Source organism: Desulfovibrio legallii (genome assembly GCF_004309735.1).
In the GTDB taxonomy this organism is placed as follows: Bacteria; Desulfobacterota; Desulfovibrionia; order Desulfovibrionales; family Desulfovibrionaceae; genus Desulfovibrio; species Desulfovibrio legallii.
Genome location: NZ_SIXC01000005.1, coordinates 57672 through 114919 on the forward strand (window position 1 = coordinate 57672; position 57248 = coordinate 114919).

A 57248-nucleotide genomic window follows, 5' to 3' on the forward strand; every position below is an offset into this window, starting at 1 on the left:
TCATGGAGAACGGCGCGTGCGGTCCGGCCGCGCCGCCGTTACACTGTGCTATGCCTATCTACGAATATCAGTGTCCCAAGTGTCAGCACCGTTTTGAAGAATGGGTCAAACTGGCGGACGCCCACGGGCAGGAGCCCTGCCCCAAGTGCGGCACGCCCGCGCCGCGCATCATGTCGCACACGTCCTTTGTGCTTAAAGGCGGCGGCTGGTATGTGAGCGACTACGGCTACCGTAAAGGCATCAAGGAAGACGGGTCTTCCGCCACGGCCGCCGCGTCCGATTCCGGTTCGGGCGCCTCCGGCGGCAGCGCCGGTTCCGCCCCCGCCGCTTCCGGATCTGCCGCGCCCGCCAAAGCGGCGAACGCCCCTGCGGCGGCCCCGGCGGCCCCCGCTGCGTCCACCACGTCCAAGCCCGCTCCCGCGGCCTCATGAGGCAAGCATGATCGATCGTTATACCCGGCCGGCAATGGGCCGCATCTGGACCCTGGAAAACCGCTACCGGGCCTGGCTCGACGTGGAGCTGGCCGTGTGCGAGGCCTGGGGCGAACTGGGCCGCGTGCCCGCCGACGCCCTGGCGCACATCAAGGCCACGGCGGCCATCGATGTGGACCGCATTCTGGCCATTGAAGAGGTGACCAGGCACGACGTCATCGCCTTTTTGACTTCGCTGGAAGAAAAAGTGGGGCCCGAGGCGCGCTACATCCACCTGGGCTGCACATCTTCGGACATTGTGGACACGGCCAACGCCTTGCTGCTGGTCCAGGCCGGAACGCTGATCCTCAAGGATCTTGACGCGCTGCTGGTCACTTTGGCGGATCTGGCCCAAAGTCATAAAGGCGTGCTCTGCATGGGCCGCACCCACGGCATCCACGCAGAACCCACCAGCTTCGGCCTCAAAATCCTGGGCTTTTATGCGGAGTTCGTGCGCCACCGGGAGCGCGTCCGGGCCGGGCTGGAAAGCGTGCGCGTGGGCAAGATTTCCGGCGCAGTGGGCACCTACGCCTTTCTTTCGCCCGACCTGGAGGCCCGCGCCTTGGCCCGGCTGCACCTGGAGGTGGACCCGCATTCCACCCAGATTGTGCAGCGCGACCGCTACGCCCACTTCTTTACCTCTCTGGCCATTCTGGCCGGCGGGGTGGAGCGGCTCTGCGTGGAGCTGCGCCATCTGCAGCGCACCGAAGTGCTGGAAGTGGAAGAGGGCTTTGCCAAGGGGCAGAAAGGCTCTTCGGCCATGCCGCACAAAAAGAACCCCATCTCGGCTGAGAACATGTGCGGTCTGGCCCGGCTGCTGCGTTCCAACGCGCTGGCTTCACTGGAAAATCAGGCCCTCTGGCACGAGCGGGACATCAGCCACTCTTCGGTGGAGCGGGTCATCATGCCCGATTCCACCATCCTGGCGGACTATGTGCTGGCCCGGTTGGATCGGCTGTTGCGGGGCCTGGTGGTCAAGCCCGAACGCATGCGCGAAAATATGGAACGCTCCTACGGGCTCTATTTTTCGCAGCGGGTGCTCACGGCCCTCATCGCCACGGGCCTGCCCCGGCAGCAGGCCTACGAGGCCGTGCAGCGTCTGGCCATGCAGAGCTGGGAAAGCCGCACCCCCTTCCCCGACCTGGTGCGCGCGGACGCGGCCATGAGCGGGCGCCTGGGCGCGGAGGCGCTTAAAGACCTGTTCGACCCGGCCTACTACCTGCGCTATGAAGACGCCATTTTTGCGCGCGTGCTCGCCGCGCCGGTAAAGGAGAAACGCTAGTGGACGCGCCTACGCTGGACCTCAAGCGCCGTCTGGCGCGGCTGCTGGTGGAAAAATCCTACCGGGAAGGTGATTTTTTGCTGGCCTCCGGCCGCCGAAGCGATTACTATTTTGACTGCCGCGTCACTGCACTGCACGCCGAGGGCTCCTGGCTTATCGGCAGTCTGTTTAACGACCTGCTCAAGGACGTTGACCTTCGCGGCGTCGGGGGCATGACCCTGGGCGCGGACCCGCTGGTTTCCGCCACCACGGTCATTTCGCACCAGCAGGGCAGGCCGCTGCACGGTCTGCTGGTGCGCAAAGAGGCCAAAGGGCACGGCACCGGCCAGTTTGTGGAAGGTTTGGGCAACTTTCGTCCGGGCGACCGGGTGGCGTTGCTGGAGGATGTGGTCACCACGGGCGGTTCGCTGCTCAAAGCCTGCGAGAGAATTCGGGACGCGGGCCTGTCCATTGCGGCGGTCTGCGCCATTCTGGACAGGGAAGAAGGTGGCCGGGAAAAGCTCCGTGAGGCGGGGTATGACCTGCTTGCGCTCTTTACCCGTGCGGAACTGGTGGCCCTTGCGCGTTGAGGGGGCCGGTTGCCGTCTGTGGGGGGTGGCGTTGGCGCTGCTGTTTTGCGGCGCAATGACGCTGGCCCGTCCGGCTTTGGCCGACAACTGGCAGGCCACCCTCTACAACGAGGGCCTGCCCACGCATCTGGTAGCCGTGGACAAGGCTCGCCAGACCTTTCTTTTTTTTGAGAAAAAAAGCCCCCTTAAACTCAAGTACACGTTCCCCTGCACTACGGGTCAGCTTCCGGGCGACAAGCAGGTTCTCAATGACCTGCGCACCCCGGAAGGCGTCTATTTTGTGGAATACAAAATAGCCAGCGGTCTGGATTTTAAGGAATACGGCGGCATAGCTTATACGCTCAACTACCCCAATCCTGTGGACAAGCTGCGCGGCAAGACCGGCCACGGCATTTGGATCCACAGTAAGGGTTTCGGCATTGAACCCCTTTCTACCAGGGGTTGTGTGGCCATCGGCCTGGACGAAATCGGCGAGGTGGGCCCGCAGCTCACCCCAGGCACGGCTGTTGTCCTGGCCGAAAGGCTGGACGAAAAAAGCGTGCCCCGGGTTGACGACGGCACCGCCCGCCAGTTGCGCCGCCTCATGCAGGCCTGGAGCAGCGCCTGGGCCGCGCGTTCCCGTAAGTTTTTCGATTTTTATGATGCCGAGGCCTATTCCAGGGCCATGCCCGAAAGTTTCGTCGCCTTCCGGCAGAACAAGGAACGGCTGTTCAATATTCTGCGCTTCATCAAGATTTACAACCGTAAAATCCATGTGCTGGAAGGTCCGGGCTACTGGGTGACATGGTCGGAACAGTTGTATACGGCTTCCAACCTTTCCACCGAGGGTATCCGCCGCCTGTACTGGCAGCGCGGCAAGGACGACAAATTCCGCATTGTGGGTATGGAATGGACCCCGCGCGACCTGGGCATGCGGGCCGATTTTCAGAAGGGCCGCCTGGTGGCCGAAGCGCCGCTGCAGGTGGTCAGCGATGCCGGCTCCGAAGCGCCCCGGCCGCCGCGCCTGGATATGCCTGAAAGCGCGCCGGAGGAGGCTGTCGCGGCGGCATCTCCTGCGGCGGTTGCGTCCCCGGCTGCGTCCGATGTGGAAAAAGCCCCGGTTCTGCAGTCCGTTGACCAGTCTGTTGCGGCTTCGGCCCCAAAGCCGACCGACACCGCGGCCGACAATGCGGGCAAGTCTTCCGGTGAAAAAGCCGCCGCACGCACGCTGCTGGCCTTGAGCGAGCCCCTGGTGCCCCTGCGCCAGACCGTGCCGCCGCCGGCTGAAGTCAACTGGGGCGCGCGTCCGGGTATGGCGGCCGGCAAAGCGGCCCAGCCCGCGCTGCCGCCGCAGGAGGCGCCACAAGCTGTACAGCCGTCCGCGTCGCAATCCGCGCCCGGCGCGGCCGTTGTTCCCACAGGGGCGGCTGCGCCCAGCGTGCCGACATCCCCCGCTGCTCCAGCCATGCAGCCGCAGGCCGCTCCGGCTGCGCCCGCCCAGCCGCAGGCCGCGCAAACCCAGTCCGTGCAGCTGCCGACCCTGGAGCTTTCGGCGGGCACCAGGCAGGCCTTGGCCGCGGCGGTGGCCGACTGGAACACGGCTTTTGCCGCCCGTGCGGCCCGCATTGCCGATTTTTACGACCAGGCTCGCTACAACCGTGAGCCGGGCGCGCCGCGCGGGCATTCCTTGCGCACCACCCTGCGCGAGTTGGAGCGCCGTTTTGCTGCGCCCTGGCTGACGGTCATCAACCGCAAGCCCGACATGGAAATCAAGGGCGGTCTGGCCGTGACCAGCTGGGAGCAGCTGGTGGCGGCCCCCGAAGGTTTTGCCGAAGGCGTGCGCACCCTCTGGTGGCGCAGGGGCGAGGACGGAGGCTTCCGCATTGTGGCGGCCCAGTTCCGCCCCGGGCCCACAGGCCTGGCCGCCGATTATCTGGATCGGGTCAGCGATCAGGCCAGCGCCGCCCTTGAAACCTGGCGCAAGGCCTGGGAGGCCGCGCAGCTGGACGCTTACATGGACGCCTACACCAGTGACGCCGTGCAGCAGGGCCGCCGCGGGGCCGCCAACATCCGGCGGCAGAAGGAGCAGCTCTGGGCGCGGGTCAAGCCCACGCTGGTGCGCATTTCCGGCTTGCGCCTGGTGGTGGACCGCGCGGGCCTGCGGGCGGACATGACCCAGGTCTATGCGGACAGCGCGGGCCACAGCGACCGGGGCACCAAGACCCTCCAACTGCGTTTCGACGGCAAGCGCTGGCGCATCGCCCGTGAGGACTGGGCAGCGCTGCCGCCCGCGCCCCAACCCTGACGCCGGTTGCGGCGTGGAGCCGACCTTGGGCTATAAGACCAACCTCTGCATCATGTTCATGCCCGACGCGGGTCCGCGCCGCAGCTATCGGGTGCGGCAGGGCAGCTTCCGTCTGCTGCTTCTGCTCTGCGCCAGTCTGCCTGTGTTCTGCGCACTGCTGGGCTGGCAGTGCTGGCGGCTGTGGCAGCAGAATCTACAGCTGCGCGAAAATGTGCTCCGTTTTGAAAGCGATTACCAGGCCGCCCAGGCCACGGCCGAGCGCCTGGAAAATCTGGAGGCCCTGCTGCGGGAAGAAAATCTGTCCGGCAGGGAGCTGGTGCTGCGCCGCCTCAACGCCGTAGACGAAGAGGAGGCCCCTCCTGCAGAGTCCGCGTCCGCCGATGGGCCGGGCCATGAGGCCTTCCCGGCCGTGGATACGGGGTATGTGGCGGTGAGCAACGTGCAGGTCCGCGCTTTGCGCGGGGGCAGGCTGCGCATTGCCCTGGACCTGCGCAATACGGACAGTCAGAAGATTGCCGTCGGCACGGTCAGCGCCGTGCTGCTCACGGCCGACGGCAAACGCCGTACCCTGGATGCGAACCCGGACAGCGCGGCCAGCTTTCGCATCAACCGTTTTAAGCGCGCGGTCATGATGGTGGACGCGGGGCGCAGCCGTATGACCAACGCCCAGGTTTTCCTGGAAGTACATTCTCAGGATGGGGCGGTGGTCTTCCGTAATATTTTTCCTGTGGAGCGTTAGGGCATTGCAATTTTGCAATGCCCTGGCGGTTGCGTAAGCAGACGCCCGCCGTGGAGGCGCAAGCGTAGCTGCAGCCGTTGCGGCGCAGGAGCTTGGCCCGTTACGGCGGGCAAAGACGGCAGCGCTATGCAGTTGCGCACGTAAGCGCCGGAACGCGCGTGCCGTAACCTTTCGCGTATGCATTCTCAAAGGTAATCTGCTCTGGCACGCGCGTATCTTCCTAGGGCGTCCGCAAAGGGCCGCCTTTCCCCACACGGGCCGACGCGCTGCCGTCGGCATCCCCAAAAATCCACTTCCTTTGAAGGAACAGCAATGAACAAGCACGGTTTCACACTGTTTACGGAAAAAGATCTGCACGAGGTCGGCGGCACGGCGCGGCTCTGGCGGCACGAAGTCACGGGCACGGCGCTGCTTTCCGTCTGCAATACGGACGAGAATAAGTGTTTTGGGGTCAGCTTTCGCACGCCCCCGGCGGATTCCACAGGTGTGGCCCACATCCTGGAGCATTCTGTGCTCTGCGGTTCGGCCAAGTATCCGGTGAAGGAACCCTTTGTGGAACTGCTCAAGGGCTCTCTGCAGACCTTTCTTAATGCCTTCACCTTTCCGGACAAGACCTGCTATCCCGTAGCCAGCTGCAATCTGCGCGATTTTTACAACCTGGTGGATGTCTACATCGACGCCGTGTTCCATCCGCGCATCAGCGAAGACATCTTCAAACAGGAGGGCTGGCATGTGGAGGCCCCTGCGTCCGACGGTCCCTGGGCCTACAAGGGCGTGGTCTATAATGAGATGAAGGGCGTTTATTCTTCGCCCGATTCCATCCTGGCCGAGCAGAGCCAGCAGGCCCTGTTCCCGAACACCCTGTACAGCCTGGATTCCGGCGGCAATCCTGAGCACATCCCGGACCTGACCTATACGGCCTTTCACGATTTTCACAGCCGTTACTACCACCCCAGCAATGCCCGCTTTTTCTTCTGGGGCGACGACCCGGAGGAGGAGCGTCTGCGCCTGCTGGACGAAGCCCTGCAGGGTTACGCGGCCCGGCCCGTGGATTCCGTCGTGCCCCTGCAGCCCCGGCTCACCACGCCCCGGCGGCTGGAACTGCCCTATGCCGCAGCGGCGGGCGAAACCCGCGCCCTGTTTACGGTCAACTGGCTGCTGGGCGAACGCGGCGACGTGCACCAGGCTCTGCTTATGGAAATGCTGGAGCACGTTCTGGAAGGTCTGCCCGGTTCGCCCCTGCGCAAGGCGCTGATCGCCTCCGGTCTGGGCGAGGACACCACTGGCTGCGGTCTGGAAACGGACCTGCGCCAGATGTACTACTCCACAGGCCTCAAGGGCGTGGCCCCGGCCGACGTAGCCCAGGCCGAGGCCCTTATTTTTGATACGTTGGCGGACCTGACACGCACGGGCATTCCCGCCGCCGCTGTGGAGGCTGCCGTCAACAGCGTGGAATTTGCCTACCGCGAGAACAATTCCGGGCGCTTTCCCCGCGGACTGAGCGCCATGATTCAGGCCCTCTCCACCTGGCTTTACGACGGCGATCCCTTGGCCCCCTTGGCCTGGGAGGCGCCGCTCACCGCCATTAAGGACCGTCTGGCCGCCGGTGAAAAGCTGTTTGAAGCGGCCATTGCCGACAACTTCCTGAATAACGCCCACCGCGCCACGGTGGTGCTGCTGCCCGACGCCGGACTGGGCGCGCGGCGGGAGGCGGACGAGGCCGCCCGTGTGGCCGCCGTGCAGGCCGCTGCCGGACCGGAGGAACGCGCCGCCCTGGTGGCGGAAACCCGTCGTCTGCAGGAAGCCCAGACCGCGCCCGACAGCCCGGAGGCCCTGGCCAGCATCCCGGCCCTGGGCCTGGACGATCTGCCGCGAGAAAACGCCGTTATCCCCCGCGCTGTAGCCCAATGGCCGGAAACGGCCCTCAGCCATGAGCTGCCCACCAGGGGCATTGCCTACGTCACCCTGTTGTTGCCGCTGGAAAACGTGCCCGACCGCCTGGCCCCCCTGCTGCCCCTGTTTGCCCGCAGTCTCACGGAAACAGGCACGGCCCGGCGGGACTATACGGAACTGGGCGCGCTCATGGCCGCCAAAACCGGCGGCCTGGGGGCCGACCCCTTGCTGGGGGTGGTGCGCGGCAGCCGCAAGACCGTGAGCTGCCTCAGCCTGTCGGGCAAGACGGTGTATGATAAGCTGCCGGATCTCTTTGAACTTGTGGCCGAAGTTTTGTTGGAGCCCCAGACCGATGCGGCTGTGTTGGGCGAGCGCCTGCGCCAGATGCTGCTGGAGGCCAGGGCGCGGCTGGAACACGGCCTGCAGGCAGCGGGGCACGCCGCTGTGAGCGCCCGGCTGCGGGCGCGGTACACGGGCGCGGGGGCCCTGGCCGAACGCACCACGGGCCTGAGCTATCTGGAAAGCGTGCGCGGCTATCTGCGGCGTCTGGAGGCCGAGCCGCAAGCCCTGCTGGACGATCTGGAAGAGCTGCGCCGTCGCATTGTGGCCCGGCCCGGCGCTGTGTTTGACTGCACGGCCGAGGCCGAGGGCCTGGCCCTGGCCGAAACCCACGCCCGGCAGCTGCTGCGGGCCCTGCCGCCCGTGCGGGCCGGCGGGCGGGGCGATTTGGGCGCGGCCCCCCTGGATCTGCCTGCTGGTGAAGCCTTTGTGGCCCCCGCCCAGATCAACTATGTGGGCAAGGCCGCCAACCTCTATGATTTGGGCTACACCTATCACGGTTCGGCCAGCGCCATCCTGCGCTATCTGCGCATGGGCTATCTGTGGGAGCAGGTGCGCGTGCGCGGCGGGGCCTACGGGGCCTTTTGCGGTCTGGACCGCCTGGGCGGCACCCTGGTCTGCTCTTCCTACCGCGATCCCAATGTGGACGACACCCTGAGCGCCTTTGACGGCATGGCGGATTTTCTGCGCTCCTTTACCCCAGATGCGGCCCAGCTCACCCAGGCCATTGTGGGGGCCATCGGCGATCTGGACGCCTATCAACTTCCCGACGCTAAGGGCGCGCAGTCTCTGGCCCGCTGGCTCACGGACGATACGGACGCGGCCCGCGCGCTCATGCGTGAGGAAATCCTCGGCACCACGCCGCGTCACTTTAAAGAGTTTGCCGACGTGCTGGCCACGGCCGCGCGCGAGGGGGCCGTTTGCGTGCTGGGCGGGCCCAAAACCCGGGCCGCGGCTGCGGCCCACGGCTGGCCCATGCAGAAACTGGTGGAAACCCAGGGGGGCACGGAGAACTAGAGCCGTTAGCGAATGAAATGAGCTAACTGCTCTGCAAGGATTTTCTTGAAAATCCTTGCCACGAAATGCGCGAAGGCAGGCTTTTGCCTGCCGTAAGTGAGCATTTCAAGTGTTAAATGCTCTAGGCTGACGGCCCCGGCAATATCCTCTTGCGCCGTGCAAGCGGGCGTGCGCGCCGCTGAACAGAAACCCGGCCAGAAACCCGGCCAGAAACCCGGCAGGACAGGCAACCATGGCCTGATCCTGCCGGGTTTCTGCGCTGGTCTGGCGTCACGCCGGGGGCGGGCCGGGTTGTCTTCTGCATATTTTCCCGGACGGAAAAAGCAGCAGCGCGGCCAAGGCCTGCGCCATGCTTGAGAAAAAAAGCGCCATCAGCCTTTTTTGACGCCGGACGGGCACACTTTTTTCATATTTCCCCCTTCTCTTTTGCCGTGGTTCAGGCTATGCTGAATTATCCGTAAACGGGACAGCACCGCCCCCGGTCTTCTTTTTGGGGTGCGGAGCCGAGATTTTTTTGGGGAGATGGTTGACTTTTTGTTAGATTATTCACAAGATGCTTTTGAAAGCAGTCCTCCCTCTTGGCGCGCCGGCACGCCAGCCCCAGGGGGAGGCGCCCATAACCAAAACACGGAGGATTTCGCGATGTCCAAACTGGTAGCTCCTCATGGCGGCAAGGGCCTGGTCTGTTGCCTTCTGGAAGGCAAGGCCCTGGAAGACGAAAAGAAAAAAGCCGCTGGCTTGAAGCAGATCGAAATTTCTTCTCGCGCCAAGGGCGACCTGATCATGATGGGCATTGGCGGCTTTTCGCCCCTCAAAGGCTTCATGAACAAGGCCGACTGGAAGAGCGTTTGCGAAAAAATGACGCTTTCCGACGGCACCTTCTGGCCCGTTCCGGTGACCCTGGACATCGCCGCCGCTGATGCCAAGGGCCTGAAACCCGGTGAGGAAGTGGCCCTGGTCCGCAAGGGCGAGATTATGGCCACCATGAAGGTCGAGGAAGTCTACGAGATGACCGAGGCCGACAAAAAGTGGGAATGCGAGCTGGTGTTCAAAGGCTCCGGCCCGGACTCCGAAAAGTTTTGGGAAGTGGCCCCCAGCGACCACCCCGGCGTGAAAATGGTGCTGGCCCAGAAGGAATTCAACCTGGCCGGCCCCGTCAAAGTGCTTTCGCAGGGCGAATATCCTGAGAAGTTCCCCGGTGTGTACATGACCCCCGCCCAGCTGCGCGCCAAGATGGACGAACGCGGCTGGCAGAAAGTGGCCGCCCTGCAGCTGCGCAACCCCATGCACCGCTCGCATGAATACCTGGCCAAAATTGCCGTGGAAGTCTGCGACGGCGTGGTCATCCACTCTCTGGTGGGCTCCCTCAAGCCCGGCGACATCCCGGCCGAAGTCCGCGTGAAGTGCATTGACACCTTGGTGGACAAATACTTTGTCAAAGACTTCGTCATCCAGGCCGGTTATCCTCTGGACATGCGCTACGCCGGGCCCCGCGAAGCCCTGCTGCACGCCACCTTCCGCCAGAACTACGGCATCAACAACCTCATCGTGGGCCGCGACCACGCCGGTGTGGGCGACTTCTACGGCATGTTTGAAGCGCAGGAAATCTTCCGCAAGATTCCCCAGCCCGCCGAAGAAGGCAAGCGCCTGCTCTGCCATCCGCTGAACATCGACTGGACCTTCTACTGCAAAAAGTGCGACGGCATGGCCAGCATGCGCACCTGCCCCCACGGCAAGGAAGATCGCGTTATCCTGTCCGGCACCAAGCTGCGCAAGATGCTCTCCGAAGGCGCGGAAGTGCCGGATCACTTCGGCCGTGAAGAAGTGCTCGTTATCCTGCGTGAGTACTATTCCAGCCTCACCGAAAAGGTGGAAATCAAAATGCAGCGCGCCGCTTCCGGCTCGACCATGTAAGTTCGGCTCCGGAACAACGCCATCACAACATCAAGAGGCGCCCGCAAGGGCGCCTCTTGTTATTTTCTGCGTGGGCGCAAACGCCTTGCTGCAGTGTTGCCGCGTGTTGTGTCAGGAGGTTGCAGGGCATTTCAATGTTACAATGCCCTGGCGGTTGCGTAAGCAGTGGCCAGCGCAATTGCAAGTGGAGCCTATTCGTCGCCCACTTTGAGCGCGGCCAAAAAAGCCTCCTGCGGCAGTTCCACATTGCCCATGCGCTTCATGCGTTTTTTGCCTTCCTTCTGTTTTTCCAACAGCTTACGCTTGCGGGTAATGTCGCCGCCGTAGCACTTGGCGGTCACGTCCTTGCGGAAGGCCGAGACGGTTTCGCGGGCAATGATCTTTTGGCCGATGGCAGCCTGGATGGCTACCTGGAAGAGCTGGCGCGGGATGCTGCGCTTAAGTTTGAGGGCCAGGGCCCGGCCGTAGGTATAGGCGCGGTCGCGGTGCACGATGACGGCCAGAGCGTCCACGGGTTCGCCATTGAGCAGAATGTCCAGGCGCACCAGGTCCGCAGCGCGGTAGTCCAGCGGGTGGTAGTCCATGGAGGCGTAGCCCTTGGTGGCGGACTTGAGCCGGTCAAAAAAGTCGTAGACGATTTCGGCAAAGGGCAGTTCGTAGGTGAGCACCACGCGGTTGGTGGCCAGATAGTGCAGGTTTTTTTGGAAGCCGCGCTTTTCTTCGCACAGTTTCATGACGTTGCCCACGTATTCGTTGGGCACATGGATATCCATGTTCACATAGGGTTCATAGAGCGCGCGGATTTTGGTGGGGTCCGGCAGGCGGCTGGGGTTGTCGATCTCCAGGGTTTTGCCGTCGCTGGTTTCCACCTTGTAGATAACCGAAGGGGCAGTGGCGATGAGACCGACTTCGAACTCCCGCTCCAGGCGCTCCTGAATGATTTCCATGTGCAGCAGGCCCAGAAAGCCGCAGCGGAAGCCAAAGCCCAGAGCCTGCGAGGTTTCCGGTTCAAAGGTAAAGGCCGCGTCATTAAGCTGCAGCTTTTCCAGCGCGGCCTTAAGGTTTTCGTAGTCTTCAGACTCGGTGGGGTAGAGCCCGCAGAAGACCATGGGCTTTACGTCCTTGAAGCCCGGCACGGGGGCATCGGCGGGGTTGTCGGCCAGAGTAATGGTGTCGCCCACCTTGGCGTCGCCCAAGGCCTTGATGGAGCCGCACAAAAAGCCCACTTCACCAGCCTGCAGCTGGGGCACGTCCTTGGCTTCGGGGGAGAACACGCCCAGACGCAGCACTTCATATTCCTTGCCCGTGCTCATAAGGCGCACCGTGTCGCCCACGCGCGCGCGGCCGTCCATGACCCGAAACAGGATTACCACGCCCTGGTAACTGTCGTACCAGGAGTCAAAAATCAGCGCTTTGAGCGGAGCTTCGGGGTTGCCCTCCGGCGCGGGCAGGCGGTGGACAATGGCCTCCAGCACCTGGTCCACGCCCTGCCCGGTCTTGGCCGAAACAGGCAAGGCCTCGGAGCAGTCCAGGCCGATGCTTTCTTCTATTTCGGCCTTGACGCGCTCCACATCCGAGCTGGGCAGGTCTATTTTGTTCAGTACGGGGATGATTTCGTGGTCGTGGTCCAGGGCCAGGTAAACGTTGGCCAGGGTCTGCGCTTCCACGCCCTGGGTGGCGTCCACCACCAGCAGGGCGCCTTCGCAGGCCGCCAGGGAGCGCGAAACTTCGTAATTGAAGTCCACATGGCCGGGCGTATCAATGAGGTTAAGCTCGTAGGTGCGGCCGTCGGCGGCAGTGTAGGGAATGCGCACGGTTTGCGCCTTAATGGTGATGCCGCGCTCACGCTCCAGGTCCATCCTGTCCAGATACTGCTGGCGGGCCTCACGCTGGCTGACCACGTTGGTCAGTTCCAGAATGCGGTCGGCCAAGGTGGATTTACCATGGTCGATGTGGGCAATGATGCAAAAATTGCGGATGTGGTCCTGTTTGGGCATGGCGTGTTCCTGCGGCCTGAGTAACGTTTTTGAGCAGAATTCTATAACCAAGTTCCGCGCAAAAGTCCATGTGTCCATGGGGCCGCGACAGCTTTGCGCGCGGTGGTTGCGGAGCAGAATCTACGCCCCCGCGAAGGGACGACCGAACAAGCCGCAATGACGCTGCGCTCGTCGGCTGCGGAGCAGGGCACAAGTGCGCCATGGGCGGGAGGAACTCCGGTTTGGTGCGGGCTCGCGCCGCGTGCCGCAACGCGGCGCACTGCCGCCCACGACACGAAAAAGGCGGCCCCGAGGAGCCGCCCTTGTGGACAATGGCTGGTCCGGCCTTACGCGTAGGGGTTGGCGTACAGCAGGATGAAGCTGATAACCAGGGCGTAAATGGCCAGAGATTCAATGAAGGCGAAGGCCAGAATCATGGTGCCGGTGATTTTGCCGCTCACGTCAGGGTTGCGGGCAACGCCTTCGCAGGCGCCTTTGAGGCCCAGGCCCATGCCGATGCCGCAGCCGAAGGCGGCGATGCCGATGCCGAGGGCGGCGGCCAGGCAGGTGTAGCCCAGGGCGGCGGCGTCAAGGCTGCTGGCGGCGAAGGACATGCTGGCCATGCCCATCAGGACCACGGTGTTGAGGGCGATCATCAGAATCTTGCGCATGAGACACTCTCCTTGCACTGTTGTATGGTTGGGTCGTAATGACCATTCCCGGCAGATTCGGGCCGCAGATGCGGCGTATGCGCGACGTTCGGGGCCGCGCCAAAGGTTCCTAGTGTTCGGGGGCTTCCAGCGCGCCCTTGATGTAGAACATGGTAAGCATAAAGAACACAAAGGCCTGCATGAGCTCGCCCAGCAGGAACAGCGCATAGGTGGGCAGGGTACCCAGAATGGGCGCCATGACGAAGAAGAGAATCAGCACAATTTCCTCGCCCCGCAGGTTGCCGAAAAGACGGAGGGAAAGCGAGATGGGGCGGGAAAGGTGCGACACAATTTCCAGCGGAAACATGAGTGGGATGAGGAATTTGGAAGGTCCGGTAAAGTGGTGGATGTAGTGCCCCTTCCAGCGGATGAGGCCCACGGCGTTGTAAAATATCAGCACAAACAGGGCCATGCACACGGTGGTATTGAGGTTGGCCGTGGGCGAGTCAAAGCCGGGCACCAGACCGATGAGGTTCATGGACAGGATGTAGATAAACATGCCCACGAGCAGGCCTACATATTTGCGGCCGTTTTCGCCCATGGTGTAGATGATGAATTCCTCAAGACTGTTGACCAGGGCCTCAAAAAAGTTCTGCAGCCCGCCGGGCACCAGGGTCAGGCGACGGCGCATGATCCAGGCCAGGGTAAACAGTATGGCCATACAGACCCAGGAATAGAAGACGTGCTTGAATTCCACCACCTGCCCGCCGAGGGTGACGTTGTCCAGACCCACAAACGTGGAGAGCAGTACCGGATGCGGCAAACCACCTGCCATGAGCCATGCCTCCTGTGCCTAGGCGCTGTGCGCCGGTTGCTGTGTGGCCCGAGGGCCGTTCCCCAGAAAAATTGTCTTCCGCCGTTCTAGGGCATTGCAACCTTGCAATGCTCTGCGGTTGCGTAAGCAGCCGCCTGCCGTAGAGGCATAAGCGCAATTTGTTTGCGCGCTTAAGCGCCGGAACGGGCGTGCCGTAAACTTTGAGAAGACATATTCGCAAAGTTTATCTGCGCTGGCGTCCGGCTTTGCCCTGTTCGTGCGCGGCCAGAGCGTAGCTGAGCAGCGCACAGGCGCAGGCCGTGGCCATGCCGCCCAGCAGAGCCAGGGGCGGCGCGGCCCAGTGGACCAGGGCGGCGTACAGAATCGCGGCCACCACGGCCAGCCGGCCCAGCCAGCGCACAATGACAATGCGCAGAAAGGCCGTGCTGTAATCGCCCAGGCCGCGGCGCAGAAAGAAACGCGCCAGGCACCAGAACGTCCAGGCCATGACGGCCAAACCTACCCCGAACCAGAAAACCCAGGGGGTAACCGCAAAGAGCAGACCCCCGCCCAGCAGCGCCAGCGCTGTGAGCAAAATTTCGTTGCGCAGCAGGGCCCGTACAGCGGGATGGTCAATGCCGCGTCGCCATAACCAGGCGTCAATGCTATGGAACATCCGTCGCACTCTGTTCACCCCGGTCGGCGTCCGCCGTGTTCCCCTGTGCCGCGTCCGCTGTCCGCCGCGTCGTCTTTTCCGGCAAAGCGTCGTCCTGTGGGGCCTGTGCGGCGGCTGCGTTCGCATCCGCAACCGTCAGCCGCGGCGCGCTTTCCGCTTGTCCTGCCGACGGCGGCACGGCTGTTGCGCGTTGTGCCGCTTCCTGCGTTCGCGCCAGGCCTTTGGCCTTGTCGGCGTTGCGCCCGTGGGGGCCTTTCCCCCCGGGGCTGTCCGCAGTGCGCTGCCCGGAAGGCTCCGCGTCCGCTGCGTGCGTCAGGGCGGCCCGGCGTGCGGCGTCCTGGGCTTCAATCTTGCGCAGCAGGGCGCGCGTGTCGCGGTAAACGTTTAAAAAACCCGCGCCGATGCCCACCACCAGAAAAATCAGTTTGCACCAGGGGCTGGTGCCCAGCCAGCGGTCAAGCCCGTACCCGATGGCAAAACCCACAGCGGGCCCGCTGACCAGATGCAGACCGATGACCCCGGTGTTGGCCATGGCCTCCAGGCCGCTTTGCTGCTGCTTGAGAAAATCCTTGAACCACATGCGGCCTCCGGAACACACCCGGCGGAACCACCGTGTACGCCCAACGCTGTTCAAATTATCACAGGCTCTCGGACGCGTCAATGACTTTGGCCGGAAAAGCCCGCCGTCCTTTCCACATTTTTTGCGCTGCGGTTTTTTCGTCCGGGCTTCTTTACCCTGTTCCGCGTGCCGTCGTCCGCTTTTTCCTTGTTACCGCCTTGCGGCTGCCGCCCGCGTTGTTATGTGGCAGGCGCGTCGCTGTTTTTCCTTATTGGCGGCTACAGCCTTTGCCACAGGCTCAGGCATTCCACATGCGGGGTGTGGGGAAAGAGGTCCACCGCCGCCAGCCGCGCCAGCCGGTAGCCTTCGCGTAGCAAGGCGGCATCCCGCGCCAGGGTCGCGGGATTGCAGGAAATGTAAAGGATGCTCCTGGGCCGCAGCCGCAACAGTGCCGCGAGCGCCGCCGGGGCCAGGCCTGCGCGGGGCGGATCCGCCAGGACCATATCCGCCGTTGCCGTCCGCTCCTGCAGCAGCAGCGCTGCGTCCCCGGCCGCATACCGGCAGTGGTCCACGCTCAGGCCTGCGGCATTTTCCCGCGCCAGGGCCACAGCGCGCGCATCCTGCTCCACGCCGTACAAACGGGAAAAGGCCGGGGCCAGCAAAAGGCCCGGCGCGCCCACACCGCAGTAAAGGTCCAGCAGTTCTTCTCCGCCCTCCGGCAGCAGGTCCAGGGCCGTGCGGGCCAGAATCTGCGCCGCGCTGGTATTGACCTGAAAAAATGAGGCCACGTCCAGAGTAAAAAATCGGCCCAGCAGGGGCAGATGGAGCCGGGCGGCCTCCGGCCGGGACCGGCCCGTGGCGTCCAGCACGTCCACCCGCCGTTCGCCCAGAGTCAGGGCGTCCGCTCGGCCGCGTTCTTCATGCACAAAGGCCGCCATGTGGGGGAAAGCGGCCAGCAGCTCCCGGCCCAGGCCGCGTACTGCGGCCCGCGCCGTGGCGTCGCCGGGGCTGGTGAGGCAAAGCGCCCACCAGCGCGGGCTGCGCAGATCCGCCGCCAGGCCGCGCCGCAAGGTCAAAAAACGCCAGAAGCCGCCGGCCTGCTCCGCGTCCCTGCCCAGAAGCATCCGGTTCTGAAAAGTCCGGCTCTGCCTGCGCCGTGCGGGTTGATGGCGCTGCTCCGGGGCATTCCAGGCGTTCAGGCCGTTGCGGCGCGCCAGATCTTGGGCTAGGTTTTGGGCTGCTGCGGCCATGCGCAGGGCTTCGGGCGGCAGCAGGGTACAGCCCGGCACGGGCGTCACCCGGCGGCCGCCGCGCTCGCGCAGGCCCAGCACGGGCAGGCCTGCTGCGTCCGGGCCAAAGGCCAGCTCCATTTTGTTGCGAAAGCGTGTTGTGGCGGGCGAGGCCGCCACCGGTCCCAGCAGGGCTTCAAGCTCCGGGCGGGGCAGGCCGCCCACGCGCTCCAGGGCGTCCAGAACCAGGGTACGCTTCCAGGCCAGTTGACGCGCCTGCGGCAGCGTCTGCAAGGGGCAGCCGCCGCAGGCATCTCCGTGCGGGCAAAGGGGCGGAACCGCGTCCGGGGTTTGCCGCAGCACTTCCGTAGAGGCGGCCTCCCAGAAGCGGGGCTTGCGGCGCAGCACCCTGGCGCGCACCTGCTGTCCCGGCAGGCCGCCCACAACAAAAACCACGGTTCCGTCCAGGCGCGCCACGCCCCGGCCGTCGTGGCTCAGCCCGTGGATTTCCAGAATCGGGTCTGCGCTCATGCGTTGCCTTTCTGCCCGGATTTGCGCGGGGCGTGGCGGTAGTGGGCCAGGCTTTCCGCCGCGTCGTCTTCCCGTAGAAACAGGGTCAGCAGCAGGGCCGTGCCCAGCGCGCCCATAAAGACCACGTCAGCAGCGGCGTATCCGCCGGTAAGGTCGTAGGCGTAGCCCATGATGGGGTAGCCGGCGCAGCGCAGAATAATGAAGATGGACACGAATTTGTAGGACGGCAAAAAGTTTTCGCTGCCGAAGTAGTAGGAAACCGCAGCGGGCAGCACTGTCCACAGGCCGCCGATGCAGGCGCCGAAGACTACGCTGAACACGGCGAGGTTGAGCAGGGTGTGGGGCAGGAAGCCCATGCCCATGCTGGCAAGACAGGTGGACATGACCAGACGCGAGGCCGTGAGGGGGGTGAGCCTGTCGCAGATCCAGCCCCAGAAGTATTTGCCCAGAGCGGCAAACAGGGCGGCAGTGCAGGCCAGCAGCATGGCGGGGTAGGGGGCCAGACCCAGGTCGGCGAAGCGGGGCTTCATTTGACTCATGACCGAAGACCCCACCATGAGGGCCAGGCCGAAGGCCAGCCCCATGCAGTAGGCCTGGGGCGTATGCAGCATGGCGTTGAAGGAGGTATCCTGGTGCTGCCGCTTTTTGGGCTGGTAGGGTTCGTGGCGGCGGCCATCGGGGTGCAGGCGCATGTCCTGGGGGGAGTCGCGCACCATGAGCCAGGAGAGGGGCGCCAGCGAACAGGTCAGCAGGCCCAGGGCCAGGTAGGCCGTGCCCACGCTGAAGGTATTGATGAGGACCATGCTCAGCAAGGGCAGGATGACGCCGGAAAGGGAGGTGCCCGCATTGGCCAGACCAAAGGCGCGGCCCCGGAAGTGGTGGAACCAGTTGCTCACGAGGGCGTTGCCCACCACGCCGCCGCAGATCTGGGTGGAAACCCAGGCCACGGTAAAGAGCAGGGTAAACAGGGGCAGACTCGTGGTGCCGCCCAGCAGGATGGTAGCGATGCCCCCGGTGAACGCCCCGATGGTCATGAGGCGTCGCAGGGAGTGGCGGGCGCAGAGCCCGGCGGCCAGGGGCATGGCGATCTGCCCCACAAGAGTGGCCAGCCCCATGCCCACGTTGAGCTCTGCGCGCGTCCAGCCGTTGAGGGCGCAGAGGGGCTCCATAAAGGCGTTCATGCAGTAGAGCACCGTGCCCTGCAGCATAAAATTGCCGCTCATGGAAAGCAGGCTGATTTTCCAACCGTAAAACACGCGGGCCTCCTGCACGGGGAGCGGCGCCGACAATTTTTTGAAAGTGGCGTTGCGTTGTTGAACATAACGCCAAAGGCAGCGGCGCTCAAGCCCACAGGGCCGTGAAAAGGAAAGATTCCTTACCGCTGGCAACTGGGCACGATTTTTGCTTTATTCCCTCGGCAAGAGCCGCCGTCAGGGCGGCGACGCAAGGGGGCGCGGCGCATGTTCGGCAAGCAGACGGATCCCAGCAGAACGGAACAAGCCACACCAAAACGGCGCAGCAAAAACCGGGAGGAGGGCAATGTTCCCAAGTCGGCGGAGCTGGGCAAGGCCGTGAGCCTCACGGCAGGGGTGCTCTGCCTGTATGCCCTGATCGGCCCCATGACCGAGCGGATCAAAGCCCTGTACCGGCATTTTCTGGGCCATGCCTGGGAGTTCGACCCCAACCCCGAAAACGTCTACAGCCTTAGTCTGGACCTCATGGCAGAGGTCGCCAAGCTCATTTTGCCCGTGCTGCTGCCCCTGGCCCTCTGCGCTTTGGCGGCACAGCGTCTGCAGGTGGGCAAGCTCTGGACCACCAAGGTCTTCAAGCCCAAACTGCAGCGCTTCAACCTTATCAAGGGGTTGAAGCAGATGTTTCTTTCGCCCCAGACCTTGCTGCGTTCGCTCAAAAGTCTGCTGTTTTCCCTGATTCTTACGCTCATTCCCGGCTATGTGCTCTATGCGGAGTATGAAAATTTTCTGCCCATGTACTACGCCACCAGCGAAGGCGTGGCCGCCTACATGCTGCGCATGGCCTTCAAACTCGCCTGGTATGCGCTGCTGCCCATCCTGGCCATTGCCGCCTTTGACGTCTGGCAGACGCGCTTTGCCTACAACGAAGGCATGAAAATGACTAAGGACGAAGTGAAGGATGAGCAGAAGCAGGCTGAAGGCGACCCCATCATCAAAGGGCAGCAGCGCAAAAAAATGATGGCCGCCATGTCCAAGCGCATGCTCCAGAGCGTGCCCAAGGCCGACGTGGTGGTGACCAACCCCACCCACATTGCCGTGGCCCTGCGCTACAATACCGCCGAGGCTCCGGCCCCGGTGGTGCTGGCCAAGGGGGCGGACCACCTGGCGGAGAAAATCAAGGAAATAGCCCGCGAAAATCGCATCCCCATCAGGGAGAACGTGCCCTTGGCACGAGCTTTGTATAGTTCTGTGGAAGTGGGGGACATGATCCCCGAAGATTTGTACAAGGCCGTGGCCGCAATACTGGCCAGCATCTGGAAGCTCAAGCCCCGCGCGGCCGGCCCCGGTTCGGCCTAGGTCCGGACGCAGCCCCTGCGGCCCCACAGTGAGGTGTCAGAATAATGGCAACAGCGACCCTTCCGCAAATAGACTACAGCCGCTTTTCCAAGCACGGCGAAGTGGCCCTGGCCGCCGGCGTGGTCATCATTCTTTTTGTCATGCTGGTGCCTCTGCCCACGTTTTTTCTGGATATCATGCTCTGCGTGAGCATTTCCATCTCTCTGCTCATTCTCATCACCACCATGTTCATGACTTCGCCGCTGGAGTTCACCATCTTTCCTTCTCTGCTGCTGGTGACCACCTTGCTGCGGCTTTCGCTCAACGTGGCCTCCACCAGGTTGATTCTGCTCAACGGCAACATGGGGGCCAGCGCGGCGGGCGAGGTCATCCGCGCTTTCGGCCAGTTTGTGGTGGGCGGCAGCTATGTGGTGGGCGCGGTCATCTTTCTTATTCTGTTCATTCTCAACAAGGTGGTCATCACCGCGGGCACCACGCGCATCGCCGAAGTGGCGGCGCGCTTTACCCTGGACGCCATGCCCGGCAAGCAGATGGCCATTGAGGCCGACCTCAACGCCGGGCTTATTGATGAGGAAGAAGCCACCAACCGCCGGGCCGCCATGCGGAAGGAGGCCGACTTCTATGGCGCTATGGACGGCGCGTGCAAATTCGTCTCCGGCGACGTCAACGCCGGCATGTTCATCACCCTGGTCAACATCGTGGGCGGCATCATCATCGGCATGGTCCAGAAAGATATGGACTGGAACACGGCCCTGACCACCTATTCCCTGCTGACCATCGGCGATGGTCTTGTCAGCACCATTCCTTCCATCGTCACTTCCACGGGCACGGGCCTGCTGGTTTCGCGCGCGGCCTCCGAGGCCCGCATGGGCGAAGAATTTCTGGCCCAGCTCACCTTCAACGCCAGGGCCCTCAAGCTGGTTTCCGCCGTGCTGCTGCTGTTTGCCCTGGTTCCGGGCCTGCCCACCATTCCCTTTCTTATCCTCTCTGCGCTCATCTTCAGCGTGTCCCGCCTGAGCGCGCAGCGTGAGGAAGCCCAGGACGCCGCTGCGGCCAAAAGCAAGGCCAAAGCCAAGGCCAAGGGCTCCGGCGTTGCCGACACCCCGGAAGAAGTGCAGGCCCTGCTGCCCCTGGATATTCTGGAGCTGGAAGTGGGCTACGGCCTCATCCCTCTGGTAGATGAGGAGCAAAGCGGCAATCTGCTGGCGCGCATCCGCTCCATCCGGCGGCAGTTCGCTCTGGATATGGGCGTGGTCATCCCCTCCCTGCACCTGCGCGATAACCTGCAGCTCAAGCCGGGGCAGTACGCCTTGCTGATCAAGGGCAACCAGGTGGCTTCGGCAGAAATACTGGTGGACCACTTCCTGGCCATGGACCCCGGCAACGTGACCACCAAGATCAGCGGCATTGAAACCCGCGAGCCGGCCTTCAACCTGCCGGCCCTGTGGATACCCGCCAGCCAGCGGGAAGAAGCCATGCTGGCCGGCTATACCGTGGTGGACCCGGCCACGGTTATCGCCACCCACCTCACCGAGGTCTTCAAACGACATTTGTCCGATTTTCTGGACCGTCAGGCCGTGCAGGCCCTGCTGGACACCCTGGCCAAGCACGCGCCCAAGGCCGTGGAGGATCTGGTGCCCAACGTTCTGCCCCTGGGCACAGTGCAGAAGGTGCTGCAGCTGCTGGTGCGCGAAAACGTCGGCATCCGGGATATGCTTACCATTGTGGAAACCCTGGCGGACTTCGGCCCTGGCGTCAAAAATGCCGAAATGCTTACGGAATATGTACGCGAACGGCTCTCTCGTTCCATTGTGCGGCCCTATCTGGACAGCCAGGGCGCGCTGCCCGTGCTGACCCTGGCCGCCAACGCCGAACGCGCAGTGCAGGAGGGCGTGCGCCATGCCGACAACGGCGCGAGCTTCCTTTCGCTCAACCCGGTCGTGGCGCAGCGCCTGGTGCAGAACATCAACGCAGCGGTGGAAAATGCCGTCAGTACCGACGGTCAGCCCGCCCTGCTGGTCAACCCCGTCATCCGGCCCCATCTGGCCCAGCTGGTGACGCGCTTTCTGCCCAATGTGCCCGTCATTTCTCAGGCGGAAATCCCCCAGGACATCCGTCTGCAGTCCGTGGGCGTGGTGGCGGCGGAATAACAAGGGCCCCGCTTGTGGCGGGGCCCCCATGCAAGAAGCGGCGGCGCGGGCAGTCAGGGCCCGTGTCGCCGTTTCTTTGCGCCTGTGGCGGCGCGTTAAATATTCTCCGTCACCCAGTCCACCACCTGCGCCATGCGCTTGAGCATATAGCGGTGAGACGGCAGGGGCTGGGCCAGATCGTCCAGGTCGCCGTCCAACCGGTAGATGCGCCAGTCGCCTTCAGGCAGCCGTCCCGCGGCCACGTCGGCGTTGACGGCCGCCCTGGCCGCGCCGGGAGAACAGAACAGCTCAAAATCGCTGGCTCCGGGGTCCAGCACCACGTCCGCGCCGCCGGCGATATCAATGATGTAGTTGCCCGGAGCGTACACATAGACGTAGGGGCAGGGCTCCGAGGGGGGGGCCGGTGTGGGGGCCGGGGCGGGTTCCGGGGTTTTGACGCAGGCTGTCAGGACCAGACTGGCCATGAGAAAAAGGCGTGTGCGCATGAAAACAAACCTCGCCAAAGGGGCCTAGCCCCGCTGCTGTTGCCGCGCCAGTGCCTGCAGGCGGCGGATGCGTTCCTCAATGGGCGGATGGGTGCTGAACAGGCCGGCCATCCCGCCGTGCGCAAACATGGGCGTGACAATGAACATCTGTTCCGTGCTGGGGTTGCCGTCCTGCATGGGGATGCGGCCGCTGGCCGCGCCCAGTTTGGCCAGCGCGCCCGCCAGGGCCAGAGGTTGCCCGCAAAGGGCCGCGCCCGTGTCGTCCGCCAGATATTCGCGTGAGCGGGAAATGGCCATCTGGATGAGCCCGGCCGCCAGCGGAGCCAGCAAGGCCATCATCAGGGCCGCCAGCGGATTGGCGCCGCCTTCTCCTTCACGATTGCCGCCGAAAATGGCCGTGAACTGAAAAATATTGGCCAGGGTGACAATGGCCGAAGCCATGACCCCGGCAATGGTCTGGATGAGGATGTCGCGGTTTTTGATGTGCCCCATTTCGTGCCCCAGCACCCCGCGCAGTTCCTCTGGCGAGAGCAGGCGCATGATGCCTTCCGTCACGGCCACCACGGCGTGTTCCGGGTTGCGCCCCGTGGCAAAGGCGTTGGGCGCGGCTTCGGGCACCACGCAGATGCGGGGCTTGGGGATGCCGGCATTCCGGGCCAGCTCTTCCACCATGCTGTGCAGGGCCGGGGCTTCTTCCGGGGCCAGCTCCCGCGCGCGGTACATGGACAGCACGATTTTGTCTGAATACCAGTAGCTGCCCACATTCATGAGCAGCGCCAGGCCAAAGGCGAAGACGACGCCCGTGCGCCCGCCCAGCAGGCCGCCCATGGCGATAATAATGCCCGAAAGCAGACCCAGAAGAAGAACGGTCTTGATCTGACTGGTCATGCCAACTCCTTTGCTGCAGAAAACGTGGGAAGGCGCGGCGCAAGGCCGCACTCAGGATACTATAAGCACAAGGGGGGCGCTGGCAAGCGGTGCCGCGTCGGAAATGGGGCGCGGGGGAGCGCGAAAAGGCACGCGGGAAAAAAGGGAGAAGGGGCATACGCTGGCCGGGGCTTGTGCAGCCCTGCGGGCAGGGCCGTCAGGGCACGGCCAGCGTACGCCCCTTCCCCGTCACAAGGCCCGCGCGACCCCCTTAATATACGACAGGCCGCGCGGGGCGGTATTATTCAGAGTGTTGCAACGGTGCAATACTCTGGCGGTTGCGTGAGCTGACGCCCGCCGTGGAGGCGCAAGCGCACCTTATTGGCGCGGTTGGCGCCGGAGCGAGCGGGTCTTATTTAATAACGCCGCAGGCTATGCGCGCCCCGCCGCCGCCCAGCGGCGCAGGTATGTCGGCGTAGTTGTCGCCGCCGGCATGGATCATCAACGAGCGGCCGCGCAGGTCGGCAGTGGTCAGCCCCGGAGCGTGCAGCCTGGCCTTGACCATACCTTGGGCGTCGGCGGTGATGAAGGGCAGATCACCCTTGTGGCCAGGTTTGCCGGGGCCTTCGTGCCTGCCGCTGTGGGCGGGATCAAAATGCCCGCCGGCGGCCAGCCCGGCCACGTTTTTGCCGTCCTTGGGGGCCGGGGCGCACGAGGGGTTTTCATGAATGTGCATGCCGTGGGGGCCTGGCGGCAGTCCGGTCATCTCCACCAGAATGTCCACCCCGCCCTTGCCGTCGTCGGTAAAGACCACACTGCCCAGTTCCTTATCCACCCCGGCGTCCGTTATCTTGTGCACGGGCGTCGTGAGGCTTTCGGCCCGCACATGGCCTGCGGCCACTGTCAGAATACCGCCCATAAGCAGCAGAAGGGGAATGATTTTTTTCATATGGCTGTCTCCTGTGGGGGGCTTGCGACGTACGGAGGTCCGTACGCCTTTTTCACTTAGTAAAATACTACAAAATTGCGGCGGGGGGGTCAACGGCAAAGCGGGATTTGCGCCCCTTGGCGAACTGCACCAAAAGGTGTATGCTCACCCGTTGGGATATGTCATGAAGGAATATCGGGACCACTATTTTCTTAAGGCCAAGCGGGAGCACTACCCCGCCCGGTCCGTGTACAAGCTCAAAGAGCTGGACGCCAAGTTCCGCCTGCTCAGGCCCGGTCAGAACGTGCTGGATCTGGGCGCGGCGCCGGGCTCCTGGTCTTTGGGCGCGGCGGAGCGGGTCGGGGGCAAGGGGTTCGTGCTGGCCTGCGACATCCAGAGCACGGACACGGTTTTTCCCCCCCAGGTGGAGTTCGCGCAGGAGGACGTTTTTAAGCGTTCTCCGGCCTTTGAGGCCCGGCTTGCGGCGCTGGGGCCTTTTGACGTGGTGCTGAGCGATATGGCTCCGCGCACCACGGGCACGCGCTTCACCGACCAGGCCCGTTCTCTGGAGCTGGCTCAGGAAGCCCTGGCCGTGGCCCGACAATGGCTGCGGCCAGGCGGGCATTTTGTGGTCAAGATTTTTATGGGGCCGGACATTCAGGAACTGCTCGCGCCCATGCGCGCGGCTTTTGGCACGGTCAAGTCCTTCAAGCCCAAGAGCTCACGGGCGGAAAGCAAGGAAACGTTCTTTGTGGGCCTGCACTTTCACGGGCAGGACGCGCCGCCGGGCATCTGAACTTTTTACACACCGCAGGTTTTTTTCGGAGGTTTTATGTCAGGGCACAGCAAATGGGCCAACATTCAGCACCGCAAGGGACGCCAGGACGCCAAGCGCGGCAAAGTCTTCACCAAGGCCGCTAAAGAAATCATCATCGCCGCCAAGGGCGGGGGCGATCCTGCGGGCAACCCCCGTTTGCGGGCGGCCATCGCCGCCGCCAAGGCCGTGAACCTGCCCAAGGACAAAATTGACGCCGCCATCCGCAAGGGCACGGGCGAGGACGCGGGCGGCGACCTGACCGAAACCTTTTATGAAGGCTACGGCCCCGGCGGCATTGCCGTTATGGTGGAAGTGGCCACAGACAATAAAAACCGCACCGTGGCCGAAGTGCGCCACCTCTTCACCAAACACGGCGGCTCCATGGGCGAAAACGGCAGCGTGGGCTGGATGTTTGACCGCAAGGGCGTCATCAGCGTGGACAAAGCCGCCTACCCCGAAGACAAAATCATGGAAGCCGCCCTGGAAGCCGGAGCCGACGACGTCATTGACGATGAGGACGTCTGGACCCTCCACACGGCCATGGCCGATTTTGGCGCGGTGCGCGACGCTCTGGAGGCTGCGGGCATTGCCATGCAGTCCGCGGAGCTGGCCATGGTTCCCCAGAATCTGGTGGCCGTGGATGCGGACATGGGCCAGAAGGTGCTGCGTTTTATGGACGCTCTGGACGACAACGACGACGTGCAGAACGTCTACGCCAACGTGGATTTTCCCGACGATATGCCCACAGACTGACGCGCTTGCGCGCCCGTCCTTCCCGGTCTATACTGGTCAATGGCGGGCGCGTTGACGCGCCCCCACGCACAAGGAGCCGCATGGAAGCCTGGGACATTGCATTTCGCGCCCTGAGCGCGGGCTACAGCGAGCACGTGGTGCTGCGGCAGATAGACGCCGTGCTGCCGGGAGGCAAGGTTTCCGTCATTCTCGGCGGTTCCGGCTGCGGCAAGTCCACCCTGCTGCGGCAGGTCATCGGCCTTTCACGTCCGCTGGAAGGCAGCGTGCTGCTGGGCGGGCGCGATCTGTTTGCCCTTAACCGGCGCGATTTTCGTCGGGCGCGCCGCCATATGGGCGTGCTTTTTCAGGACGGCGCCCTGCTGGGGGCGCTTACCCTGGTGCAGAACGTTACCCTGCCCCTGAGCGAGCATTTGCGCCTGCCTAAAGCGCGCATCCGCGAGGCGGGCCTGCGGGTGCTGCGCCTGGTGGGGCTGGAAGATTTCGCGGATTATTATCCCAATCAGCTTTCGGGTGGCATGCGCAAACGCGCGGGTCTGGCCAGGGCCATCATTGCCGAGCCGCGCGTGCTGCTCTGCGACGAACCCACCAGCGGCCTGGACCCCATCACCGCCGCGCGCATGGACGCCCTTTTGCTCTCCCTGCGGCAGCAGATGCCCAGCATGACCCTGGTGGTGGTGAGCCATGACCTGGCCAGCCTGCGCGTCATTGCTGACCATGTGCTGGTGCTGGGCGAGGGGCGGGCGCTGTTTTCCGGCTCGCTTGCCGAGCTGGAGGCCAGCCCGGACCCGTATCTGCGCCAGTTTTTGCGGCGTGAGCCCGGCCCAGACGCCGGCACCAATCTTCAGGACCCGCCGGACCCCGTAGTGCGTCAGGCCCTGGACCACTGGCTGGCCTCCTGACCAACCGCTGCGGGCGAGGCCGTTCTTTGAAGGCGGCGGGCTCGCCGGAGGCCGTCCTGCGGGAGTTGCCCTGCAAAAGTTTCCGGCTTGGCCCCGCGAGATCGGGCCCCCCCGGAACAGGCCGCCTTTTGGGCGGTGCGCGGCCTGCAGCGCCCCGTCGCGGGCAGCGGCGGTGTGCCGCTGACGCAGACGCACGCGGGGCTTGAAACTTTGCCCCCGTGTCCGTATAGTTTTTTGTAGACCGTCACCCCGGTCAAACCGGCAAGCTGGATACCGCATGAACTCTGCTCGTGAAACTGCCGTGGGCCTTTTTGTCCTCTTGGGCCTGCTTTGTGTGGCCTATCTCACCGTCAAACTGGGCAAGATGGAATTGTTCAGTTCTCAGGGGTTTGAGCTGGTGGCCCGTTTTGATTCCGTTTCCGGCCTGCGTGTGGGGGCGGATGTGGAGATGTCCGGCGTGCCCGTGGGGCGCGTGGTGGACATCCGCCTGGATCCGGACCCGTTGCGCAACCAGGCCGTGGTGCGCCTGCGTCTGAACAAGGACCTGCAGCTTTCGGACGACAGCATGGCTTCCGTCCGTACCAGCGGCCTTATCGGCGACAAATACGTCAGCCTCTCGCGTGGGGGCTCTGACCAGATACTCAGCTCTGGGGGCGCCATCACGGAAACAGAATCTGCCGTGGATCTGGGCGCCCTTATCAGCAAATACGCCTTCGGAGGAGTCAAATAATGCCCGCCGTCAGGCCCATGCGCCTTTTCTCCGCCTGCCTTTTCCTGCTGCTGGCCCTGGCTGTTGTTTTGCCGGGGGCTGCGGCGCTGGCCGCTTCGCCCGCCAGGCAAGCTCTGGAAACCTCCATCAGCCGCATTCTCGCCAGCATTAAAAATCCGGACTATGTCAACCCGACCACCCGCGGCCCCTTGCGTCAGCAGATTGAGGACGAGGTGCTGCACATTTTTGATTTCGGCGAATTTTCTTCCCGCACTGTGGGGCCGCGCTGGCGCACCTTCAGCCCGGACCAGCAACGCCGCTTCAGTGACGCTTTCGCCGAGCTGCTTATCAATACCTATCTGAACAAAATCGACGGCTACAACGGCGAGCAGGTGCTCTACACCGGCGAAACCGTTTCGCCCGAAGGCCGGCGCGTGGAAGTGCAGACCCTTATCACCATGAAGGACGGCAAAAAGGTGCCCGTGGCCTACCGCATGCTGCCCAAACGCGGCTCCTGGTTTGTCTACGACGTGCTTATCGAAAATCTCAGTTTGGTCAAAAATTACCGCACCCAGTTTCAGGACATCCTGAACAGCGCTAGCCCTGACCAACTTATTGCCAGAATCCGGGCCAAGACCCAGGAGGTAGGGCAGGGTGGCAACTGACCGACGCGCGCTTGCCTGGCGCTTTCTGCACGGTGGCCTGCTGGCGCTGTTTGCCTTGTTTTGTTGCCTGCGGGCCGCGCCCGTCACGGCGGCCCCCACTGCGGAGCCGACCCCTTCCGCTGTCTACGGCAACGCCCCGGCCCTGCCGCCCGGCGCCGTCACCGTGCATCCTTATGGAACTATGCGCGTTTCCGACAGTCTGGACGACTATGACGACGCGCCTCTCAGCGCCATCGCCGACCCCCTTGAACCCTGGAACCGCTTCTGGTTCCACTTTAACGACATTTTCTTCCTTTACGTTGCCAAACCTGTTTACACGGCCTGGGAGTACATCACCCCCCACCAGCTGCGCAGCGGGTTGAAAAACTTTTTTTCCAACATTCTCTTCCCCGTGCGCTTCATCAATAATATTCTTCAGTTCCGCTTTATGGAGGCCGGGGTGGAGTTTGGCCGTTTTTTCATTAACACCACCACCAGCGCGGGCTTTGCCGATGTGGCCAAAGGCCTCAAAACTGTGGTGCCCGTGGACCCGGCAGGCGAGGACTTCGGTCAGACCCTGGGGCGCTGGGGCCTGGGGCACGGCTTCTATCTGGTCTGGCCCTTTATCGGGCCCAGCTCGGCGCGCGACACCGTGGGCCGCGTAGGCGACCTCTTCGCCGAACCCATGTTTTACCTGCAGCCCTGGGAGCTGAGCGCCGCAACGGGCGGAGGCCTGCGTTTTAACGCCTTGGGCGATGTGCTGCCCCTTTACGACGACCTCAACTCCGTGGCCGTGGACCCCTACATCGCCATGCGCGAAGCCTACGTCAGCTTCCGCCGGGCGCAAGTGCTGCACTAGCGCGCCATGTGCTTGCCGCAGGCCAGTCCGCCGCACGCCGCGCCCGTCCCGCCGGCCTCCACGGCTGCAGGCGTGTCTGCCGCGCGTTCAGATTGCCATACCCCGGCGCAAGGGGCCGCCCCTCTGCTGGCGCTGGAAGGCCTGAGCGTATTTTTCCGCACGGATCAGGGTCTGCTGCCCGCTGTGCAGGGGCTTTCCCTGCAGGTAGCTGCAGGCGCCGCCACCTGCCTGGTGGGCGAATCGGGCTGCGGCAAAAGCCTTACGGCCAGGGCCGTGCTGCGTCTGCTGCCCGAAAACGCCGTACAGCGGGGCCGCGTACTTCTGGAAGGCACGGACCTTGCCGCCTGCACCGGGCGTGAGCTGCGGCGCGTGCGCGGCCGCCGGGTGGGCATGGTTTTTCAGGAGCCCATGACCGCCCTCAACCCCGTGCTCACCGTGGGCAGCCAAGTGGCCGAGCCCCTGCGGCTGCACCTGCGCCTTCCCCGCGCGGCTGCCCGTCGGGAGGCCACGGCCCTGCTGGCTGAAGTGGGCATTCCCGATCCGCACAGCCGTTACAACGATTACCCCCACCAGCTTTCCGGCGGCATGCGCCAAAGGATCATGATCGCCATGGCCCTGGCCTGCGGCCCCCGCCTGTTGCTGGCGGACGAACCCACCACCGCGCTGGATACGACCATTCAGGGGCAGATTCTCCGTCTGCTGGCCGCCCGCAGCCGGGAACGCGGCATGGCCGTGCTGCTCATCACGCACGACTTGGGCATCGCCGCCCAAATGGCTGAAACCGTGGGCGTCATGTACGCCGGTCGCCTGGTGGAATGCGCCCCCGCCCAGGAACTCTTTGCCCATCCGCAACACCCATATACCCAAGGGCTGCTGCGCGCCGCACCGGCTCTGCGCCGGGCCGACCTGCGCCGCCTGCCTACCATCCCCGGCAGCGTGCCCGACCTCCGGCATATGCCCGCGGGCTGCCCCTTCCACCCCCGCTGCGCACACGCCCTGCCCCGCTGCGCAACAGAAATGCCCCCGGACCAGAGCCAAAACGCGCACCGCGTGGCCTGCTGGCTGACGTGTGAGCCGTAGGCTTACCTTCCCCTTACAAGCAGGTTTCTTGGAACATAGAGTACTTTTGAGAATATGTATTCCCAAAGGGTACGGCACGCGCGTTCCGGCGTCTGAGCGCGCAACGACAGAGTGGTGCTGCACTCGTAGCGAGCGCTGTCTTTGCCCGTAACTAGCGCTGCTGTCTTTGCCCGTAACTTCCTTCGTCGTAACGGGCCAAGCTCCTTCGTCGTAACGGTTGCAGCTACGCGTGCGCCTCCACGGCGGGCGTCTGCTTGCGCAACCGGTCAGGACCTTACAACGTTCAAGGCCCTAATATCCCGACTGCATGGCCTTGCGCAGGGCGGCCACTTTGGCGGGGATGTCCGGCGCACCCACAAGGTCGGTGATCAGGCAGCAGCAGCGTGCGCCGTGGCGGGCCACGTCGGCGATGTTGTGTTCCTTGATGCCGCCGATGGCCACCAGGGGCAGATCGATGTTCCGGCTCACCCAGTCCAGGTATTCCAGGCCCACGGGGTCCACCACGTCTTCCTTGGTGTGGGTGGCGTAGATGGGGCCCACGCCGATATAGTCCGCACCCAGGCCGCGGGCGGCTTCAGCCTGTTCCGGCTTGTGGGTGGAAAGGCCGATGAGCATGTCCGGGCCCACCAGAGCGCGCACCTGGGGCACGGGAAAGTCCTCCTGGCCTACATGCACGCCGTCGGCTTCAGCCAGAATCGCCAAGTCCACATAGTCGTCCACAATAAAGCAGGCGTTGGCCTCGCGGGTCAGGCGGCGGAGCAGGCGGCATTCCTCCAGCATGGCTCCGGCTTTGAGCTTTTTTTCGCGGTACTGCACAATGCGCACCCCTGCGCCCAGCAGGGCGCGGACCACTTCTTCCAGGGGGCGGCCCAGGGAAAAGTTGGGGTCGGTGATGGCGTAGATGTCGGTTTCTCCGGGCAGAATTCTGGGCATGGGCTTTCTCCTTGCCGTTCAGGGGTGGAATACGGCGCAGATGCGGCGTGCGCAGCTTTTGACAAGGCGCGCCGGGTGGAAAGACGTGTGGGCCAGACGCGCGGGCAGCACAAAGCCCGTGGCGTCAAAATCCTGGGGCCGCAGCAGGGGGTAGACCGGCGCGCAGCCCGCAGCAGCGGTGCCGGGAGCCTGACGGCGGATGAGCGCCGCGCCCAGGGGTACGGTGTGCGGCGCGCGGCCCAGCACGGCGTAGAGGGCTTCATCCAGGGCCGGGGCGTCGGCGCAGGCCCCCAGCAGGTTGAGGGCAAAGGGGTCGCCCTTGCCGGGGCCGGTAACGTGCATGGCGCGCACGCCGTCGGCCAGGGCCGCCACGGGCGGCAGGGCGGCCCAGAGGGCGGCCAGGCAGTCGGCAAAAAAATCCGGGTCGCGGCCTTCACGGGCGTGAACCACGGCCTTGCGCAGGCCGCAGACGCAGCCGAAGCAGTTTTTGACGGCCAGGGTCAGGAGCATCTGGCTGTGGGCCTTGACCCTGGGCAGGGAAAGGAGAGCGTCGCTTTCCAGGGCCAGACGGGCCACGCCGAAGCGCGGGGGGCGGCTGTGGTGCGGCGTGCGCCCGGCGGGCAGGGGCAGGGTCACGGGCACGGGGTCGTCCAGCTGGCGCACGTGCAGCCCCAGAGGCTTGAGGGCGGCCTCCAGCCCCACGGCGCGGGCCACGCCTGCGGCGCGGCCAAAGCCTGGGGCGTCGGCCACGCGCACCAGAGCGCCCTGATCCAGCAGCCATGCGCAGGCGGCGGCGACCACCGCGGGTGTGCTGCAGGCCAGAGGGCGGGCTTGCAGCAGGTTGGGCTTGACCAGCACCCGCGCGCCGCGCAGGGAGAGGCGCTCTGCCAGACAGGCCGCGTCCAGGGTCGCGCCCACCTGGCGGGGCAGAGTCGGAGCCGCATAGTCCGGGCAGCGGGCCAGGGCCACGGGCGTTTGGGCGGGAACAAGGGGGGTCATGCCTGAACTATGCCGCTCGGTGCGGCGCTTGTAAAGCGGCTCTTTTCAAACGGACGCTCTTGACGTATGCACAGGCAAGCGTACGGCCGCGCTTTTTGCGGCGGACGCCACTCTTTTTGGCAAGGATGGCAGCATGCGTGCAGTCATGATGTTTTGGGGCGCTGTTCTGGCGCTGGCCTGCGGGTTGTGGGTCGCCCCCGGCCCGGCAGGGGCGGTTTTGGCCGCCGAGAAAGCCGCTGTAGCAAGCCCGGCCAAAGCCGACCTGGACGCCAAGGGAGCAGCCAGAGCCGCCAAGGCTGAGGCCGCCAAGCCGGAGGCGGATAAAACTGCCGCCAAAACCGGTGCAGACAAGGCCGGCGACGCCGAAGCCGCAGACAAGGCCGACACCGGCAAGGCCAAAGACGCCAAGGCCGGTGCGGACAACGCGGCCCTGCCCCTGCAGGACCCGTGGGAAGCGGTCTGGACCAACCAGCGCACCATGCTGGATGAGGTGGACGACAAGGCCGCGCAGATGAGTGCGGATTTCAGCCAGCGCACGGTGAACCTGAGCGCCAGGGTGCAACCGTATACGGAAGAAGCCCGCCGTCTGCTGGTGTTGGTCAATACCTACAAAAACTGGCCCAACCCCATGGAGTCCGTAAGCCGGCGCATCACGGTGGTCATTGTGGACCTGCGCAAGCTGCTGGACCCCATGACGGCGGCCCGCAGCGAAGCGCAGAGCCTGCTGGAGCGCATTGGCTACCTGGCGGACAGCTTGCCGGAGGATCTGCAAGACAGCAGTCTGAGTCCTGAAATCCAGGATTACGCCCGCCGTCTGACTTTGACCCGGCTGCGGCTTACGGCGGTGCTGGCTCAGTTTGACGCCACTCTGGCCCCTTCGCTGGCCCTGATCAAGCGGCTGGAAAAGACCAAAGAAGACATCGGCGCGCAACTGCCCGTGCTGTGGAAGGACTATTACCTGCAGCGGCCCGTGCCCTGGCTTAGCCCCGATGCCTGGCGCGATTTTTCCAAGCAGATGAGTTACTCCCTGCAGGGCATGGTCCTGCGCCTGCCCGTGGAGATTCCTGTTACTCCGGACCGCTGGGGCACGGCCTTTGTGCGGCTGCTGGTGGGGCTGCTGGTTACCGGGGCCTTTTGCACGCTGCTCTATCGGCGCTATGCGGAGGCTGCCGCGCGTGACGCCACGGTACGGCACATCTTTCGGGTCAGTCTGCCCTGGCTTTGCGGGGGGCTGGCCCTGTTGGGCAGCTCCATTTCCGCCACGGGAGAGTTTTTTCGGCTGTTTCTGGCTGTGGGCAACCTCTGCCTTATTGTGGCCCAGCTCTATCTGGCCTGGGATCTCCGGCGGCTCAAGTATCCGGAGGTGACCCTGGAGCGCGCGCCGTTCTGGAACCTCATGCCCCTGACCCTGGGCGCGTATGTGCTGCTGTACCTGCCTTTGACCAAAGCGCTGGTGCTGCTCATCTGGCTGGGCATGGTCATTGCGGCCATGGTGCGCCAGCGCCGCCGCTCAAAACTGGATCTGGGGCCCCTGCATGTGGAGGCCAGCGTGCTGGAATGCGAGCCGCTGGCGCTTTGGATCTGCCTGCTGCTGACCCTGGCCGGGCTGCACATCTACAGCATGGTGCTTTATCTGCTCTTTGCCTCCACCTCTCTGGCCCTGCAACTCTGTCTGGGCGGCATGGCCAAGGTCAGCGAGCTCAACGACAACCTGCCCAAGGAGGGCGTGCGCGCCGCATTGGCCCATCTGGCCGTGGCCCTGGCCGCGCCCGTGGTGCTGGTGGCCGTTGTGATGGGCGTTTCGCTTTGGGTGGGCACCCTGCCCGGCGGCATGGCCCTCATGCAGCGCTATCTGTTGCAAGGGGTCAGCGTGGGCAGTACGCAGTTCAATATTGTGCACCTGCTGCTGATTATCACCATGTTTTACCTCACGCGCACGGCCGTGGCCATGGGGTCGCGCTTCCTGGCGCGTTTACCCAAGCAGGGGCTGAGCATCGACGCTACCCTGATCCCGCCCATGCAGACGGCCTTCACCTACGCCTTGTGGTGTTGCTTCGGCCTGTTTGTGCTGCGGGCGCTGGGCATGGAGCTGAGCAACCTGGCCATGGTGGCCGGCGGCCTTTCCGTGGGCATCGGCTTCGGCATGCAGACCATCGTCAATAACTTTCTTTCGGGCCTGATCCTTATTTTCAGCCGCACCCTGCAGGCCGGGGACGTGGTGGACGTGGGCGGCATTCAGGGCCGCGTACGCAAGATCAGCGTGCGCGCCACCATGGTGGAAACCTTTGACAACGCCCTGATTATCGTGCCCAACTCCGAGTTTGTGGCCAGCAGGCTCATTAACTGGACGCGCAACAGCCGCACGGTGCGGCGGGAAATCAAGATCGGCGTGGCCTACGGCAGCCCGGCCGACGAGGTTATGAAAATTCTGCTGGCCATAGCCAACAGCCACAGCAACGTGCTTAAATATCCGCCGCCGGCCGTGTCCTTTGACGATTTCGGGGCCAGCACCCTGGATTTTACCTTGCGTTTCTGGGTGCGGGACTACGATGTGAGCGTTTCCACGTCGTCGGATATTCGTCTGGATATTGAAAAAGCCTTCCGCGAAGCCGACATTGAAATCGCCTTCCCGCAGCTGGACGTGCACATCAAGGACGTGCCCGCGCCCAGGACGTCGCGCCCGGCCCCGCGCCCGGCCCCGCGCCCGGCGGCCGGTACGCCGCAGGGGACCGCGCAAAAGGCGGCCGCGGCCCCCAATGCGGCCCCTGACTCCGTCCGCCGCCCGCCGCTGCAGGCCAGCGGAGAACCGCGTCGCCGTCCGCGCCTGGTGGGCGGCAGGAGCCGCCGCAGGGCCGCGCCCGCTGCTGTGGCCCGGCCCGCCGCCAAAGCCGACGCAGCTGCTGCAGAGGCGGACGACAGTTGATCCCCCCCCGCACCCCAACCACGAGGAGGCTATATGATCCATCGCGCAAATGAACTGGAATCTTTTGAAAAGGAGATGTTCGGGGGCCCCGGCGCCGTACATTTTACCAAGATCGTGCCGGCCGAAGGCCTGGCCGACAAGGGCCGCCTGTTCAACATCGGTCTGCTGCGGCCCGGCTGCGCCGTGGGCGTGCACGGCCACAAGGGCGAAATGGAAATCTATTACATTCTGGAAGGCCACGGCCTGTATAATGACAACGGCAGGGAAGTGCCCGTGGGCCCCGGCGACGTTACGGTCTGTCCAGACGGCGAAAGCCACGGTCTGCTCAATAACGGCGATACGGACCTGAAAATGGCGGCGCTGATCCTGTTTACAAAGTAATATCTGATTTCGCGTAACCCTTTGGCGACAACAAAGGGGAGAGGGGGCCGCCGTGAGCGGCCCCCTTTGTTTTATCCCCGCTCCATATCTTCGATCAGTTTGTTGAGCCGGTGGGCCTGGTCGGCCAGGCCGGAAACGGCCTGGGCCGCACCGGCCATGGCTTCTGCCGTCTGGTGGGACATGCTGCTGATGTGGCTGATGCTCTGGTTGATTTCCTCGCTGGCGGCGGACTGCTCTTCGCTGGCGGTGGCAATGGCGTTGACCTGGTCGGCGGTGGCCTCCACGGTGCTGACGATTTCCTCCAGGGCCTTGCCGGACTGCCCGGCAAAGTCCGTGGCCTGGCCGATCTGGCGCACGGCATTGTCCACGCCTTCCATGCTTTTGGTTGTGCTGTTCTGAATGGCGGCAATGGCGTTGCCCACATCGGTGGTGGAGGCCATGGTCTTTTCGGCCAGTTTGCGCACTTCGTCGGCCACCACGGCAAAGCCGCGTCCGGCCTCTCCGGCGCGGGCGGCCTCAATGGCGGCGTTAAGGGCCAGCAGGTTGGTCTGGTCCGCAATGTCCGAAATAACGGCCATGATGCGGCTGATGGCCTGGGCGTGCTCATTGAGAAGGGCCATGTCTTCCTTGAGGCTCAGGGAGGCGTCGCGCACGCTTTCGATGCTCTGGAGGGACTGCTCCACAATGCGCGCGCCGGCCAGGGCGCGTTCGCGCGTTTCGGCGGAGGCTTCGGAGGCCTGACTGGCGTTTTGGGCCACTTCCTGCACGGTGGCGTTCATCTCGTTCATGGCTGTGGCGGCTTCGGTAAGGCGCTGGGCTGATTCGGCGGCCACGCGGTCGGACTGCTCAATCTGAGCTGCAAGCTCTGTGGAGGCCGAAGAAAGCACGCTGACCACGCCTTCGAGCTGTTCGGCGGCGGCCAGCATGCCGTCGCGCCGCGCATTTTCGGCCTTGGCGGTGGCGGCCTCGGCCTCACGGGTGGCTTGCCGGGCTTTTTCCGATTCCTCCTTGGCTTCGGCGGCCAGGGCTTCGGCCTTGCCGATGGTTTGCAGCAGGGAGTGGATCATGCCCTTGAGGGCGGTGCTCAGGGTCTTCATCTCGCCGCCGAAGGCGGCGTCATTAATGGAATGCTGCAGATCGCCGCCGGCAATGACTTCGGCGGTGCGGGCCAGATAGTTGACCGGCTGCAGCGAGCTGCGCACCAGCAGAAAGACGGCCAGCAGCAGCACGGCCAGCAGCGCGCCGCACAGGGTTAAGGTAAGCCTACTGATTGCAGTGGCCTGCGCCATAACTTCGCTCTCGGGCGCGGTAATGCTCAGGTACCAGTGCTGGTCGCTGCCTGCAATGGGGATGGGGTGAAAATAGCGCAGCACAACGCCGCCAGGGGCGGAAACTTCTTCAAAATAGGGCTGGCCGGCTTTAAAGGCTGTGGTGGCCGCGGTTTTGTTGCGCAACGCGCCAATGTCAAAGACGCTTTTATCAAGCAAGTCTTTTCTGTGGTGGACCATGATTTTCCCCTGGTCGTTCAGCAATGCGGCATAGCCCGTCGTGTAGGCCTTGATGTCGGTAATAATCTGCGTAAAACGCGCCAGAGAAATGTCCACCAGCACCGTTCCCCGAAAACTGCCATTGACCATTACGGGATAGACCACGGTGGACATGGGCACGCTTTTGCCGTTGATAGTGTAGGGCTGCGGGTGGGCAATATATGTCTTGTGCGTGGACTTGGGCACGGTGTAATAGGCGCTGGTCAGCTGGTCCCCCTGGTCAGAGATCTCGGCGCCGGTGGCAAAGTACGGCAGATATCGGCCGGAGGCGTCGCAGCCGGGGGCGGAGCGGTAGTCCGCATCCTTGCCGTCATAGGCGTTGGGCTCCCACATGGCCCCCACGCCGAAAAGATCCGGGTTGTTGCGCTGTACGCCCCGCAGCATGGTGTTCAAAACATCTCTGGAAGGTTCCTGCCCCTCGGCCAGAGCAAGGGCCAGGGCGCCGCCCAGGCTCCTGGTTTCACCGACGGCGCCGTCGATGAAGGCGCGGATCAGGTTGCCGTTTTCTCCGCCCAGGGCTGCCAGTTCCCGCTTTGCCACGTCGGTTACGGCGGCGGCGCTGCGCCACTGGATCTGCCAGGCCAGCAGACCGAGGCCCAGGACAAGGATGAGCGCAACAGGAATAACGACCTTGGGAACAATGCGCATTTGTTTATAGAAATTAAACATATTCCCTCCCTGTACTGCATGGGCTATTTTCTGTTGATACTAGTAAGTTACATATGCAAATTATGTTATGATAGTTATCGTTACGACATTTTGCGTATAAAGTTTAGCCATAGCAAAAAAATTACAAAAATAGTTTGCTTATAAAAGATTTTTATATTCTGCATATACAGTGTGTTACTAAGGATGCAGGTCTGAGAGCGTGCAGTATGCGGGCATAATTATGTATATAACAATGTGATATATAATAGTAACAGATAAAATATAAAAAAGCCGCTTCACAATGTGTGAAGCGGCAATGTCGGCAGTTCTGGTCTGCAGGGGTCAGGGAAGGGGCACGTTGCCTTCAAGCTCCGGGCCAGGTCCGGCGTCCTGGCCGCCGGCATCGGGCAAAGAGGCTGCGCCAGCGGCGTCGCTGTCGGCAGCGTGCAAGGCCAGGGCCAGCTCTCGGGCCAGGGCCTCCATAAAGTAGGGCGGCAGGCTTTTGCCCTGGCCCAGATCCTGCGCCAGCACCAGCCCCAGGCGCATCTGACTGCTGGAAATGGCGTTGCGGCTGCTGATGTTTTTGAGCTGGGCCCGGCCGGGCCGGGTTGCACTGGGCACCCGCCGCAGCACCAGCAGCACGTCCGCTACCATGGCAGTGGCTCCCCGGCCCGCAAGGCGCGAAGGCGCGTCGTAGCCCGCAGCGGCTACGGCCCGTGCCGTAGCCGGGTCCGTCTGGCCCGCGGCCAGCACGTTTACCTGCAGAATATAACCGGCCTGGCTGGGGTTGGGCACCAGCTCATAGCCGGTCTGGCGCAGCCGGGCCTCGGCCAGGGGGCGCAGGCCAGGGGCGCGGCCCGTATTGTCGCGCAGGCCCAGATAAACCTGTTTGGGGACGTCCACATCGCCGGCGGCGTCTTCCAGCGCGCCGGCGCGCACGACCTCCAGCCGGGCCGGGTCGCCCTGCTGGCGCACGCAGGCGCAGAGCGGCAGCAGGCAACACAACAGGGCCATAAGCACAGTACGGGGAAAAGCCATAAAAGCCTCGGTGGGGTCCGTGGCCGCGCGGTCACGGGCAGGGGTGTGCGGTACAGCGCTAGAGCAGTTAGCGAATGAAATGAGCTAACTGCTCTGCAAGGATTTTCTTGAAAATCCTTGCCACGAAATGCGAGAAGGCAGGCTTTTGCCTGCCGTAAGCGAACATTTCAAGTGTTAAATGCTCTAGGGGGCAGGCCGCGAGCGCCGTCTAAGCGGATTCGTACGGGGCTGAAACCGTACGCCCGCATCCGCGAAAGAAGCGGGAAACGTGCCTGTCCTGGCGGCAGGCCCATGCGGAACAACGTCCGCATGGGCGGGCTTTGCGCTCTGGAGCAGCGTACCGTTGAGAATATGTATGTTCAAAAGTTACGGCTGCTTGCTCCGGCGTTTACCCGCGCAACTACATAGCGCTGCGGTCTTTGCCCGGAATTTCTTTCGTCGTAACGGCTGCAACTGCGCTTGCGCCTCCACGGCGGACGGCTGCTGCATGGCAACGTTGCAATGCCCTGGCAGCGCGTCTTTGCTTTACGGCTGCAAGGCGTCCACGATTTTACGGCTCAGGGCGTCTTCCAGACCGGGCTGGCTGGCTTCGCGGCCCATGTTTTCGCCCTCGGCGGTGACGCGCACGCGGCTCCAGGCGTCGTCAGCGGGCTCACGTCCGTTGCGGCCGAAGCCCACCTGGGCCTCCAGGCCCCAGACGTTATACGAGCCGCCGTCCGTGAGGCCGATGCCCAGGCCCAGCAATGCGCCGCCGCCCACGCCCCAGGCCGCGCCCCGGCCGCCGCCCATGGCGCCGCCCAGCATGGCCCCCAGCACGGCGCCCGTGGCCGTGCTGCCCAGGGCCCGGCCGCCGCTTGCAGGGGCGCTGCGGGAATCCAGCTGGCGGATGTTCTCCACCCGCACGCGCACCACAATATCCGCATTTGCCGTGGCGTCGGCCGGGGTCAGGCCCCGGTCGCTCTGCAGATAGCCCGTGAGCATGGAGGCGAGATCCGCATTGAAAGTTTCGCTGCCGCCGTGCACGCCCACATGCACGCTCTGGCCGGGCTGCGCCGTTACCTTGGGCAGCGCCTCGGACCAGCCGGAACCGGCATTTTCGCCTGCCCCGGCGTCCGGACCCGAAGCGGCGGCCGGGCCGCCCGCGTCCCTGCTGCCGCAGCCCGCCAGCAGAAGGCAGATCAGCACAAGGCTTTGGAACAAGGGGCGGAAAGGCTGCAATCTCGGCGGCATGACGTCCTCTGGCTTTACGGCAGATTGTATCTGCATAGCGCATATCCAGTTCCCTGTCCAGACCGGCTCCGGCGCGGCGTACTTGACGCAATGCGGTTTTGTCGTATCTTGCCGTAACGGCGTCGGGGCATGACCGCACCGCCGCGCAACACGGGGGCAGCATGGGCAAACAATTGATTATTGTGGAATCGCCGGCCAAGGTGAAGACCATCAAAAAGTTTCTGGGGCCGCAGTACATGGTGCAGGCCAGCGTAGGCCATGTGCGCGACCTGCCCTCGGGCCAGCTGGCCGTGGATGAGGAGCACGACTTTGCCCCGCACTATGAAGTGATTGACGCCAAAAAAAAGGTGGTCAGCGAACTGCGCAGCGCCGCCGCCAAGGCCGAAACCGTGTTCCTGGCCCCGGACCCCGACCGCGAAGGGGAGGCCATTGCCTGGCACGTGGCCGAGCTGATCAAGGATAAAGCCAAGGACATCAAGCGCATCCAGTTCAATGAAATCACCGCCCGGGCCGTCAAGGAGGCCCTGGCCTGCCCCCGGCCGCTCAATGCCCACTTGTTTGAGGCCCAGCAGGCCCGTCGCGTGCTGGACAGACTGGTAGGCTACAAGATTTCGCCCCTGCTCTGGAAGACCGTCAAACGCGGCATTTCCGCCGGGCGGGTGCAGTCCGTGGCCCTGCGGCTTATTGTGGAGCGCGAGGAAGCCCGCGAGGCCTTTAAGCCGGAGGAATACTGGCTCTTCCGCGCCTTGCTGGCCGGAGAGACGCCGCCGTCTTTCAAGGCGGATCTGGCAAAAATCAACAACAAAAAAGCAGTAGTGGCCAATGCGGCCCAGGCCGAAGAGCTGGAGGCCGCCCTCACGGGACAGCCCTTTGTGGTGCAGAGTGTGGAGGAAAAGGAGCGCGAGCGCGCCCCCCAGCCGCCTTTCATCACTTCTACCTTGCAGCAGGCCGCCAACCAGCGCCTGAGCTATACGGCCAAGCGGACCATGAATCTGGCGCAACGTCTTTATGAGGGCGTGGAGCTGGGCGACAAGGGGCTTACGGCCCTTATCACCTATATGCGTACGGACTCCACCCGCATTGCCGACGAGGCCCGCCAGGCCGCCAAGGAATACATAACCGCTGCCTACGGCAAAGAATATCTGCCCAAACGCGCCCGGATTTACAAGGCCAAGGAAAGCGCCCAGGACGCGCACGAAGCCATCCGCCCCGTGGATGTGACCCTCACGCCCGACCTGGTGCGGCCCCACCTGCCGCCGGATCAGTTCAATCTGTACCGGCTCATCTGGGCGCGCTTTGTGGCCTCACAGATGGCCGGGGCGCGCTTTCACGATACGTCCGTGACCATCGCCTGCGCCCACACCCAGTGGAAGGCCAAGGGCGAGCGGCTGCTCTTTCCCGGTTTTCTGGCGGTCTTGCCGCGCGGGGCCCAGGAGGAGGCCGCGGCCCTGCCGCCCCTGCACGCCGGTCAGACCCTGGATCTGGAAAAGCTGGAAAAGGAACAGAAGTTTACCCAGCCGCCGGCCCGCTACAGCGAAGCGAGCCTGGTGCGCGAACTGGAAGAGCTGGGCATTGGCCGTCCCTCCACCTATGCAGCCATTATTTCCACCCTGCAGGACAGGGAATATGTGACCCTGGCGGAGAGGCATTTTATGCCCACGGATCTGGGCCGCGTGGTCTGCCGTCAGCTTACGGAAAATTTCGGCCGACTCATGGACGTGAGCTTTACGGCCAAGATGGAAGAAGATCTGGACAAAGTGGCTGAGGGCAAGGAAGGCTGGGTGGACCTGCTGCACGCCTTTGCGGGCGACTTCAACCCCACCCTGGCCGCTGCGGCCAAAAATATGCAGAGCGTCAAGGGCGGGCTGCCCGCCAACCTGGCTTGCCCGGAATGCGGCAAACCCTTGATGATCAAGTTCGGCAAGGCCGGGGCGTTTTTAGCCTGTTCCGGCTACCCGGAATGCCGCTATACCAGCAATTTTGAGCGGCGGGAGGACGGCAGCGTGGCCCCCGTGGCCCCGCAGAAGCCGCAGTACGAAAAAGTGGGGCAGTGCCCCCAATGCGGACGCGACTTGGTCATCAAACGCTCCCGCACGGGCAGCAGCTTCATTGCCTGTACGGGCTACCCCGAATGCCGCTACGCCGCGCCCCTTTCCACGGGCGTGCCCTGCCCGCGCTGCGGCAAGGGCCAGTTGGTGGAAAAAAGCACCAAACGCGGCAAGATATTCTATTCCTGCGACCAGTACCCCCAGTGCGATTTTGCCTTGTGGGACAAACCCGTGCCCGGACCCTGCCCGCGTTGCGACTCCCCCTATCTGGTGGAGAAAAAACAGCGCGGCGGCGGGGTCAAAGTTGTCTGCCCGGTCAAGGGGTGCGGCTATGTGCGGGAGGAGGAAGAGCATGAGTGAGATTGCCGGCGGCATGCCCGCGCCCCTGTGGGAAGAGACCTTGGAAGCGCGGGTGGTGGAGCTGCTGCGCCGAGGGGAAACCGTGGCCTTGGTGACCATTGTGCGCAGCGCAGGTTCGGCCCCGCGCCACGCGGGCACGCGCGCCTTGTGCACGGCCGCGGGCTTTGAGGGCACGGTGGGCGGCGGGGCGCTGGAGGCCCGCGCTATGGAGGCGGCCCGGCAGTGCCGGGAAAGCGGCCTCTCGGCCTTGGTGCGCTGCGACCTGACCGGCCTGGGGCCGGACAGCGACATGATCTGCGGCGGGCAGATGGAGGTGCTCTGCGAAGTGCTTACCCCTGAGGCCGCGGCGTTGTTTGCTTTGGCTACCGCCGCCCTGCGCGAGGACAAACGCGGGGCCTGGCTGGTGGACGTGAGCGAGCCTTCCCTTCCCCGACGGCAGTTGTGGCTGGAGGCCCTGCCCCCGGACCACGCCCTGCCGCCGCACGTTCTGGCCCATGCGGACGCGGCCCGCACGCTGCTGGAGGCCTGCGGCCGCAAGCCGGGCCTGGTGACGCAGGCGGGACGCAGCGTCTATGTGGAACCGCTCAGCGCGCCGCCTGTGCTGCTGTTGTGCGGGGGCGGGCACGTTTCGCTGGAGGTGGCCCGGCTGGCCCAGGCTTGCGGCTTTGTGGTGGACGTAGTGGACGATCGGCCCCAGTTTGCCAACGCCGAGCGTTTTCCCATGGCCCGGCACTGTCACGTGCTGCCGGAATTTGCCGATCTGGTGGAAACCTGCAACGTGGGGCGACGGCACTATGTGGCCATTGTTACCCGCGGGCACAGCTTTGACCGCGAGGTGCTGGCCCAGGCCCTGACCAGCCACGCGCGGTATATCGGCATGATCGGCAGCAAGGCCAAGAAGGCCCAGGTCTATGCGGCCCTGCGCGCCCAGGGCGTGCCCGACGCCGAGCTGGCTGCCGTGTGCTGCCCCATTGGCTTGCCCGTGGCCGCGGAAACCCCGCAGCAGATCGCCGTGGCCATTGTGGCGGAGCTTCTGGCTGTGCAGGCCGGGACGCTGCAGCGGCTGCGGCTGGAAGAGTAGGGGGCGTGCCGGTCGGCAGTGGCCGTTATTGCTTTTTCCCCTTTCGACAAACGTTTCTCCCCCTGTGTTCCTGGGCGCCATAACCTGACCGTCGCTTGACATTTGCCTTCCGTCACGACACTGTGAACGTGCACAGGCGGGTTTCATGGATGCGACCATCATTGCCGCGCTGGTTTTGTTCCTGGCGTTCATCATTTTTGACGCCCGCAGACGGACCGCGCAACAGCTCCGGCTTATCGCCGAAGAAAAGAGCGGCATTGCCGTGGCCTCCGGTATGACGGCCAGCATTGGCGTATTCTATCCCGACGTGCGCACCACGGTGGTCATGGGTGCTTCTGAAGACACCGGGATTTGCTACTACCGCGTCCTGCGCGACGGCAAGGTCATCAACCGCAGCAAGATCAGTCTGGGCAACATCGATCGCGTGGATCTGCTGGTCAACGGCACGGCCTATCGGCTGCAAGTGGACTCCTGCCAGGCCACGAGCTTTCTCAAGGCTACGGACGTGGCCGGCCGTTGTATGAGCCTGTTTTCGCCAGCCCAGTTGCAGGCCGTGCAACGCGCCGGGCTGCGTCTGGTCTTTCGGGACGAAGGCGGCGCGCAGAAGGCCCTGGACATCACCGTGCTGCGTATGGGCGATGAACGCCACCGCTTCAAGCGCATGGAATTATTTAAGGACGCCGTGTGGTGGCGCACTTTTCTGGAGAGTGCCGGCGCACAGGCCCGGCATGATGCCGTCCCGCCGGAGCAAGCCCCCCAGCTGGAACCCGGTGAAAAATCTTTGTAATTTTTTTTATTCAAAAAATACGCTAGGTTATAGCTTTTTTATACGGTCAGTTAACCCCCTGGAATAGCGCGCTTTTTAAAAAAGTTATGGTCGGGGGCGTTCTGTTGCTTTTTCGTATGAACTGTGTTCATTACAGTTCCGTTCCCCCCGACAGTGGGCTGGGACCGCGGTTTTTGGGCGCAGGAGCGCCTGCCATTACGGAGTGATTGCATGATCAGACGAACGCTTTTTTTCCTTTCCCTCAGCCTGTGCTGCCTGCTGGCGGCCTGCAAGAGCGACGAGAAGACCGCCGGGGCGGACATGCGTCTGCCCGTTTCGGTGGTGGACGTGACCGTGGCGGACGCGCCCTGGCCGGCGGAATACCAGGCCCAGGCGGCCGGTTCGCGTGCCGTGGAAGTGCGCGCGCGGGTACAGGGCATTGTTGAGAAACGCCTCTACGAAGAAGGCGACTTTGTGAAAGAAGGGCAGCTGCTCTTCCAGATCGAGCGCGACCAGTATGAGGCCCAGATGCAGCAGGCTCAGGCCCAGTTCACCAATGCCGAGCGCGAGTGGCGGCGCATCCGTCCTTTGTATGAAAAAAACGCCGTGTCGCAAAAGGACCGCGACAACGCCCTGGCCGCTTATGACAGCGCCCGCGCGGCCCTGCGCCAGGCCAGAATCAATCTGGACTACTGTCAGGTGACGGCTCCGGTTTCCGGCTACAGCAGCAAGGAAAACGTCACCCCAGGCAACCTGGTGAGCAACAATTCTCTGCTCACCTATGTGAACCAGACCGACCCCATGTACATCGACTTTTCCATCCCTGCACCTCGGCGCATGGCCCGGCAGACCCTGGCCGCGCAAGGACGGCTGCGCTTTCCCGAGGGCAACCGCTACAAGGCGCGGCTGCGCCTTCTGGACGGCAGCGTGCACCAGGGCGAGGGCGAAGTGACCTTTATTGACAGCCAGGTGCAGCCGGGCACGGGCGTCATCAAGGCGCGCGCGGTCTTTGCCAATGCCGACCGCAGCATCATGCCCGGTCAGTACGTGCGCCTGTATGTGGAAGGCGACGTGCTGACCCACGCCGTGCTCATCCCCCAGAAGTGCGTTCTGCTGACCCAGAAGGGCTCTATGGTCATGGGCGTGGACAAGGACGACACGGTTTATCCCATCCCGGTTACGGTGGGCGTGGCTGTGGGCGACAAATATCTGGTGCTGGAGGGCCTCAAAGGGGGCGAACGCATCATCAGCGAAGGCATCATCAAGGCCCGCCCCGGGGCCAAGGTGCGCGTGCAGCAGGTGGGCGGCCAGAAGGCGCCCCAGGAAGCCGCGCCCAAGAAGTAGGTAGTTTATGGCTGTTTCCACCAAGCCCAATTTCTTTTTGCGCAGGCCGGTTCTTTCATCAGTCATCTCCATTGTCATTACTTTGGTGGGCGCGCTGGCCATGAAGGCCCTGCCCATTGCCCAATACCCCGATCTGGTGCCGCCCACGGTCAATGTGTCGGCCGCGTATCCGGGCGCTTCTGCGGAAACCATCGCCTCTACGGTGCTGGCCCCGCTGGAAGTGAGCATCAACGGCGTGGAAAACATGCTCTACATGACTTCCACCGCCGGCTCCGGCTCCGGCTCCGGCAGCATCAACGTCTACTTTGCCCTGGGCTCCAACCCGGACATGGCCCTGGTTAACGTCAACAACAAGGTTAACTTGGCCCAGACCACCCTGCCCGAAGACGTGCGCCGCCAGGGTGTGAGCGTGGTCAAACGTTCGCCGGCCATGCTCCAGGCCTTTGCCTTCTTTTCGCCAGACGGCCGCTATGACCAGATTTACATCCACAACTGGATGCAGATCAACGTGGTGGACGAGCTCAAGCGCGTGGAAGGCGTGGGCGACTGTTCCGTCTTCGGCTCCATGGACTACGCCATGCGCGTCTGGCTCCAGCCGGACAAGCTGGCCAAGTACGGGGTTTCCGTCAACCAGGTGAAGGCCGCCATCCAGGAGCAGAACTCCCAGTACGCTCCCGGACGCCTGGGCGATATGCCTACCAGCGCCGACACCCAGCTGGCCTGGCAGATAGACACCCAGGGGCGTCTGGTGACGCCTGAAGAATTCGGCGAAATCATTATCCGTTCCGGGCCGGACAGCGCCATGCTGCGTCTTAGGGACGTGGCCCACATTGAAATGGGCGGCAAGGACTACAGCGTCAGTTCCACCTACAACGGTATGGTGGCCCGCATGGGCGCAGTTTACCTGCTGCCCGGGGCCAACGCCATCGCCACCGGCGACCGCGTTAAGGCCAAGCTGGCCGAAATCGGCCAACGCCTGCCGGACGGCATGGAATACAAAATCGTGGTGGACACCAACGACTTTGTGCTGGAGTCCATCCACGAGGTGCTTTCCACTCTGGTGGAAGCCATGATCCTGGTCATCATCGTGGTCTATGTCTTTTTGCAGAACTGGCGGGCCACGCTCATCCCCTGCATCGCCGTGCCCGTGTCCATCATCGGTACTTTTGCGGGCCTCTACGCCTTCGGCTACACTATTAATACACTTACGCTTTTCGCTATGGTGCTGGCCATCGGCATTGTGGTGGACGATGCCATCGTGGTGCTGGAAAACGTGGAACGCATCATGAGTACGGAGCATTTGCCGCCCAAGGAGGCCACGGCCAAAGCCATGAACGAGGTTACCGCCCCGGTGGTGGCCATTGTGCTGGTGCTCTGCGCCGTGTTTATCCCGGTTTCCTTTATGGGCGGTCTGGCCGGGCAGATGTACAAGCAGTTCGCCATCACCATTTCCGTTTCGGTGGTGCTCTCCGGCGTGGTGGCCCTGACCCTCACCCCGGCCCTCTGCGCCCTGCTGCTCAAGCCCCACGATCACGACTACAAACCCTTGCGGGGTTTTGTCTGGTTCAACTACGCCTTTGGCCGGGTGACCCGCCGCTACGTCAATATTGTTCGCTTTATCAAAAAATCCACGGTGCGCGCCCTTGTGCTTTGCGCCATCATGGTGGCCTTTACGGCCTGGCTTTTCCGCGTGGTGCCCGGCGGCCTCGTGCCCAACGAAGACCAGGGTTACATGCTGGGCATGTACATTCTGGACGACGGCGCGTCCCAGCCCCGTACCGCCAAGGTGGGCGAGGTGATCACCGGCTTTCTGACCAAACAGCCTGCCGTGGAGGCCATTACCACCATCAACGGCCTGGACATCACCTCCATTTCCGTCAAGAGCAACTACGGCACCTTTTTTGCCAAGCTCAAACCCTGGGAAGAACGCACTGCGCCGGGCATGTCCGCCGACGACGTCACGAGCAAGGTCATGGCTGTTACCATGATGCAGCCCGAAGCCGTGGTGTTGGGCTTTACCCCGCCGCCCATCAGCGGCATGAGCACCACCGGCGGCTTTGAAGGCTATGTGCAGATGCGCGGCACCGGCAGCCTCAAGGACATGGAGGCCATGGCCAACAAACTTGTGGCCGAGGCCTCTGCCAAAAAGCCCGACGGCACGCCCAAATACCCGGCTATCGGCATGGTGCGCAACCTCTTTTCCACCGGTTCCCCTCAGCTCTACGCCAACCTGGACCGCGACCGCTGCAAGGACATGGGCATCAGCATTGCCGACGTGTTCACGGCCATGGGCGGCACCTTTGGCGGGGCCTACGTCAACGACTTCAACTACCTGGGCCGCACCTTCCAGGTGCGTCTGCAATCCGAACACAACTATCGCGACTTGCCGGAAGACCTGAACGACGTCTACGTGCCCAACAACAAAGGCGAAATGGTGCCTCTCACCGCGGTTATGACCCTTGAGCGCCGCACGGCCCCTCAGGTGGTGGAGCGCTATAACGTTTTCCCCGCCGCCCACGTCATGGGTTCTCCCGCGCCGGGCTATTCTTCCGGTCAGGCCATCGCGGCCATGGAAGAAGCCGCGGCCGCTGTGCTGGACACCGACTATCAGCTGGGCTGGGTGGGCTCGGCCCTGCAGGAAAAGCTGGCCAGCGCCGATACCACCACCATCTTTGTGCTGGCCCTGGTCATGGTTTTCCTGATTCTGGCCGCCCAGTACGAATCCTGGTCCCTGCCCCTGGCCGTGCTCACGGCCGTGCCCTTCGGCGTGTTTGGCGCGCTGCTGGCCACCTGGGCGCGGGGCCTTTCCAACGACGTCTACTTTCAGGTGGCCCTGGTCACCCTCATCGGGTTGGCCGCCAAAAACGCCATCCTCATCGTGGAGTTCGCCGTAGAGGCCTGGCGCGCCGGCCGCAGCCTGGACGCCGCAGCCTTGCACGCCTCCAAGCTGCGCTTCCGGCCTATCATCATGACCTCCCTGGCCTTCATTCTGGGGTGCGTGCCTTTGGCCATCAGTTCCGGCGCGGGGGCCAACAGCCGCCACTCCATCGGCACGGCGGTCATCGGCGGCATGCTGGTGGCCACCTGCATCGCCACGCTTTTCATCCCCTTCTTCTTCAAGCTGATCATGCAGATCTCGCTGAAAATCCAGGGCAAGACCGATCCCCACGAAGGCCGTAACTCCGTGGGGGACGAACAGGAGGAAATATGAGCGTTCTCCGCTCCGTCCGCGCCACGCCTCTGCTGTGGATGCTGGCCTGCCTTGCGCTGCTGTCGGGCTGTTCTCTGGCGCCTCACTATGATCGGCCCGATCAGGAGCTTCCCGCCCAGTGGCGCAGTGTGGACCTGGGCGCGACGCCGCTGCACACGGACTGGTGGAACCGGTTCAACGATCCCGTGCTCAGCGCACTGGTGGAGGAGGCCCTCAAGAATAATCAGGATCTGGCCCAATCCCTGGCCAACATAGACTCCGCCGCCGCCCAGGTAGGGGTGGCCACCGCCGGGCTTCTGCCCCAGGTTTCGGGCTCGGGCGAGGCGCTGTCTTCCAGCGCTTCGGAAAAAGCGCCCAATACCGGCTCCTACGAAGACAAGGGCCTTACCCGTTCATCCACCACGTATCAGGGCTCGCTCAGCGCCGCCTGGGAACTGGACTTCTGGGGCAAGCTGCGCAACCGGCGCACCATGTTGGGCGACGTGCTCATGAATACGGTTATCGGGCACGAAGCCAAACGCCTGGCCGTGGCCGGAGAAACCGCACAGGCCTATTTCTCTCTGCTGGCTCTGGACATGCAACTGGATACGGCCCGGCGCACCCTCAAAACGCGTGAAGATGCCTTCAGCATCTACTCCAGCCGTTACAAGCAGGGCGACATTACCGAGCTGGACTGGCAGCGCGCCCGCGCCGAAGTGGAAACCGCCCGCGCCCAGGTGCACACCAGCACCGTGGCTGTGGACAAGGCCGAAGCCGCCCTGGCCGTGCTGCTGGGCCGCTCGCCCCGCGACATCATGGAGCGCGCCATGGTCCGTGGTCAGGCCATCAGCATGCTGCCTGCGCCGCCTGCCTTGCCGGCCGGTCTGCCTTCGGACCTGCTGGAACGCCGCCCGGACATCCGCGCCGCCGAGTTTCTGATTATGGCTAATAACGCCAATATCGGCGTGGCCCGCGCTCAGTTTTTCCCCTCCATTTCCCTTACGGGCATGCTGGGCACGGTCAGCTCCTCCGTGGGCAGCCTGTTCAGCGGGCCGGCCGGCGTGTGGAGTTACGGGGTTTCGGGCAATGTGCCCCTGCTGGACTTCGGTAACAACTGGTACAACCTTAAGGACGCGGAAGCCAAAAAGCGCGCCGCCATTGCCGAATACCGCAAGGCTGTGCAAAACGCCTTTGCCGACATTCGCACGTCCCTCACGGCCCAGCGCGAGGCCGACGCCATTGTGCGCAGCATGCAGATCCAGGTGGAAAGCCTGCGCCGCTCCACCCAGATCGCCCGGCTGCAGTACGACAACGGCTATACGGACTACCTGACCGTGCTGGACGCCGAACGCCAGCTCTTTGCCGCCGAACTGCAACTGGCCGGCGCCCTGCGCGACCGTCTGGACAGCGTGGTGGGCGTGTGCATGGCCCTGGGCGGCGGCTGGCAGGACAGCGGCGCACGGCCCGGCTTGCTGACCACAGACGCGCAGGAACTGGCCCGGCGGCAGCAGGCCCACCAGACAGCCACGCCGGCAGCAACCCCGGCAGCAACCCCGACCGCCCCGGCCAGGGCGGAGTAGGGCGAACTGGACGAAATTGGCGAAAGCCAGGTTTATTACGGGGGAAGGGGGAACTTTTGTTCACAAAAGCGCTCCTTCCCCCGTGCCTCCCCTTCCTTCAAAAAACTTTTTCTGGGGCGCGGCGGGTTCGGCCTGCGCGCCTCTGACCAGAGTCGTGTTTGTTGCTGCGCTGACAAGCACGGCCATTGTTTTTCCAGCCGTCCTCTTTTGGTCCATTTTCGGCTTTGGCTCGCAGGATGCGGTACGGAAGTTTTGCGCGGGCGGGCGCTTGGCAGAGGCGGGCGCTTGCCGCCACCAGGCGTGGCTATACCTGCCCTGCGGGCATAGCCGCTTGACAAAATAGGGCGTTTTGCCTATTGCTGTTGTCCTGCGCAGTTGGCGCTGTGTGGGGAAGTAGCTCAGCTGGGAGAGCATCGCCTTCGCAAGGCGGGGGTCGAGGGTTCAAATCCCTTCTTCTCCACCATTTTTCAAGGGGTTACGGTGAAAACCGTGACCCCTTAATTTTTTGTACACATTATCCTGTATACAGGCTCTACACCAAAGACGGGGGCAAGCGCCTTCAACGGACCGCTGTGCCCCCGTCTTTGAGGTAGAGCCGGCAAGCGCCTTCAACGGACCGCTGTGCCCCTGTCTTTGAGGTAGAGCCCCCTTTTTAAGGGAACCGGGCGCTTCAAAATATGTTGTTATCAGACTGGCTAGGATAGCCTTTTGTAATTACAGAAGGAGTTATCCAGAATAGTCACTTTGTCCGCCAGCGCAATAGCTTTTGGCAAATTTTCAAGGCTGCGGCTAAAACGGCGGATAACATCCCGAGGCGGAACTCTATGTCCCCCCCGTGACGCGCGAGCCGCAACTCGTTTCAGCGCAAGCATTTCTGACGCAAGGCATATGTATACAAGCTCAATTTTATAGCCTCGCTGTTTTGCCTTTGCCATCAGCGTGAAGTCAAACCTGGCGGTAAGGGTAGACTCTCGCGCAAATGAAACTCCCTCTTCCAGAAAAAGGTGAGCCATACGAGCAGCAGCCTTACCAGCGGCTATGGGAGACAAGCCTTCTGCAGCAAGTTTATCAGGGTCAATAACCAGCAGATTTTCCCGCATAGCAATCGCCCTTGAAAAAGTGCTCTTGCCTGCCCCATTTGGGCCGCAGATGCACAAGAGCGTGGGCATTACCTGACCTGTTGTTGGGCTTCGTTGAGTGACATCGTTTCCGTGTGACCATCGGGATAGCGAAGGGTATACTGCCCATTTTCATCCAGGTAGTTCAGCGGAACCCCCTTTTTTTTCAGTTCAAGCTCAAGGATTACGCGCTGATTCTCTATGGCAGTTTCGACCAGTTCTTCAAGGGTAAGCGACATAATGCCTCCGTCCCCACAGATTACGGGTAAGCCTGTTGCCGGTCAACGGCCTGTGCCTGTGTGGCAAACAAGGGATGAAGCGCAGGCTGCCGACCTATGCAAGCGCCACAAAGGCAAAACCTATCATCTGAGGGAGGTGATGCCGAGCAAATCCTGCTGGCTATTCTGGCCCAAGTTTTGGGAGGGGCACCCGGCCACCCCTGGGACGATCCTGCAAGCCGTTTTTTGCAATCTGTGCAGCAGGCCCCCAAGGACAAAGCCTATTCCGAAGTGCAGGCGTGAAATTTTTGCGGCCTAGGTGGGGGCACAGGGGAGCCTCTGTTGTTGGCTACACCAAAGACGGGGGCAAGCGCCTTCAACGGACCGCTGTGCCCCTCCCTTTGAGGTAGCCCCCCCCTTGATGTAGCTCCTGTTTTTCTCGGATAAAGCCGTAAGACCCGCCCTGTTTTGAACATCAGGGCGGGTCTTGTGCGCTTGTGACGGGATATTTTTGCACTCCGGCGCGGCTTGCGGTCTTGCCGGAATTTGGTCTGCTGCCGCCCTTTGGCGCCGGTCAGGCTCGGTCCTCGCGGGGGCTGCTTTTTTTTGCTAATGCACGAACATTCCATGTATTATTACCGTGAAAACAGGTGCAGTGTCTGTGAATGTCCTATTGGGATAGTCAATTATAATTTTCTTTAGGAATTTGTTGTGAATTTTTGCACTGAGTAAATATTTTTTTGAAAGAGTCGTTGACACAACTATATAATTTTTGTATTCCACAAAACAATATAAAAAGGGAATAGACTGGTTGCGCAGTCAATATCTCCTTTGAAAATATTTTTGTTGTCTTTTACACAGAGTGAGATGCTCTATGGCCGCCAATGATGTTATGGACCTTGTCTACATTATGGTTTTTTGCCTGGGGGGCATCAGCTTTGCGCTGGGGCCATTTGTACTGGTCTTTTTTCTTGCGCCGCGTCTGACGCGCAACACTGTCGGCAAAACCCGGCAGATAGTTGAATGCGGCATAGACCCCATCGGCGACGCCTGGATAAAGTTCGGCGCTGTGTACTATATGTATGCCTTGCTTTTCCTGGCTTTTGCCGTGGATATTCTGTTTCTCTTTCCCGTGGCCATTATCTATGCCAAAACTACAATAGTCAGCGACTTGCGGGCATTTGTGGAAGTCTTCCTCTTTGTGGGCATTTTGTCCCTGGTTATCGTGTACGCGTGGAAAAAGGGAGTGTTCCAGTGGCAGAGGAAAATGTTTTCGGATCGGTAGTCCAGTTTTCGAGTCTGGACCGGCTGCTGGATTTGTGCCGGGCCAATTCGCTCTGGCCCATGACCTTTGGTCTGGCCTGCTGTGCCATTGAGATGATGGCCGCCGGCGCGTCACGCTTTGATCTGGCCCGCTTCGGGGCGGAGGTCTTTCGGCCGTCGCCGCGCCAGAGCGACGTGATGATCGTTTCCGGCACGGTCAACAAAAAAATGGCCCCGGCCGTGCAGACCCTGTACGACCAAATGCCCGAACCCAAGTGGGTCATTGCCATGGGCAACTGCGCCATTTCCGGCGGGCCCTTTGTCTACGAGGGGCAGTACGGCATTGTGGAAGGGGTGGACAAGCTCTTCCCCGTGGATGTCTACATTCCCGGCTGTCCGCCGCGGCCCGAAGCTCTTATTGAGGGCATCCTCAAGCTGGAAGAAAAACTCACGGGCAAGCGGCGCTGGCCCGTAGTGACGCCGCCCCCCCTGCCCGGACCCGCCGCCGCGCGGGAGGCGTCGGCCCAGGCCGCGCCCCAGAGCGACAACGACACGGACGCGCCCCTTGCCATGGAGGTGAACGGTCATGTTGCCTGAGGCCCCCCGCATGAGCGCAACCCCCGCGCACGCGGATCCGGCAGCCCTGCGCGCGCGTCTTGCAGCCTTGCCGGGCGTGAGCGTGCGGGACACGGATCACGCCGCCCTGGGCTATGACCTGGAGGTGCGCGTGCCTGCAACGGCCGTTCCGGAGGCTGTGGGCCTGCTGGATGCGGCAGGGTATTTTCTTGAGGGCATGACCGGCGTGGACTGGCTGGGCGAGCGGGAAACCCTGCTCAAGGAGGCCAAGGCCAAAGCGGCTGCCGCCGCCAAAGCCGCGGCAGACGCGGAAGCTGCGGCGGACGGCGCAGCAACGGCCCCTGCGGCAGCCCCGCAAGAGGCGGCCCCCGGCATTCCCGAAGAGGACGAGCTGGAAGTGGTTTACGACTGCAACCGCTATGCGGCCCGGCACCGGGTGTCCGTGCGGGTGCGCGTGCCGCGTTCCGCCCCGCAGTTGCCGAGCATTGCGCAGATCTACCCCATAGCGCATTGGCACGAGCGCGAAATTCATGAATTTTTCGGCATTGTGTTTACGGGGCATCCCTATCTTGTGCCCCTGTTGTTGCCTGAGGACGCGGATTATCACCCCCTGCTCAAGGATTATGGCGCATGAACTTCCTGGCCCAAAGTCCCACCGACGAGCGTTTCGTCCTGAACCTGGGGCCGCAGCATCCCGCCACGCACGGCGTGCTGCGCGTCAAGGTCGTCATGGACGGGGAGTATATTGTGGAGGCCGAGCCCGTGCTGGGCTACATCCACCGTATGCACGAAAAGATGGCTGAAAACCGCACCTGGGCGCAGTTCATGGCCAATACGGGCCGTATGGACTACCTGCACGCCCTGGCCTACAATTTCGGTTACGCCTGTGTGGTGGAGCGCGCCGCTGGCATTGAAGCGCCGGAGCGCGCCCAGTACATCCGGGTCATCACCACGGAGCTCAACCGCGTTTCCAGCCATTTGCTCTGGCTGGGGGCCTTTGTGTTGGACCTTGGCGGCTTCTCCCCCCTGCTGTATGCCTTTGACGACCGCGAACAGATTCTGGACCTGCTGGAGTCCGTGACCGGATCCCGCCTGACGTACTGCTATTTCCGCTTCGGCGGGGTCTACAACGACGTGGACGAAAATTTTGTGGCCGGGACGCGGGCCTTCATTAAAAGGATGCGTTCCCGTCTGCCCATGTACCACAACCTGGTTACCAAGAATCTTATTTTCCGCCAGCGCCTGGAAGGTGTGGGCATTGTCTCTGCGGAAATGTGCCGCAAGTACGGGGCCACGGGACCGGTGGCGCGCGGCGCGGGCATTGCCTTTGACGTGCGCCGCCACGAGCCCTACAGCGTCTATGACCGCTTCCGCTTTGACGTGCCCGTATACCATGAGGCCGACTCCCTGGCGCGCTACAATGTGCGCATGGATGAGATGGAACAGAGCCTGCGTATCATTGAACAGGCTCTGGAGCAGCTGCCCGGCGGGCCGGTTATGGCGGCCAAGGTGCCCAAAAACATCAAGCCGCCCAAGGGCGATTACTACCACGCGGTGGAAACGGCGCGCGGCCTTCTGGGCATCCACGCCGTCAGCGACGGCACGGGTTCGCCCTGGCGGCTTAAGCTGCGCACGCCCTGTTTTTCCAACCTGCTGGTCTTCGGCGAGGCCTGTAAAGGCATGCTGCTGCCCGACGCTCTGGCGCTTCTGGGCAGCCTGGACCTGGTGATCCCCGACATCGACCGCTGAGGAAGGCACGTCATGAACTGGAACTCCGAACCCCTGCGCCTGTTGCTCTACCTTTTGGGCTTCCTCGCCTTTGTGGCCCTCAACGCGGCCTATCTGGTCTGGGTGGAGCGCAAGGTGGCCGGGCACATCCAGCGCCGCATCGGCCCCAAGGAAGTGGGGCCCTACGGTCTGTTGCAGCCCATTGCCGACGGCGTCAAGCTCATGGTCAAGCAGGTCTTTATCCCCAAGGATGCCGACGGCGTGCTGTTCTGCCTGGGGCCCGTATTGGTCATGACCCCGGCCTTTCTCAGCTTTGTGGCCCTGCCGTACGGGCCGGGGCTGGTGGCCCGCGACCTGAACCTGGGCTTGCTGGCCATCTACGCCTTCGCCTCGGTCAACGTCATGGGCCTTTTGCTGGGGGCCTGGGGCTCACGCAACAAGTTTGCGGTCATTTCCGCGGCGCGTGTGGTTTCTCAGAACGTAGCCTATGAAATTCCCATGCTGTTGGTGGTGGTCAGCCTGGTCATGGTCACGGGCACGCTCAATCTGGGCACGACGGTGGCCGAACAGTCCGGCGGCTTCTGGCACTGGAACGCTTTTCGCCTGGGGGCGAGCCCCCTCATGCCCGTGGCCTGCGTTATTTTCTTTATCTGTATGCTGGCTGAAACCAACCGCGCCCCCTTTGACATGGCCGAAGCTGAAAGTGAGCTGGTGGCCGGGGCTTTTACGGAATATTCGGGCATGGGCTTCGGCGTCTATTTCATGGGCGAGTACGCCAATGTGGTGGTGGGCTCCACCTTGCTCACCATTTTGTTTCTGGGCGGCTGGGATTGCCCCTTGGGTCTTTGGCCCGGTCCGCACTGGCTGCTTATCAAGCTCTACGCCGTCATCTTTACCGTGGTATGGATACGCTGGACCTTTCCGCGCACCACATTTTACGGCTTGCTGAACCTTTCGTGGAAGGTGCTTATCCCCGTGGCGCTCATTAACCTTCTGCTCACCAGCGCGCTGCTCAAGGTGTTTTAGCATGACCACATACTTCAAAAATATTTTTGCCGGCGGCTGGAGCCTGGTGGTGGGCATGGGCATCACCCTGCGCTATTTTTTCATGCCCGTGGTCACAAGCTGCTACCCGCGCGAAACGCCGCCCATCCCCCCGCGTTACCGGGGGCACATCGACCTGGTGTACGACCCGGAAACGGGCAAGGACCGTTGCATTGTCTGCGGTTCCTGCCAAAAGGCCTGTCCGTCCGGCTGCATTTCTTTGGAAGGGGAAAAGCTGGAGGGCGCCAAGAAAAAAACGCTTACCCGCTACGAACTGGATTTTACCCGCTGCAGCCTGTGCGGCATGTGTGTGGAAGCCTGCCCCACAGAGGCCCTGACCTTTTCACGCGAATACAACCTGGCCGGCTTTGACGCGAAGGACTACCATTTCGATCTCGTCCGGCGGCTCAAGGAGCGTCCGTGATGTTCAGCCCGCAGACCCTGGCGGCTCTGGCCGAAGGCATTTTCTGGTTCTTTGTGGTGGTGACCTTTACGGGCGGCGTGCTGGCCGTGGGGGCGCACTCGCTTATCCGCCGGGTGGCGGGGCTGGCCCTGTGCTTCACGGGGGTGGCGGGCCTTTACTACTATCTTTCCAGCCCCTTTGTGGCTTTTATGCAGATGCTCATCTATGTGGGCGCGCTTTGCGTCACCATCACCTTTGCCATCATGTTGGCGGAAACCACCGACGCCCGGCGCGCGCCCCGGCGGCGGGGCTTTACAGTGCTGCTGGGCGCGGCGGGCAGCGTTTTGGTGACGGTGGTTCTGGCGGGGCAGGCATTGTATGGCGTATGGCCGCAACCCCCCGCTGCACAGGCCCCCGGCACGGTGGAGCGCGTGGGCGAGGCTCTGTTGAGCACCTACTCCATGAGTTTTGAGCTTATTTCCGTGGTTCTGGTGGTGGCCATGGTAGGCGCGCTGGCCCTGGCGCGCCACGGGAGGGAGAAATGATCGCCAGCGCAAGCCAGTCGTTGGAAGCGTACCTGATTATCGGCGCGGGCCTGTTCGGTCTGGGCTTGTTTGGCATGGCCGTGCGGCGCACCTTTATCGGCATGCTTATCGCTTCGGAGCTGATCCTCTGCGGAGCTTCGGTGAATTTTATGGCTTTTGGGCGCTTTACGGCCCCGGACCCGGTGGCGGGGCAGGTGGCCACCCTGTTTGTCATGGCCATTGCGGCGGCAGAGGCGGTCATCGTCCTCTCCATTATTCTGGCCGTATACCGGCTCTACCGCTCCATTGAGACGGACGGGCCCTCGGATATGCACGGCTAGAGCAAGGTTATTTTGCCATTGCTCCAGAGGCCCCGGCAGGGGGCTGACGGCGCAGACCGTGGGCAGTTGAAAGCTGCGGTCGGGATTTTTTACAGCTCACACGGCGCGAGGGGGGCAGACCCCCGCGCGCAACCGCTCTGGGGGAGCACATGGAAATGGTTGCATCCGTCATACCCCTGGCCGCCGTATTCTCCGGCCTCGTGGGCGCCTGCCTGGTCGTGCTGACCGGGCGCTGGCCCAACGTGCGCGAGACGGTCTCCTTTGTCACGGCGGTGGTCATGTT

51 protein-coding genes and 1 tRNA gene (1 of these 52 only partly in view) are annotated in these 57248 nt (G+C 63.2%); 34 read left to right on the forward strand and 18 right to left on the reverse strand.

The annotated features are described in order from the left end of the window. Positions 1-50 precede the first annotated feature (50 nt). The 6 genes from EB812_RS04975 (at position 51) to EB812_RS05000 (ending at position 8593) form a co-directional block, all read left to right on the forward strand. Positions 51-431: an FmdB family zinc ribbon protein gene (locus tag EB812_RS04975; protein ID WP_118230575.1), complete on the forward strand. Its 381-nt coding sequence runs from the start codon at positions 51-53 to the stop codon at positions 429-431. Positions 432-438: 7 nt separating this feature from the next. Continuing rightward, the gene (gene purB / locus EB812_RS04980) at positions 439-1752 is read left to right on the forward strand and encodes an adenylosuccinate lyase (RefSeq protein WP_118230576.1); all 1314 of its coding nucleotides are present in this window, start codon (positions 439-441) and stop codon (positions 1750-1752) included. Continuing rightward, positions 1752-2321 (forward strand): orotate phosphoribosyltransferase, encoded by a 570-nt coding sequence (gene pyrE / locus EB812_RS04985; RefSeq protein ID WP_242621200.1) that lies wholly within the window; start codon positions 1752-1754, stop codon positions 2319-2321. The genes purB and pyrE overlap by 1 nt, the downstream gene beginning before the upstream one ends. Before the next feature lie 55 nt (positions 2322-2376). Beyond that, positions 2377-4605 carry a L,D-transpeptidase Cds6 family protein gene (locus tag EB812_RS04990; protein ID WP_242621201.1) on the forward strand — a complete coding sequence of 743 codons (2229 nt, stop codon included), beginning with the start codon at positions 2377-2379 and terminating at the stop codon, positions 4603-4605. A gap of 25 nt (positions 4606-4630) precedes the next feature. After that, a complete protein-coding gene (locus EB812_RS04995) occupies positions 4631-5344 on the forward strand; it encodes a hypothetical protein (protein ID WP_118230578.1) in 714 nt (237 codons plus the stop codon). A 312-nt stretch (positions 5345-5656) separates the two neighbouring features. Then, positions 5657-8593, forward strand: a complete 2937-nt coding sequence (locus tag EB812_RS05000) for an insulinase family protein (protein ID WP_118230579.1) — start codon at positions 5657-5659, stop codon at positions 8591-8593. Positions 8594-8598: 5 nt separating this feature from the next. Here EB812_RS05000 and EB812_RS05005 read toward each other — a convergent pair whose 3' ends face one another. Beyond that, the gene (locus tag EB812_RS05005; RefSeq protein WP_130957896.1) at positions 8599-8823 is read right to left on the reverse strand and encodes a hypothetical protein; all 225 of its coding nucleotides are present in this window, start codon (positions 8821-8823) and stop codon (positions 8599-8601) included. A gap of 412 nt (positions 8824-9235) precedes the next feature. Between EB812_RS05005 and sat the strand changes: the two genes are divergently transcribed. Next, positions 9236-10507 carry a sulfate adenylyltransferase gene (gene sat / locus EB812_RS05010; RefSeq protein ID WP_118230580.1) on the forward strand — a complete coding sequence of 424 codons (1272 nt, stop codon included), beginning with the start codon at positions 9236-9238 and terminating at the stop codon, positions 10505-10507. 191 nt (positions 10508-10698) lie between these two features. Here the strand turns inward: sat and lepA are convergent, their stop codons facing one another. From lepA to EB812_RS05045, 7 genes are all read right to left on the reverse strand, one after another. Continuing rightward, entirely contained in the window at positions 10699-12504 is a 1806-nt protein-coding gene (gene lepA, locus EB812_RS05015; RefSeq protein ID WP_118230581.1) for a translation elongation factor 4, read from the reverse strand. A 326-nt stretch (positions 12505-12830) separates the two neighbouring features. Next, the gene (gene atpE / locus EB812_RS05020; RefSeq protein ID WP_118230582.1) at positions 12831-13154 is read right to left on the reverse strand and encodes an ATP synthase F0 subunit C; all 324 of its coding nucleotides are present in this window, start codon (positions 13152-13154) and stop codon (positions 12831-12833) included. A gap of 109 nt (positions 13155-13263) precedes the next feature. Next, the gene (gene atpB, locus EB812_RS05025; RefSeq protein WP_118230583.1) at positions 13264-13968 is read right to left on the reverse strand and encodes a F0F1 ATP synthase subunit A; all 705 of its coding nucleotides are present in this window, start codon (positions 13966-13968) and stop codon (positions 13264-13266) included. Between the two features lie 223 nt (positions 13969-14191). Beyond that, the gene (locus EB812_RS05030; RefSeq protein WP_118230584.1) at positions 14192-14623 is read right to left on the reverse strand and encodes a hypothetical protein; all 432 of its coding nucleotides are present in this window, start codon (positions 14621-14623) and stop codon (positions 14192-14194) included. Beyond that, positions 14613-15203: an AtpZ/AtpI family protein gene (locus tag EB812_RS11815; protein WP_242621202.1), complete on the reverse strand. Its 591-nt coding sequence runs from the start codon at positions 15201-15203 to the stop codon at positions 14613-14615. Before EB812_RS11815 ends, EB812_RS05030 begins: the two co-directional genes overlap by 11 nt. 257 nt (positions 15204-15460) lie before the next feature. Continuing rightward, positions 15461-16942: a class I SAM-dependent RNA methyltransferase gene (locus EB812_RS05040; protein WP_118230585.1), complete on the reverse strand. Its 1482-nt coding sequence runs from the start codon at positions 16940-16942 to the stop codon at positions 15461-15463. Further along, positions 16939-18198, reverse strand: coding sequence for an MFS transporter (locus tag EB812_RS05045; RefSeq protein WP_118230586.1), 1260 nt, complete (start codon positions 18196-18198; stop codon positions 16939-16941). The genes EB812_RS05040 and EB812_RS05045 overlap by 4 nt, the downstream gene beginning before the upstream one ends. A gap of 204 nt (positions 18199-18402) precedes the next feature. On the opposite strand from EB812_RS05045, the gene flhB reads away from it, so the two are divergent. Both flhB and flhA read left to right on the forward strand, forming a co-directional pair. Further along, positions 18403-19491, forward strand: a complete 1089-nt coding sequence (flhB, locus tag EB812_RS05050; RefSeq protein WP_118230587.1) for a flagellar biosynthesis protein FlhB — start codon at positions 18403-18405, stop codon at positions 19489-19491. 44 nt (positions 19492-19535) lie between these two features. Continuing rightward, positions 19536-21641, forward strand: coding sequence for a flagellar biosynthesis protein FlhA (gene flhA / locus EB812_RS05055; RefSeq protein WP_118230588.1), 2106 nt, complete (start codon positions 19536-19538; stop codon positions 21639-21641). Positions 21642-21736: 95 nt separating this feature from the next. Here flhA and EB812_RS05060 read toward each other — a convergent pair whose 3' ends face one another. From EB812_RS05060 to EB812_RS05070, 3 genes are all read right to left on the reverse strand, one after another. Next, positions 21737-22126, reverse strand: coding sequence for a DVU_2496 family lipoprotein (locus tag EB812_RS05060; RefSeq protein WP_118230589.1), 390 nt, complete (start codon positions 22124-22126; stop codon positions 21737-21739). A gap of 24 nt (positions 22127-22150) precedes the next feature. Then, positions 22151-23014, reverse strand: coding sequence for a zinc metalloprotease HtpX (locus tag EB812_RS05065; protein WP_118230590.1), 864 nt, complete (start codon positions 23012-23014; stop codon positions 22151-22153). A 391-nt stretch (positions 23015-23405) separates the two neighbouring features. After that, positions 23406-23942 carry a superoxide dismutase family protein gene (locus EB812_RS05070; protein WP_118230591.1) on the reverse strand — a complete coding sequence of 179 codons (537 nt, stop codon included), beginning with the start codon at positions 23940-23942 and terminating at the stop codon, positions 23406-23408. 163 nt (positions 23943-24105) lie between these two features. Between EB812_RS05070 and EB812_RS05075 the strand changes: the two genes are divergently transcribed. From EB812_RS05075 to EB812_RS05105, 7 genes are all read left to right on the forward strand, one after another. Next, positions 24106-24717, forward strand: coding sequence for an RlmE family RNA methyltransferase (locus EB812_RS05075; protein ID WP_118230592.1), 612 nt, complete (start codon positions 24106-24108; stop codon positions 24715-24717). A gap of 36 nt (positions 24718-24753) precedes the next feature. Continuing rightward, a complete protein-coding gene (locus EB812_RS05080; RefSeq protein WP_118230593.1) occupies positions 24754-25491 on the forward strand; it encodes a YebC/PmpR family DNA-binding transcriptional regulator in 738 nt (245 codons plus the stop codon). Positions 25492-25571: 80 nt separating this feature from the next. Continuing rightward, positions 25572-26390: an ABC transporter ATP-binding protein gene (locus tag EB812_RS05085; protein WP_118230594.1), complete on the forward strand. Its 819-nt coding sequence runs from the start codon at positions 25572-25574 to the stop codon at positions 26388-26390. Between the two features lie 277 nt (positions 26391-26667). After that, positions 26668-27120 (forward strand): outer membrane lipid asymmetry maintenance protein MlaD, encoded by a 453-nt coding sequence (gene mlaD / locus EB812_RS05090; RefSeq protein ID WP_118230595.1) that lies wholly within the window; start codon positions 26668-26670, stop codon positions 27118-27120. Next, positions 27120-27764, forward strand: a complete 645-nt coding sequence (locus EB812_RS05095) for a Tgt2/MlaC family protein (RefSeq protein WP_118230596.1) — start codon at positions 27120-27122, stop codon at positions 27762-27764. Before mlaD ends, EB812_RS05095 begins: the two co-directional genes overlap by 1 nt. Further along, a complete protein-coding gene (locus EB812_RS05100; protein ID WP_242621203.1) occupies positions 27754-28602 on the forward strand; it encodes an MlaA family lipoprotein in 849 nt (282 codons plus the stop codon). The genes EB812_RS05095 and EB812_RS05100 overlap by 11 nt, the downstream gene beginning before the upstream one ends. Positions 28603-28674: 72 nt before the next feature. Beyond that, positions 28675-29682, forward strand: coding sequence for an ABC transporter ATP-binding protein (locus tag EB812_RS05105; RefSeq protein ID WP_242621204.1), 1008 nt, complete (start codon positions 28675-28677; stop codon positions 29680-29682). Positions 29683-29973: 291 nt separating this feature from the next. Here the strand turns inward: EB812_RS05105 and thiE are convergent, their stop codons facing one another. Both thiE and EB812_RS05115 read right to left on the reverse strand, forming a co-directional pair. After that, positions 29974-30615 (reverse strand): thiamine phosphate synthase, encoded by a 642-nt coding sequence (gene thiE, locus EB812_RS05110; protein ID WP_118230598.1) that lies wholly within the window; start codon positions 30613-30615, stop codon positions 29974-29976. 18 nt (positions 30616-30633) lie between these two features. After that, on the reverse strand, positions 30634-31614 hold the full coding sequence (locus EB812_RS05115) for a DUF362 domain-containing protein (RefSeq protein ID WP_118230599.1): 981 nt from the start codon (positions 31612-31614) through the stop codon (positions 30634-30636). Between the two features lie 133 nt (positions 31615-31747). Between EB812_RS05115 and EB812_RS05120 the strand changes: the two genes are divergently transcribed. Continuing rightward, positions 31748-34537: a mechanosensitive ion channel family protein gene (locus EB812_RS05120; RefSeq protein ID WP_130957897.1), complete on the forward strand. Its 2790-nt coding sequence runs from the start codon at positions 31748-31750 to the stop codon at positions 34535-34537. Positions 34538-34570: 33 nt separating this feature from the next. Next, positions 34571-34918: a cupin domain-containing protein gene (locus tag EB812_RS05125; protein ID WP_118230225.1), complete on the forward strand. Its 348-nt coding sequence runs from the start codon at positions 34571-34573 to the stop codon at positions 34916-34918. Positions 34919-34989: 71 nt separating this feature from the next. On the opposite strand, the gene EB812_RS05130 is transcribed toward EB812_RS05125, so the two are convergent. The 3 genes from EB812_RS05130 to EB812_RS05140 form a co-directional block, all read right to left on the reverse strand. Beyond that, on the reverse strand, positions 34990-37134 hold the full coding sequence (locus tag EB812_RS05130) for a methyl-accepting chemotaxis protein (protein WP_118230224.1): 2145 nt from the start codon (positions 37132-37134) through the stop codon (positions 34990-34992). 321 nt (positions 37135-37455) lie between these two features. Continuing rightward, positions 37456-38151, reverse strand: coding sequence for a complement resistance protein TraT (gene traT, locus EB812_RS05135; protein ID WP_118230223.1), 696 nt, complete (start codon positions 38149-38151; stop codon positions 37456-37458). Positions 38152-38676: 525 nt separating this feature from the next. Beyond that, complete coding sequence (locus EB812_RS05140) at positions 38677-39417, reverse strand: hypothetical protein (RefSeq protein WP_130957898.1); 741 nt, start codon at positions 39415-39417, stop codon at positions 38677-38679. Between the two features lie 125 nt (positions 39418-39542). Here EB812_RS05140 and topA point away from each other — a divergent pair, with 125 nt between their 5' ends. The 7 genes from topA (at position 39543) to EB812_RS05175 (ending at position 50213) form a co-directional block, all read left to right on the forward strand. Further along, positions 39543-41789 carry a type I DNA topoisomerase gene (topA, locus tag EB812_RS05145; protein WP_118230221.1) on the forward strand — a complete coding sequence of 749 codons (2247 nt, stop codon included), beginning with the start codon at positions 39543-39545 and terminating at the stop codon, positions 41787-41789. Further along, complete coding sequence (locus tag EB812_RS05150; protein ID WP_242621205.1) at positions 41782-42870, forward strand: XdhC family protein; 1089 nt, start codon at positions 41782-41784, stop codon at positions 42868-42870. The genes topA and EB812_RS05150 overlap by 8 nt, the downstream gene beginning before the upstream one ends. 145 nt (positions 42871-43015) lie before the next feature. Further along, on the forward strand, positions 43016-43657 hold the full coding sequence (locus tag EB812_RS05155; protein ID WP_118230219.1) for a thioredoxin: 642 nt from the start codon (positions 43016-43018) through the stop codon (positions 43655-43657). A gap of 210 nt (positions 43658-43867) precedes the next feature. Then, a complete protein-coding gene (locus EB812_RS05160; RefSeq protein WP_118230218.1) occupies positions 43868-44980 on the forward strand; it encodes an efflux RND transporter periplasmic adaptor subunit in 1113 nt (370 codons plus the stop codon). A gap of 7 nt (positions 44981-44987) precedes the next feature. After that, positions 44988-48191, forward strand: a complete 3204-nt coding sequence (locus tag EB812_RS05165; protein WP_118230217.1) for an efflux RND transporter permease subunit — start codon at positions 44988-44990, stop codon at positions 48189-48191. After that, the gene (locus EB812_RS05170; RefSeq protein ID WP_118230216.1) at positions 48188-49750 is read left to right on the forward strand and encodes an efflux transporter outer membrane subunit; all 1563 of its coding nucleotides are present in this window, start codon (positions 48188-48190) and stop codon (positions 49748-49750) included. Before EB812_RS05165 ends, EB812_RS05170 begins: the two co-directional genes overlap by 4 nt. Before the next feature lie 387 nt (positions 49751-50137). Further along, positions 50138-50213 (forward strand) — tRNA-Ala (locus EB812_RS05175). 232 nt (positions 50214-50445) lie between these two features. Here EB812_RS05175 and EB812_RS05180 read toward each other — a convergent pair. Together EB812_RS05180 and EB812_RS05185 are read right to left on the reverse strand one after the other, a co-directional pair. After that, complete coding sequence (locus EB812_RS05180) at positions 50446-50919, reverse strand: ATPase (protein ID WP_118230215.1); 474 nt, start codon at positions 50917-50919, stop codon at positions 50446-50448. Further along, positions 50919-51107, reverse strand: coding sequence for a hypothetical protein (locus EB812_RS05185; protein ID WP_118230214.1), 189 nt, complete (start codon positions 51105-51107; stop codon positions 50919-50921). The genes EB812_RS05180 and EB812_RS05185 overlap by 1 nt, the downstream gene beginning before the upstream one ends. 853 nt (positions 51108-51960) lie before the next feature. Here EB812_RS05185 and EB812_RS05190 point away from each other — a divergent pair. The 9 genes from EB812_RS05190 to EB812_RS05230 all read left to right on the forward strand — a co-directional run. After that, complete coding sequence (locus EB812_RS05190; RefSeq protein WP_118230213.1) at positions 51961-52371, forward strand: NADH-quinone oxidoreductase subunit A; 411 nt, start codon at positions 51961-51963, stop codon at positions 52369-52371. Beyond that, entirely contained in the window at positions 52341-52946 is a 606-nt protein-coding gene (locus tag EB812_RS05195) for an NADH-quinone oxidoreductase subunit B (protein WP_242621207.1), read from the forward strand. The genes EB812_RS05190 and EB812_RS05195 overlap by 31 nt, the downstream gene beginning before the upstream one ends. A 10-nt stretch (positions 52947-52956) precedes the next feature. Further along, positions 52957-53559, forward strand: coding sequence for an NADH-quinone oxidoreductase subunit C (locus EB812_RS05200; RefSeq protein ID WP_118230230.1), 603 nt, complete (start codon positions 52957-52959; stop codon positions 53557-53559). Next, a complete protein-coding gene (locus EB812_RS05205; protein WP_118230211.1) occupies positions 53556-54674 on the forward strand; it encodes an NADH-quinone oxidoreductase subunit D in 1119 nt (372 codons plus the stop codon). The genes EB812_RS05200 and EB812_RS05205 overlap by 4 nt, the downstream gene beginning before the upstream one ends. Before the next feature lie 12 nt (positions 54675-54686). Continuing rightward, positions 54687-55679: an NADH-quinone oxidoreductase subunit NuoH gene (gene nuoH, locus EB812_RS05210; RefSeq protein WP_118230210.1), complete on the forward strand. Its 993-nt coding sequence runs from the start codon at positions 54687-54689 to the stop codon at positions 55677-55679. A gap of 1 nt (position 55680) precedes the next feature. Beyond that, positions 55681-56121: a NuoI/complex I 23 kDa subunit family protein gene (locus EB812_RS05215; RefSeq protein ID WP_118230209.1), complete on the forward strand. Its 441-nt coding sequence runs from the start codon at positions 55681-55683 to the stop codon at positions 56119-56121. Then, positions 56121-56645: an NADH-quinone oxidoreductase subunit J family protein gene (locus EB812_RS05220; protein WP_118230208.1), complete on the forward strand. Its 525-nt coding sequence runs from the start codon at positions 56121-56123 to the stop codon at positions 56643-56645. Before EB812_RS05215 ends, EB812_RS05220 begins: the two co-directional genes overlap by 1 nt. Next, a complete protein-coding gene (gene nuoK, locus EB812_RS05225; RefSeq protein ID WP_118230207.1) occupies positions 56642-56965 on the forward strand; it encodes an NADH-quinone oxidoreductase subunit NuoK in 324 nt (107 codons plus the stop codon). Before EB812_RS05220 ends, nuoK begins: the two co-directional genes overlap by 4 nt. A 149-nt stretch (positions 56966-57114) precedes the next feature. Further along, positions 57115-57248: the start of a monovalent cation/H+ antiporter subunit D family protein gene (locus EB812_RS05230; RefSeq protein ID WP_118230206.1), read on the forward strand. 1363 nt of this gene lie beyond the right edge of the window; the window shows 134 of its 1497 coding nt (coding positions 1-134); it begins with the start codon at positions 57115-57117; its stop codon lies beyond the right edge, outside the window.

Coding starts and splice junctions, on each gene's coding strand:
- EB812_RS05200 (WP_118230230.1), top strand. CDS start 52,957: ATGAGCGCAACCCCCGCGCACGCGGATCCGGCAGCCCTGCGCGCGCGT.
- lepA (WP_118230581.1), bottom strand. CDS start 12,504: ATGCCCAAACAGGACCACATCCGCAATTTTTGCATCATTGCCCACATC.
- EB812_RS04990 (WP_242621201.1), top strand. CDS start 2,377: ATGACGCTGGCCCGTCCGGCTTTGGCCGACAACTGGCAGGCCACCCTC.
- topA (WP_118230221.1), top strand. CDS start 39,543: ATGGGCAAACAATTGATTATTGTGGAATCGCCGGCCAAGGTGAAGACC.
- EB812_RS05130 (WP_118230224.1), bottom strand. CDS start 37,134: ATGTTTAATTTCTATAAACAAATGCGCATTGTTCCCAAGGTCGTTATT.
- EB812_RS05085 (WP_118230594.1), top strand. CDS start 25,572: ATGGAAGCCTGGGACATTGCATTTCGCGCCCTGAGCGCGGGCTACAGC.
- purB (WP_118230576.1), top strand. CDS start 439: ATGATCGATCGTTATACCCGGCCGGCAATGGGCCGCATCTGGACCCTG.
- EB812_RS05165 (WP_118230217.1), top strand. CDS start 44,988: ATGGCTGTTTCCACCAAGCCCAATTTCTTTTTGCGCAGGCCGGTTCTT.
- flhA (WP_118230588.1), top strand. CDS start 19,536: ATGGCAACAGCGACCCTTCCGCAAATAGACTACAGCCGCTTTTCCAAG.
- thiE (WP_118230598.1), bottom strand. CDS start 30,615: ATGCCCAGAATTCTGCCCGGAGAAACCGACATCTACGCCATCACCGAC.
- nuoH (WP_118230210.1), top strand. CDS start 54,687: ATGAACTGGAACTCCGAACCCCTGCGCCTGTTGCTCTACCTTTTGGGC.
- EB812_RS05125 (WP_118230225.1), top strand. CDS start 34,571: ATGATCCATCGCGCAAATGAACTGGAATCTTTTGAAAAGGAGATGTTC.
- EB812_RS04975 (WP_118230575.1), top strand. CDS start 51: ATGCCTATCTACGAATATCAGTGTCCCAAGTGTCAGCACCGTTTTGAA.
- EB812_RS05170 (WP_118230216.1), top strand. CDS start 48,188: ATGAGCGTTCTCCGCTCCGTCCGCGCCACGCCTCTGCTGTGGATGCTG.
- EB812_RS05030 (WP_118230584.1), bottom strand. CDS start 14,623: ATGTTCCATAGCATTGACGCCTGGTTATGGCGACGCGGCATTGACCAT.
- EB812_RS05065 (WP_118230590.1), bottom strand. CDS start 23,014: ATGACCAGTCAGATCAAGACCGTTCTTCTTCTGGGTCTGCTTTCGGGC.
- EB812_RS05150 (WP_242621205.1), top strand. CDS start 41,782: ATGAGTGAGATTGCCGGCGGCATGCCCGCGCCCCTGTGGGAAGAGACC.
- mlaD (WP_118230595.1), top strand. CDS start 26,668: ATGAACTCTGCTCGTGAAACTGCCGTGGGCCTTTTTGTCCTCTTGGGC.
- EB812_RS05115 (WP_118230599.1), bottom strand. CDS start 31,614: ATGACCCCCCTTGTTCCCGCCCAAACGCCCGTGGCCCTGGCCCGCTGC.
- EB812_RS05205 (WP_118230211.1), top strand. CDS start 53,556: ATGAACTTCCTGGCCCAAAGTCCCACCGACGAGCGTTTCGTCCTGAAC.
- EB812_RS05155 (WP_118230219.1), top strand. CDS start 43,016: ATGGATGCGACCATCATTGCCGCGCTGGTTTTGTTCCTGGCGTTCATC.
- EB812_RS05180 (WP_118230215.1), bottom strand. CDS start 50,919: ATGCCCACGCTCTTGTGCATCTGCGGCCCAAATGGGGCAGGCAAGAGC.
- EB812_RS05220 (WP_118230208.1), top strand. CDS start 56,121: ATGTTCAGCCCGCAGACCCTGGCGGCTCTGGCCGAAGGCATTTTCTGG.
- EB812_RS05120 (WP_130957897.1), top strand. CDS start 31,748: ATGCGTGCAGTCATGATGTTTTGGGGCGCTGTTCTGGCGCTGGCCTGC.
- EB812_RS05060 (WP_118230589.1), bottom strand. CDS start 22,126: ATGCGCACACGCCTTTTTCTCATGGCCAGTCTGGTCCTGACAGCCTGC.
- EB812_RS05190 (WP_118230213.1), top strand. CDS start 51,961: ATGGCCGCCAATGATGTTATGGACCTTGTCTACATTATGGTTTTTTGC.
- EB812_RS05080 (WP_118230593.1), top strand. CDS start 24,754: ATGTCAGGGCACAGCAAATGGGCCAACATTCAGCACCGCAAGGGACGC.
- nuoK (WP_118230207.1), top strand. CDS start 56,642: ATGATCGCCAGCGCAAGCCAGTCGTTGGAAGCGTACCTGATTATCGGC.
- traT (WP_118230223.1), bottom strand. CDS start 38,151: ATGGCTTTTCCCCGTACTGTGCTTATGGCCCTGTTGTGTTGCCTGCTG.
- flhB (WP_118230587.1), top strand. CDS start 18,403: ATGTTCGGCAAGCAGACGGATCCCAGCAGAACGGAACAAGCCACACCA.
- sat (WP_118230580.1), top strand. CDS start 9,236: ATGTCCAAACTGGTAGCTCCTCATGGCGGCAAGGGCCTGGTCTGTTGC.
- EB812_RS05095 (WP_118230596.1), top strand. CDS start 27,120: ATGCCCGCCGTCAGGCCCATGCGCCTTTTCTCCGCCTGCCTTTTCCTG.
- EB812_RS05160 (WP_118230218.1), top strand. CDS start 43,868: ATGATCAGACGAACGCTTTTTTTCCTTTCCCTCAGCCTGTGCTGCCTG.
- EB812_RS05215 (WP_118230209.1), top strand. CDS start 55,681: ATGACCACATACTTCAAAAATATTTTTGCCGGCGGCTGGAGCCTGGTG.
- EB812_RS05040 (WP_118230585.1), bottom strand. CDS start 16,942: ATGAGCGCAGACCCGATTCTGGAAATCCACGGGCTGAGCCACGACGGC.
- EB812_RS05140 (WP_130957898.1), bottom strand. CDS start 39,417: ATGCAGATACAATCTGCCGTAAAGCCAGAGGACGTCATGCCGCCGAGA.
- EB812_RS05070 (WP_118230591.1), bottom strand. CDS start 23,942: ATGAAAAAAATCATTCCCCTTCTGCTGCTTATGGGCGGTATTCTGACA.
- atpB (WP_118230583.1), bottom strand. CDS start 13,968: ATGGCAGGTGGTTTGCCGCATCCGGTACTGCTCTCCACGTTTGTGGGT.
- EB812_RS05000 (WP_118230579.1), top strand. CDS start 5,657: ATGAACAAGCACGGTTTCACACTGTTTACGGAAAAAGATCTGCACGAG.
- atpE (WP_118230582.1), bottom strand. CDS start 13,154: ATGCGCAAGATTCTGATGATCGCCCTCAACACCGTGGTCCTGATGGGC.
- EB812_RS11815 (WP_242621202.1), bottom strand. CDS start 15,203: ATGTGGTTCAAGGATTTTCTCAAGCAGCAGCAAAGCGGCCTGGAGGCC.
- EB812_RS05075 (WP_118230592.1), top strand. CDS start 24,106: ATGAAGGAATATCGGGACCACTATTTTCTTAAGGCCAAGCGGGAGCAC.
- EB812_RS05185 (WP_118230214.1), bottom strand. CDS start 51,107: ATGTCGCTTACCCTTGAAGAACTGGTCGAAACTGCCATAGAGAATCAG.